Below are 56,220 nucleotides of genomic sequence, written 5' to 3'. Positions count from 1 at the left end.
TCATCATGTCGAACGGCGGTTTCGGCGGCATTCACGGCAAGCTGGTGACGGCGCTGAAGGGCTGAGCCATGGATGCCCTTTTCCATACCTGCGGCGCCGACCTGACCGGCAACAAGTCCGTAAGCTTCCCGTTGCAGGTCACCGTAGAACGTACGGATTTCCAGACCACGCTGACTACCGCGTGGATGGTCTTGCGGAATATCGGAGAACTGGCCGGGGAATGGCCGTGCGGTCACGGCAAACTGACCTTCATGCCCGTTATGGACGAACCGGAGCAAGGCGCAGGGCTAGACTGCCGTTTTCTCGGGGGTGAACGCTCAGTCAGGCTGGAAATTGAGGCGGGACTGGAGTTGGTTTTTGACTTTCAGGCCCATGTCTGGCAACGGTTGGAAGCCGTCGCCAGCGTCATGGATTTCCTGCGGGGTCTGGGCAACAGCATCGGCATCGACGGCGTCCGGGTGGGACTTAAAGCGAGCGGGATTTAAAGCAAAAAAGGCGCTGTTTCCAGCGCCTTTTTCATGACTGCGTCAGAAGGATTTACTTCTTCGCGGCCTCAATGGACTTCAGCACTTCGGCCTTGGCCACTTCCGCACCTTCCCAACCGGTCACCTTGACCCACTTGCCCGGCTCCAGTGCCTTGTAGCTTTCGAAGAAATGACGGATCTGGTTGATCAGCAGCTCCGGCAGGTCCGTGTATTCCTTCACGTGCTTGTAGAGCGGGGTCAGCTTGTCGTGCGGAACAGCAATCAGTTTGGCATCAATGCCGGACTCGTCTTCCATGGTGAGCTTGCCGACCGGGCGGCAGCGGATCACGGAACCGGCCACCACCGGGTAAGGCGTCACCACCAGCACATCCAGAGGGTCGCCGTCTTCCGACAGGGTGTTCGGAATGTAGCCGTAGTTGGCCGGATAGAACATCGCCGTGCCCATGAAACGGTCCACGAACAGCGCATCGCTGTCCTTGTCGATTTCATACTTGATCGGGTCGTTGTTGGCGGGGATCTCGATCACGACATAGATGTCATTCGGCGCGTCTTTTCCCGGAGGAATGTTGTTGTAGCTCATGATGCTCACTGCTCAAGTCGGGTTGGAAAACGGGGCGGATTATACGCCCCGCCCGTCATTACTGCACCATTTCCTGATCGGTGAACAAACCCTCGAACAACGGCGTCGACAGATAACGCTCGCCGGAGTCCGGCAGGATGACCACGATGGTCTTGTCGGCATTCTCGGGACGCGCCGCCAGGCGGGCGGCGACGGCGGCGGCGGCGCCACAGGAAATGCCGCAAAGGATGCCCTCTTCCCGCATCAGCCGGCGGGCGAATTCGATGGCTTCTTCGTTGCTGACCGTTTCCACGCTGTCCACCAGGCTGAGATCCAGATTGGCTGGCACGAAATTGGCGCCAATGCCCTGAATCTTGTGCGGCGCAGGTTTCAGCTCTTCGCCTTTCAGCTTCTGGGTGATCAGCGGCGACGCCACCGGCTCGACCGCCACGGACTGGATGGCCTTGCCCTTGGTCTTCTTGATGAAGCGGGAAACACCAGTCAACGTACCGCCGGTGCCGACCCCGGCCACGAAAATATCCACTTCGCCGTCGGTATCGTTCCAGATTTCCGGGCCGGTGGTCTTTTCATGGATTTCCGGATTGGCGGGATTCTCGAACTGCTGCGGCAGGAAATACTTGTCCGGGTTGGATGCGCGAATTTCCTCGGCCTTGTCGATGGCGCCCTTCATGCCCTTGGCGGGATCGGTTAACACCAGTGTCGCCCCCAGCGCCTTCAGCACCTTGCGTCGCTCCAGGCTCATCGAGGACGGCATGGTCAGCGTCAGCGGGTAGCCCTTGGCGGCGGCGACATAGGCCAGAGCAATACCGGTGTTGCCGGATGTGGGTTCGACGATTTCCATGCCGGGCTTCAGTACTCCGCGCTTTTCCGCATCCCAGACCAGATTGGCCCCGATGCGGCACTTGACGGAATAGGCGGGATTGCGACCTTCAATCTTGGCGTAGACCTTGGGGTGACCGTTGACGACACGGTTCAGGCGCACCAGCGGCGTGTTGCCGATGGACAGTGCATTATCCTCATATACTTTTGCCATTATCCTGCTTCCTGTTATCGTAGGCGTTGGAAAAACTCTACTTTGGCGACTTTGCGGCGGTCTTGCAACTACCGCTTTCGCCTATCGATATGACCTTCGGATATTTGCAGCATGACGCTACTGACCCAGACGGCGCTATTCCTTGGTGCAGCCTTGCTTATTGTTCCCCTCGGCCACCGGCTGGGCCTGGCCGCCGTGCTCGGCTACCTGCTGACCGGCCTGATTCTGGGCCCCAACCTGCTGAACGTGGCCGGCAATGCCGGGAATGTCATGCACTTCGCCGAATACGGCGTGGTGATGCTGCTGTTCCTGATCGGGCTGGAACTGGAGCCATCGCGTTTGTGGGCGTTGAAGCGTTCGATTTTCGTCTTGGGCGGCCTGCAGGTCACGTTGACCGGCCTGTTGTTCACCGGCATCGGTCTGATGTTCGGCCTGAAGCCGACTGTCGCGGCCATTGCCGGGTTCGGGCTGGCGATGTCCTCGACTTCGTTTGTGCTGCAACTGCTGGCCGAAAAGAAACAGCTTTCCGCCAAGCACGGTCGCAAATCCTTCGCCATACTGCTGTTCCAGGACATGGCGGTGATTCCGCTGCTGGCGATACTGCCGTTGCTGTCGGGCAACAGCACCCAGGACTATAACCTGGCCTATTTCGGCAAGGTCTTCGCGGTATTCGGATTGCTGATTGTGGCCAGCCGTTTTGTGGTGCGACCGGTGTTCCGCCTGATCGCCGCGAGCGGCGCGCATGAGTTGCTGACGGCGGCGGCGCTGTTCATCATCCTGGGCATTACGCTGCTGATGGACTACCTCGGCCTGTCGATGGCGCTGGGCGCATTCGTCACTGGCGTGCTGCTGGCGGACTCTCCTTACCGGCACGAACTGGAAGCCAGCATCCAGCCGTTCAAGGGCTTGCTGCTGGGCCTGTTCTTCATGGCGGTGGGCATGAGCGCCGACATTCACCTGCTGATCAGCAAACCGCTACTGATTGTGGGCGGTGCGCTGGGGCTGATGACGCTCAAATTCATGGTGTTGGCCGGTATCGGCAAGGCTGTGGGGAACTCCTGGCAAACCAGCATCCGGCTGGGCTTCGTCCTGTCCCAGGGCGGTGAATTCGCCTTCGTACTGTTCAGCACCGCGGCCAGTTACAAGTTGCTGCCGGGCTGGCTGGGTGATCCGCTGATTCTGGTGGTGACACTGTCCATGGCGCTGACCCCGCTGGCCTTCATGGTGCTGGAGCGCTGGGTGGAACCCTTGTGGACTGAAAAGGAAAAACGCGAGTTTGACAAGGTTGATGATCTTGACAGCCCGGTGGTCATCGCCGGGTTCGGCCGCTTCGGCCAAATCGTGGCGCGGGTGCTGCGCACGCACAAGATCGGCTTTACCGCGCTGGAAGGCGACGCCCGGCAAGTTGATTTCGTGCGGCGCTTCGGCAATAACGTCTATTACGGCAACCCCAGCAACCTTGATCTGCTGCGGGCGGCGCATCTCGATAAGGCCAAGGTATTCATTCTGGCCATCGACGATGTCAACGACTCGATCAAGACCGCCAATCAGGTGCGGCATTATTACCCGAACCTGCCGATCCTCGCCCGCGCCCGCGACCGCCGTCATGCTTATATGCTGATGGACCTGGGCGTGAACGTGATCTTCCGCGAGACCTTCCTCTCCTCGCTGGACCTGGCGCGGCAAACACTGGTGGAGCTGGGTTATGATCCGGCGCGCGCGGAACGCAGCGTGCGGATGTTCCGCGATTATGACGAGAAGCTGCTGAAGCGGCAGCAGGCCTTCTATCACGATGAGGAAAGCCTGATCAGCAGTAACGTGGAAGCCATGAAGGAGCTGGCCGACCTCTTCGAAAGCGATGAGAAGGCATTACGACAGCAGATGGCAGAAGCGGAAGGTGAACTCTGAGCCAACAAAAAGGGCGCCACAGGCGCCCTTTTTGATTCACGGCCGGATTACTTGATGTAATAGGCCTTCAACGGCGGGAAGCCGTTGAATTCCACCGAGCTGTAGGAGTTGGTGTAGGCACCGGTCGTCATCCAGTACAGGCGGTCGCCCACGGCCAGGTTCAGCGGCAGGCCGTAGCTGACATGCTCGTACATGATGTCGGTGGAATCGCAGGTGGGACCGGCGAGCACGACATTGCCTTCCGGCGGATGCTGCTCCATCTTTTCGGTATAGATCGGATATTTGATGGATTCGCCCATCGTTTCGATCAGACCCTGGAACAGGCCGACGTCGGTATAGATCCAGCGCTTGAGGTCGGTACGCGACTTGCGGGAGATCAGCACCACTTCCGACACCAGCACCCCGGACTCGCCGACCAGCGAACGGCCCGGCTCGAGAATGATTTCCGGCAGGTCATCACCGTAGTCATCATGCAGGTAGCGCAGGATTTCCTCGGCATACACCTGGATCGGGTTCACTTCCGAGATGTAGTTGGCCGGGAAACCGCCGCCCATGTTGATCATCTTCAGCTCGACGTCTTCCTCGTACTTCATCCAGTCAAACATGTATTTGACCTTGGAGAGCGCGGCGTCCCAGACAGCGATGTCCTTCTGCTGCGAACCGACGTGGAAGGAAATGCCGTAAGGCACCAGGCCATTCATCTTGGCCTGGACCAGCAAGTCAATCGCCATGTCCGGGTGGCAGCCGAACTTGCGCGACAGCGGCCACTCCGCGGTTTCGCCGCCTTCCACCAGGATGCGCACGAACACCTTGGAGCCCGGGGCCTGTTCCGCGATGTTCTGCAGGTCGGCCTTGGAGTCGGTGGCGAACAGGCGCACGCCCTTGTCATAGGCGTACTTGACGTGGGCGGCCTTCTTGATGGTGTTGCCGTAGGAGATACGCTCCGGATCGACACCGGCGTCCAGCACCTTGTTCAGCTCGTAAATGGAGGCGATATCAAAACTGGAGCCCTTGTCGCGCAACAGCTCGATGACCGGAGCTCCCGGATTGGCCTTCAGTGCGTAATGCACCTTGGCCATCGGGAAGCAGGTGGTCAGCTCATCATATTTCTGGCTGATGATTTCGAGGTCGACCACCAGGAAGGGGGTCTCCTTTCCATCCGCGAAATCCTTGATTTTTTTCCATTCTGCATCAGAGCAGTAATCCGAGAGACGCATACGCAATTACCCGACGAGGCCGAGGCTGTGGAAGTTGTTCCCGGGTAATCCGGAAACGCCAGAAATGAGGCTGCCGCAAAAGCGCGAAGATTAAGGCGAAACCCCTCGACAATCAAGGGCGCTGAGACCGGTTTTTTCGGCCAGCCGTCGCCGGGCGTCGCGGAGCTCTTCGGGGGTGGCCAGCGTGACCTCCAGATCGCGCAGCAGGCCGTCCTCGACACCGTAAATCCAGCCGTGCACCGTCAGGTTCCGGCCATCGGCCCAGGCCTTCTTGACCAGGGCGTTTTCACAGACATTGAAGACCTGCTCCAGCACGTTCAGCTCGCACAGGGCGCTGAGACGGTGCAGCTCGTCGGGTTGGGCGGACAGATAGCCATCATAACGGCTGATCGTGTCATGGATATGACGCAGCCAGTTGTCAATCAGGCCGAAACTCTGGTTGCGCAGCGCGGCCTGGATGCCGCCGCAGCCGTAGTGGCCGCACACGATGATATGCTCGACCTGAAGTACATCAATCGCATATTGCAGCACCGACAGGCAATTGAAATCGGTATGGATCACCAGATTGGCGACATTGCGATGCACGAACATGTCGCCCGGCAGCAGATCGACCAGCTGGGTACAAGGTACGCGGCTGTCCGCACAGCCGATCCAGAGGTAGCGCGGGGTTTGCTGCGAGGAAAGCTTGGAAAAAAAGGCGGGATCCTGGGACTTGATGTTGGCGGCCCATGTCCGGTTACGGTCAAGCAGTTCGTCAAGCCGGCGGCTGGTCACGGAAATTATCCTCCTCGGGGGGTTCAACGGGCTGCGGGGGAAGGGGTTCCGCCGTCAGTCGGCGGATGGTGGTGGCCTCGGCCCACATGGCGGCATAAACCAGCAGGATCATGCACGCCAACAACAGGCCGCAACCCAGGAAGGCCAGATTGCCCAGCGCCGCCAGGCGGGCGATTTCGATATCGGCGACACTGCCGTTCCGCAGCCGCTGCAACAGCAGTTGCGGGTCAACATAGAGCGGATGGCGGGTCCACAACCAGCCGAAGAAACCGGCCAGCGCCACCATGAGCAGCCAGCCCAGCCGGTTCCACCACCGGATCTGGGCGAGGCGTTGGTTGATATAAACTTGTTGGTCAGGGGTCAGCGACGGCATGCTTCGGCTCGGCATGAAAACAGATTTTCGAGGCGGAGTATGCCACGATGCTTGCCGCCTTGACACAGGACGATGCGCGGCGATTTTGCGCGCCGGGGGTTGTCCTGTAGAATGCGTCGCATTTCACGAGGAGCAAGTCCATGAGCCAGTTCGACAATGTCAGCGTCATCAAGAAATCCAACGTCTATTTTGACGGCAAGTGCGTCAGCCATACCGTGCTGTTCGCCGACGGCACCCGCAAGACCGTGGGTGTGATCCTGCCGTCCACCTTGGTGTTCAACACCGGCGCGCCGGAAATCATGGAAGTGCTGGGCGGCCGTTGCCGCGTGCGTCTGGCCGGCAGCGAAGCCTGGAATGAATACGGCGCCGGCCAGAGCTTTGACGTACCCGGCAACTCCAGCTTCACCATCGAAACGCTGGAAAACCTGGACTACGTCTGCCACTTCGCCTGAAAAACCGCGGAAAACGCCCCGGAGGGATTTGCTAAATGGAATGGTTAAGCTGGATGAATGATCCGCAGGCCTGGGTGTCGCTGGCGACCCTGACCCTGCTGGAAATCGTGCTCGGTGTCGACAACATCATTTTCCTGACCATACTGGTCAACAAGGTGCCGCCCGAACAGCGCCAGAAAACCCGGCTGTTCGGTCTGGCGCTGGCCATGGGCACGCGCATCCTGCTGCTGTTGTCGCTGGCCTGGGTGATGCGTCTGACCGAGCCGCTGGTGACCATCGCCGGTCACGGCATTACCGGCCGCGACCTGATCCTGATCGGCGGCGGCCTGTTCCTGCTATGGAAGGCCTCCACGGAAATCTATGATGAAGTGGAAGCCGAAGCGGAAGAAGATGCCGTGGTGGAAGCCGGAGACAGCAAGCAGGCCGCCTTCGTGGCCGTAATCCTGCAAATCGCCGTGATTGACATCGTCTTCTCGCTGGATTCGGTGATCACCGCCGTCGGTCTGTCGCAGCATCTGCCGGTGATGGTGCTGGCCATTGTCTGCGCCGTCGGCGTGATGATGTTCGCCGCCAAGGCGATCGGCGACTTTGTCGACGAGCATCCGTCGATCAAGATGCTGGCGCTGTCCTTCCTGGTGGTGGTCGGTACCGTGCTGGTTGCGGACGGTATGGGCTTCCACGTGCCGAAGGGCTACATCTATTTCGCCATGGCGTTCTCGCTGGCGGTGGAAGCGCTGAACATCCGCATGCGCAAGAAGAAGAAGATCCTGGTTTAAGGAGCTTCGGCGGTAAACAAGAAGAAAGGGGCGCTTATAGCGCCCCTTTCTTTTGTCCGGGTCATTTGGTCAGACCCGCTCGACCTTGACCTTGCGCACCCGCTTCACCTTGGCGGGCGGATTGGCCAGACTGACCTTGACCGGAATACCGTTCAGGGCGGCGGTGCCGCTGAGGCTGTCCAGCCACTGCTCGTCAGTGATGTCATTCATGCTGACGCCCGCCCTGCCCTCGGCGATGCTGAGCTGGGTGCCTTCGCGATGATGGCCGAAGCCATGCGGGATACTGATCACGCCCGGCATGATGTCTTCGCACAACTCCACCGGAATGACGATGTCGCCGACGCGCGAGGTAACGCGCAGCTCTTCCCCTTCCTGCACCTTCAGCGCCGCCGCATCGGCCGGATTGACCATCACCGTGCAGCGGTTCTTGCCCTTCACCAGCGGCAGGCTGTTATGCAGCCACGAGTTGTTGCTGCGGATATGGCGGCGGCCGATCAGCAGCATCTCGCCCTTCTTCGCCTTGCCGCCCTGCGGCATTTCCTGACGGGCGCGCTCCAGTTCGGGCAGGTAGATATGCGGGGCCAGCAGCACCTTGCCGTCCGGGGTGCAGATGCGTTGCCGCAGACCCGGTTCCATCGGGCCAAGATCGAGGCCGTGCGGATTGGCCTTGAGCATGGCGACGCTGAGGCCGATGGCCTTGCCGCTGGCCGGCGTCGCCAGTTGCAGCTGCCGGAACTGCCGCGCCAGCTTGCGCGCGGGCGGCAGCTTTTCCAGTAAGGTCAACAGCGTGCTGCTAACCCCGTGCAGGGCGTTACCGGCGCGATGGCCGTAAGGGCCGGATTGCAGCATCAGGTCGAGAATGCCTTCCGGTCCGTTCAGTCGGTCCACCACTTGCCGGACCCGTTTCCATACCGCCTTTTCCATGGGCGTGTTGGCACTGAGACGCTCGGTGAGTTCCAGCAGGATCTGCCAGTCGTGACGGGTGTTTTCCGCCGGTTCCATCAGCGCCGGGGAATACTTGGCGACATTGCGCACGGCGATGGTGTTGAACAGCAGGTCGTAATGTCCGTGCTCCAGCGGCCCGGTGGGCGGCAGGATGATGTGGGCATGCCGGGTCGTTTCGTTGAGGTAGAAGTCGATCGACACCATGAAGTCCAGCCCGCCCAGCGCCTCTTCCAGCTGACGACCGTTCGGCGTCGACAGCACCGGATTGCCGGCATGGGTGATCAGACCGCGGATCTGCCCCTGCCCCGGCGTCAGCATTTCTTCCGCCATCACCGCCACCGGCAGCTCGCCGTTGAATTCCGGCAGGCCGCGCACGCGCGACCGGTAACGGTTGAAGCTGCCGCGCAAGGCGGGCGAGGACGAGGTCAGACCGACCAGATCGACCGCCGGATGGGTAAACATGGCGCCGCCGGGGGCGTCGACATTGCCGGTGACGACATTGATGGCGTTGACCAGCCAGGCGCTGACACCGCCCCAGGGCTGGGTGCAGACCCCCATGCGCCCGTAGCAGACGGCGCGCTCGGCGGCGGCGAACTCGTGGGCGGTGCGGCGGATCCAGTCGGCGGAAATGCCGGTGGCGGCCTCGACATCTTCCGGCTCAAAGGCGGCAACGGCGGCTTTCAGCACTTCCAGCCCGGTAACGCGGCCCTTCAACTCGCCCAGCGACACGACATTGTCGGTAAACAGCACATTGAGGAAGGCCGCCAGGAAATAGACATCACCGGCGGGCTTGATGAACTGGTGCTCGAAGCACTTCGCGGTTTCGGTGCGCCGCGGATCGAGGACAATCAGCCTGCCGCCGCGCTCGGTGATTTTCTTCAGACGCCCCATCGGGTCGCCCGCGCTCATCAGGCTGCCGTTGGAGGCGGCGGGGTTCGCGCCCAGCATCAGCATGAAATCGGTGTTGTCGATGTCCGGAATAGGCAGCATCAGCTGGTGGCCGAACATCTGCAAGGCCGCCAACATGTGCGGCAATTGGTCGACGCTGGTGGCGCTGAACTTGTTGCGCGAATGCAACGCCGACATCAGCGGCGCAGCAAACAGGGTGGCGCCCAGATTATGTACCGTCGGATTCCCGGCGTAGAAGGCCATGGCATGATGGCCGTGCTCGCGTTGCACACGGCGGATGCCCTGTTCCACTTCGTCAAAGGCCTGATCCCAGGAAATTTCCTGCCATTCCCCGCCCACCCGCTTCAGCGGATAGCGCAGCCGGTCCGGATCCTCGTGCAGGCTTTTCAGGCCGATGGTCTTGGCGCAGACATGGCCGCGGCTGAACGGATCGGCGTCATCGCCCTTGATCGAGGTGACAATCGGGGTCTCGCCGTCCAGGTCCAGCCCGGTGGTGATGGCGACGCCGCACATGGCTTCGCAGAGATTGCAGGTACGGAAATGGGGCTGGCTCATGGCGGCGTTCTCCCTGAGATTTGTTATCGTCGTTCGATGGGCGTAAAAGTGAGACCACAGTACTCTATTTTGCCCGGTTTTGGCAGGGGGATGTCCGGACGCAGCCAAGAACAGTTACTATTTCCCGATAACCTGTCAGGACCCTCCGCCATGCCGTTGTCCGAACTTGAGCAACACATCCGCTGCATCCCCGATTTCCCCAAGCCGGGCATCCTGTTCCGTGACATGACGCCGCTGCTGCATGACCGTTTCCGCGACACCATCGACGCCGTCATCGCCCTGTTTTCGGTGGAGGAATGGCAAGGCATTGACGCCATCGTCGGGGTGGAGTCGCGCGGCTTTATCCTGGCGGGCGGGCTGTCGTATGCGCTGGACAAAGGCTTGCTGGTGGTGCGCAAACCCGGCAAGCTGCCGCCGCCGCACCACACGGTGTCCTATGCGCTGGAATACGGCCAGGACAGCCTGCAGATGTCCAGCAACTTCACGCCGCAACGGGTGCTGATTGCCGACGACGTACTGGCCACCGGCGGCACCCTGCGCGCTACTTGCGAATTGTGCGAACGCTGCGGCCACACCGTGGTCGGCACGGCAACGCTGATCAATCTGGCGGGACTGAACGACTTTATGTGGAACGGCCTGCGCAACCGCGCCCTCTTTACGTATGGTGACTGAATGAATCGCCCCGTCCTGCTGGTGCTGGCGCTGGAACAGGAAAACCATCAGCATCGCCTGAATCCGCTGGCGGATGCCGTGCTCTATACCGGTGTCGGCAAGGTCAACGCCGCGCTGGCGCTGACCCGGCATCTGGCCGCCTGTACGGAAATGCCGCTGGTGGTGAATGTCGGCTCGGCGGGTTCGCATTGCTTTACGGCGGGCGAGGTGGTCAATGTCACCGCCTTCGTGCAGCGCGACATGGACTGCACCGCGATGGGCGTGCCGCTGGGCCAGACGCCGTTTGAAAGCGTCAAACGGCTGGAAAACGGCCTTGCCGTCGAAGGCCTGCCGAGCGCTGCCTGTTATACCGGCGACAGTTTTGTCACCGAAGCGCACCCGGTGTTCCATCTGGAAGTGATCGACATGGAAAGCTATGCGCTGGCGAAGGTCTGCACCGCCTTCGACGCGCCCTTCCTCTGCCTGAAGTTCATTACCGACGGCGCCGACGGTGAAGCCGCCGAGGACTGGAGCCAGGCGGTGGTGATGTCGGCCCACCGGCTGGAGGACGCGCTGAAAGCCGCCCTCGCCCACGTGTTTCCGTAGCGCGAACACAGTTTCCCGCAATCGCCGGCTACCCCGCTTCCCCTCCGCCGCCTACAGTAGCCTCATACAGATGCATCACCCCCGACGGGCGATGCCGGAGGCTGCCATGATTACCGTCCACCCCGCCGCCAATCGCGGCCACGCCAACCTCGGTTGGCTGGACTCCTTCCACAGTTTCTCGTTCGGCTCCTGGTACGATCCGCGCTACATGGGCGTGTCGGCGCTGCGCGTCATCAACGATGACCGCATCCGCGCCCTGACCGGTTTCGGCCTGCATCCGCACGACAACATGGAAATCCTGACCTATGTGCTGAAAGGCGTGATCAGCCACAAGGACAGCATGGGCAACGAAACCCATATCCGCGCCGGCCAGTTCCAGCTGATGAGTGCGGGAAGCGGCATCACCCACAGTGAACATAACCGCCAGCCGCACGCGGAAACCCGCATCCTGCAAATCTGGCTGTATCCGAACCGGCAAAACACCGCGCCCGGTTATCAGGAACTGCCGCCCGATGAGCGTGAAGGCTTGCGATTGGTCGTGTCGCCGGACGGCGCGGACGGCTCGATGCGGATCTTGCAGAACGCCCGCATATACCGGCTGAGACTGGCGGCAGGCGAAACCCTGACGCTGCCTTTACAAGGCTCGACCGGCTACCTGCACGTCATCAGCGGCCAGATCCATCTCGACCAGACGCTGCTGACCGACGGCGACGGCGCGGAAGCCTCGCCCGACAGCCGCGAATTACACACCCTGACCGCCGCCGAAGCGCTGTGGTTCGACCTGCCCTGATTACCGGAGAACATGATGAACACCCCCCTGAACGACAGCGCGCTGCAACAACTATTTACCGAAGCGCGCACCTTCTCGAACTGGCAGGACAAAGCGGTCAGCCGCGAACTGCTGGAGCGGCTGTTCACGCTGGCCAGCCTGCCGCCGACGGCCGCGAACACCAATCCGGCGCGGCTGGTGTTCCTGACCACGCCGGAAGCCAAGCAGACGCTGGCTCCGGCGCTGTCGCCCGGCAATGTCGACAAGACGCTGAGCGCGCCGGTGACCGTTATCGTCGCCCACGACACCGCCTTCTACGAGCACCTGCCGCAGCTGTTCCCGCATACCGACGCGCGCAGCTGGTATGTCGGGAACGACGCCCTGATCCAGAAAACCGCCTTCCAGAACGGCAGCCTGCAAGGAGCCTACCTGATCATGGCGGCGCGGGCGCTGGGACTGGATTGCGGGCCGATGGGCGGCTTCGACAACGCCAAGGTCGATGAGTTGTTCCTGGCCGGAACCGGCTGGAAGTCGAACTTCCTGTTGAATCTGGGCTACGGCGACCGCAGCCGGTTGCATCCGCGCAATCCGCGCCTGAGCCTGGAACAGGCGGCGCGCTTCCTCTGAGTCGCACGCCCCTGCCCGCCAAGGTCAGGGCGCGGCCTCGGTGTACTGGAAATCGTTGTCCGGCGATCCGCCATCCTGCCGTTGCAACTGGCGGATCATCGACACCATGATGAGATACGGCACCCGGCGCTGGACGAAATTCACGGTCCATGCCGGAGCAACTCCGCCAGGATCGACATAGCCCTCGGCCTCGAACCGGGTCTTGTTCTTGCCCAGCGGCGTCAGCTTCACTACGAAATCCTGCGACAAGACCCGCACCAGCCTCGGGCTTTCGGGCAAATAATCCGGCACGGCGTTGACGCGCAGCACCATGCTGCCGCGACGGGCATTGTAGGGGTCGATCACCGCGTGGAAGATGCCGTCGCGGTCCGGCAGGCCCAACGGCGCATTGAAGCGCATGTAGTAATAGAATTCGGTGCGGCTGACCTTCTTCAGCATCCGCGCTTCCTGGGTTTCCCAATACCAGCGCGGCATGGCGGCGACATCGGTGTGCGCTCGGGCTATGGCTTCCAGGGAGGCGTTGAGGATGGCGTCGATTTTCCAGGAGCGGACCCGCTTGCCCTCCTCCAGCCGGGCCCAGGTACGGATGCCGCGGCTTTCATCCCGGGTCACCAACACCCACTGATGGCCGTAACTGTCATCCCGCAACTCCTGCAACTCATCCGCGCAGGAGACTTCATGCACGGCCGGCAGCAGCGCCAGCGACAGCAGGCCGGCCGGATGCATGCCCGGTTTACGGGCCGCCAGCGCAGCTGCACGGAATAACGCCTGCATTTTCAGCGCGATACGCGGCAAAAGGTCCATACCCCGAAGATCCGGCGCTTATTCGCGGAAGGTATAGGCGGTCGGACCGCTGGCCTCGGCATATTCCTTGTTCTGCGCCATGCGCAGCAGCGACACCATGATCAGGTAAGGCACCCGCTTCTGCACGAAGTTGATGGTCCACGCCGGAACCTTGCCGCCCGGATCCACATAGCCTTCCGTTTCGAAAAACACCTTATCCTTGCCCACCGGCGTGAACTTGGCGAACAAATCCTGAGCCACCACGCGAACCAGGCCTTCCTTGGGCGGCAGGTAGTCCGGCAACGCCTTGACCGTAATCTGCATATACCCCCGTTTCGCCGTGTACGGCTCGATTACCGCGCGGAAAACGGCGTCCCGGTCGGGCAGGTTCAACGGGGCATTGAAACGCATGTAATAGATGTATTCACGATCGCTGACCTTTTTCAGCAGCTTGGCCTCCCGGGTTTCCCAGTACCAGCGCGGCATGTTGTCCACATCGGTATAAACCCGCGCCATCGCGTCCAGCGAGGCGTCCATCAGGCCTTCCGCCCGGAAGGAGCGCAGACGTTTGCCCTCCTCCAGGCGCGCATAGGTCTTGATATGGCGCAACTCATCGTTACGCACCAATTGCCATTGCGGCGAGGTCAGTTCGGTCCGCAGGTCATTCAGTTCCCCGTCATCCGCCGCCAGCGCCGGAAGTGAAAGACAGGCCAACAGCCCGCACAGCAGAAGCGTCACGCGTGAAATCATGTTGTCATTATCCTTTGGCATCACCGCATGCCCGGCGATTGGGGCGACTTGCCCGACCACACGGGAGAATTTTGCTTTTTATCAACCCGTCTCCGCTAAGATAGCAACTACACACATCCCAATGAAAGAGATACCGCCGTTTTTTGCGCAACGGCAATTGACAACCCCGGACGAGGGCATAGCATGAACAGGATGCCCGCATAAAACCCCATAGGCTTTGACATGAGCGACAACAAGAAACACGCCAGCACGCCCGGCAAGCGCTTCATGCGTCTGGCCGGGATGACCGCCAGCATTACCGGCAAGGTGATGAGCAACTCTTTCAAGAGCATGGTTGGCAACGCCGAGGAAAAGGCCGAAGCCCGCAGCCAGATGTATACCGAAATCGGCAAGCAGATCGCCAACACCCTGGGGGAAATGAAAGGCGCGGTGATGAAGGTTGGCCAGATTGCCTCGCAGTACCAGGATATCTTTCCGCCTGAAATCGCCCAGGCGATGACCCGGCTGCAAAAGGAAGCGCCGCCGATGCCCTATGGCGTCATTGAACAGCAGATCATTCACGAACTGGGCGCCAAGCCCGCCGAGAAGTTCGCCTGGTTTGACGAAAAGCCCTTCGCCGCCGCCTCCATCGGCCAGGTGCATCGCGCCCGCCTGCATAGCGGCGAGGACGTGATCGTGAAGGTGCAATATCCGGGCGTGGCGGAATGCTGCGAGTCCGACCTGAAACACCTGCGCATGGCGCTGAAACTGGCCGGGGTGATCAAGCTGAGCAAGGAGTTGCAGGAACAGCTGTTTGATGAGATCCGCTCGTCGCTGCATGCCGAACTCGATTACATGCAGGAAGCGGCGAACCTGCGCGAATTCGGCGAGTTCCACGCCCATGACGACAAGGTCATCATCCCCAAGGTGTTCGACGACTACACCAATACCCGCGTGCTGACCCTCAGCTACGAGGAAGGCGACGGCCTGCAGGCCGCCAAGCACTATCCGCACCATGTCCGCAACGAACTGGGGCTGAAACTGTTCCACGTACTCTGCGAACAGATGTACCACCTGCAGGCGCTGCATTGCGACTCCCATCCCGGCAATTTCGCCTTCCGCCCCGACGGCACGCTGGTGATTTACGATTTCGGCTGCATCAAGCGGCTGAACCCGATGCTGGTGGGCGAATTCAAGCGGCTGGTGCGCGCCGCCCTGCAGAACGACTACGCTACCGTGGAAGCCGTCTTGCGTGACCTGGGCATCCGTACTCACGGCGGCCCGGAAGTGCCGCCGGAGTACTATCTGGAGTGGATCGACATCCTGCTGGACCCGATTCGCGACAAGACCTTCGACTTCGGCCGCAGCAAGGTGCATGAACAGGTGCTTGGCAAGGCCAAATCGCTGATCCAGTATTGGGACAGCTTCCAGCCCTCCGCTGAAACCATGATGATCAACCGCGCCATCGGCGGACATTACTGGAACATGGTGCATCTGGGCGTTCACAGCAATTTCGGCAAACCGCTGCTGGGTTATCTCTGAGGTTTTCACCATAAAAAAGGCCCCTGAACGGGGCCTTTTTTATGGCGTGGCGACTCAGTAGGCAATCATGCGCACAATATTCGCATCCAGCATCGGATCATCATTCAGGATGCCATCCGCATTGGCCGGGGCATCCAGGAAGGCCTGAAGATCCACCACCATCAGATCCCACGAGCGCGAGGTTCCTCCTCCGATGGATGTCCCCGCCAGCGAAAACCCGAAGGAGCGGCCTGCAATGTTGAAGGCGCCAATCGCATGAGGATCACCGGCGCCGCTGGGGTCGCTGGTATTCCGCCACCGGGCCTTGGCGAAACCTTGCCAATTCACCCCCTTCGCCGGATCGTCCAATTGCGCCACGATCAGCGGCGACGTGCTCCAGGATGACTTGGCAAAGAGGATATGCGCCGCGCTATCGATAGCCGCGCCGGTTTCCACAGAGCCGTTCACGCCCGCCGGCGCATGGATATAGCGATAGGCAAGCGGCGTGAAGACGCCGGTGTCGCCCGTCGCCCCGGTGGGGGTGGCAAAGCTCACTACCCCGAACTGCAGGTCGCGGAACTCGCTGGTCACGACGCCGATGCGATACGACGTATCCACCGCCGCCTGGTCTATGTCGCCAAAGTCATGCACCACCGTATCAATCGTGTTCAGGGTGTCCCAATCCGCCCGCGACTGCACGTAGGCTTTACGCTCGGCGAGATTGAAAAGGACCATGCCTCCCCCCTGGTAATGGGGCGCGAACACCACATCCGAGGAAGGATCGCCGCCGATATTCTCATCCATCTGGGTATTCGCGGGTTGCGGTATCAGATAGACCTTGGCCAGCGAAACCGGATCGACTCCCATCAGTCCGTCAGCCGTCGCCAGCCAGACCACGTTACGCTTGCCGTCGGCGATGCCGCCGGCAATTTTCAGCCCGCCCGCCCCGGAAAAATTCAGCGTTCCGGCAATATCCAGCGAACCGGTCTTCATCACCACGTTGTCGGTAGCGTTGATGGCCACGATATTGTTGCTGCTGTAGTTATACAGGAACAACACCTGCTTGCCGCCAACCGGAATCGGCACCGGAATCACACCGCCAACCCCGCTGAGCGTCTTGGCGATTTCGGTATTGAGGTCGGCCAGGTGATCGGCAACCGGGTGCTGCGGGTCGGTCATGTCCAGCCGCACCAGGCCGTCCTGACGACCGGCGAAGTAGATGTAAATATGATTGCCGACGATCATCGGGGCAATGGCGCCCGAGGAACCGCTGACCTGGCCGGATACCGAGGCCTCACCGATCGCCGCCGTGCTGATCGATTCGGTGACGCTTGTGACCGGAATATTGGCATCGTGGTGCACTGACGTTGTCGAACCCGCATAGTCATTCGCCGCGCCGGCCAGCGAGGTCGTCGTGACCGCCGGCGACATCGGCGCGCCGGCCAGCTGCAACAGGGTATTGGCTTCCCGCCCGTCGGGAGTGCCGTCCGAAAGATCGCGGGCGATATTGTCAATCAGCTCACCGGGAGGAACATTGAGGTTCTGCCGCAACTGCTCCAGTACGCCCAGCGCCACCCCGACCGCGAAACCCGGCCCGGCGGGAGTGGTGAAGTCCGGCGCAACGCTGGTCAGCGGTTGTCCGGCCAACCCCAGATCCCCCAGGGATTGCTGCAGATCATTCTGTGCGTGGTTCAGGGCGTTGGCCAGACTGGTTTCGGCGCCGCTATCCACCAGATGACGCGTCCGCAGCGTCTGGATATGACTGAGGGGCGTCACAAAGGTCTGCGTCCCGGCCGCAGGCATGCCCGGCAATACGGCGGTCAACGTTCCATTATTCTGGGTGGAATTATCCGACTCGCTGCTATAGGTGCCGTTTTGAACCTCCAGCACGACCGGGCCGGTGGTTGCGGCCGGCACCGATAGCGCAAAATGGCCGTTGCTGTCCGTATCCGCCGAAGCGACGGGACTCCCCGGCAGCGCCCGTCCCGCCGAGTCGGCCCGGTGCAACACCACCCGTGCATTGTGGATGCGCCCCGCAACCGCCGATCCCTCCATGACGACATTTTTGGCGGGCGACGACTCGGTATCCGAAAAGAAATTACATCCAGTGGTCAATACGCTGGCCACTACGACTCCCAACCATTGCCTGGCTTTCATGATGAGCTCTCCGTCTCGGTCGATAGATGCCAATGGCACACTCAAAATGTGTCATTGCCGGAAATTATAGATCGGACTTCTGACTTCGCCAGACCGCACATCGACTTCCTGCGATGACAGCGAATGCCATGACATCCCGCCGGCGGGGTCTACACTGAAGATAAAATCCCGGACAAATCGTCATGACGCTGATCCGCGACTATCCGATCGAATTTCCGCTGCACCGGTTTCTGGGCGAAGACGGTGTATTCCTGCACTCGCCGCCCGAGAGCTGCTCGACGCCGGCGCAATGGCTGGACGTCTTCAGCCACCTCACCCGCACCCGCCTGTTTGACCAGCGCGCGGTCGCCCTGCAACGCACCGGGCAATTGGGCACCTATGCCAGCTGCCTGGGCCAGGAAGCCGTCAGCACCGCTATCGGTTACCGGTTGGCGCCGGAGGATGTTTTCGTGCCCTACTACCGCGATCAGGCCGCCCAATTGCTGCGCGGGGTGCGGATGCGCTCCATCCTGCAGTTCTGGGGAGGGGATGAATGGGGCGCGCACGACGGTCCTGCCCACGATCTGACCTGGTGCATTCCCATCGCCACCCAGTTGACCCATGCGGCCGGAGCAGCCGCAGCGCTCAAGCTGCGTCAAGAGCACCGCGCCGTGCTGGTGACCTGTGGCGACGGCGCCAGTTCGCGGGGGGACTTTTATGAAGCGCTGAACCTGGCCGGGGTCTGGCATTTGCCGCTGGTCGTGGTCATCAACAACAACCAATGGGCCATTTCGGTGCCGCTGAGCCGCCAGACCGCCTCCCCCACGCTGGCGCACAAGGCCCTCGCCTGCGGACTGCCCGGTATTCGTGTTGACGGCAACGACTTTTTCGCCATGAGCGCGGTGCTGGACGAAGCGCTGAACCGCGCCCGCTCCGGTAAAGGCCCGACGGTCATCGAGGCCGTCACCTACCGCCTCTGCGACCATACGACCGCCGATGACATGAGCCGCTACGCCGAGGCCGCCGACCGCGAAGCCGCGGCAAAGCGCGAACCCTTGCTGCGTTTCCGGCGGCTGCTGGAGCGTGAAACCGGCTGGAATGATGCGCGACAGAGCGCGCTGGAGCAGCAATTGCAGGAGGAAATCCGTGTGGAAGTCGACGCGTATCTGGGCGGGCCGCCCGCCCGCCCGGCAGACATGTTTGACTACCTTTACGCCGATCCGCCTGAAGAACTGACGGCGCAAAAGCTCGCATGGCTTGCGCGCGGAGCCCAGCCATGAAAATGACCCTGGTGGAAGCGGTCGACTTGGCCTTGGCGCGTGCGATGACGGAAGACGAAAATGTCGTGATCCTGGGCGAGGATGTCGGCCGCAACGGCGGCGTCTTTCGCGCCACGGTGGGGTTGCGCGAACGCTTCGGCCCGCGCCGGGTGCTGGATACCCCGCTGGCGGAAAGCCTGATCGCCGGGCTGGCCGTGGGTATGAGCAGTCAGGGTCTGCGCCCGGTGGCGGAAATCCAGTTTCTCGGCTTTATCTATGCGGCGATGGAACATCTGATCTCACATGCGGCGCGTTTCCGGAACCGCACCCGGGGTCGCCTCTCCTGCCCGCTGACCCTGCGTACGCCGTTTGGCGCGGGTATCCGTGCGCCGGAACACCACTCCGAGAGCACCGAGGCGCTGCTGGCGCACATTCCCGGCCTCAAGATCGTCGCTGCCTCGTCGCCTCGCACCGCTTACGGCTTGCTGCTCTCCGCCATCCGCGATCCGGACCCGGTGATCGTGCTGGAGCCGGAACGCCTTTATCGCGGCCTCAGGGAAGACGTGGAAGACCACGGCGCGGGCATTCCGCTGGTCGAATGCCTGGTCTGGCGGCCGGGCCGCGATATCACGCTGATCAGCTGGGGGGCCATGGTGCAGGACTGCCTGACCGCCGCCGACCAACTGGCCAACGAAGGCATTGATTGCGAAGTCATGGACGTAGCCACATTGCGTCCGCTGGACATGCAAAGCCTGTTGACCTCGGTTGCCCTGACCGGGCGCTGCGTCATTGTGCAGGAGGCAGTGCGCAGCGGCGGATTCGCCAGCGAGCTGTCTGCACGGCTGGGTGAAGCGGCGTTTTACGCGTTGAAAGCCCCGATTCTGCGGGTCAGCCCGCCGGACATCATTGTTCCCTATTCGCGGCTGGAACAGGCTTATCTGCCGCAGGTGGCGGATATCCTGATCGCCGTACGTCAGTGTATGGAGGCCTCGCGATGAACCTGTTCCGGCTCCCGGATCTGGGGGAAGGCCTGAAAGAAGCGGTCGTGACGGAATGGCTGGCGACAACCGGCCAGCACGTGCGCCAGGGGGAAACCATCCTGGCCGTGGAGACCGCCAAATCGATTGTCGAGATCCCCGCCCCCGAGAATCTGCGGCTGACCGAATTGCTGGCGGCTGTCGGCAACCACATTCAGGTCGGCCAGCCATTGTTCAGTTGGCTTCCGGCCTCTGACACCCCCGTGAGCGCGGCACCCGTGGATCAGGGCAGTGTGGTCGGTCACATGCGGCAAAGCACGATTGATACGGAAGACCGGCCCTTCCGCACAGGCGCCACGCACTTCACCGCCGCCGCCCGTACCGAAGCCCGTCAGCGATGCCATCCATCCCGGCAATCCGCCGTCGCCGATACAACGGCCGCGACCGAATCCGGGAAGGCCGGTCCGCGTTTGTGGATGCACCGGCAATTGGCGGCGGCGCATCGTGATGTTGTCCAGGTGACGGTCTTTGATGCGGTGTATTTGCGTCAGCCCTTGCATCCGGTTCTGCCGCAACTGGTCAAGGCGCTTTGCCGCGCCTGCCGTGAAGTGCCGGAGGCGAACGCCTGGCTCCGGGGTGAGGATTTTCAGCCCCAGCAAGACATCCACATGACGCTCGCCGTCGATACCGACTACGGGCTGATGACACCGGTGCTTCGTCATGCCGACCGACTGCGCCTGCGCGACATTACCAGCGGGCTGCATGTATTGGTAGACAAGGCGCGCTCCCACCGCCTGCAACCAGAGGATCATCAGGGCGGCACCATCACCCTGAGCAGCTTCGGAAGCCTGGGCGGCCGCTTCGCCACCCCGCTGGTCGTGCCGCCGCAGGTGGCGATTCTGGGTGTCGGCCGGATGCAGCAAACTGTCCAGCCCGGCAAGTCAGGCAGACTGCAAACCCGTTATGTGCTGCCGCTGTCGCTGAGCGTTGACCACCGTGCGCTGACCGGAGGGGAAGCCGTCCGTTTCCTGAATGCCGTCATCGCCGCCCTGATCCGTGCGGACCGCAAAAAAAACAGGCCCTGAAAGGGCCTGTTTTCACGCAACGGCATGGCTTACAGCAGGAACAGCGCCATCAGCACGCCGACCACGATCAGCACAACCGTCACGATCATGCCGACATTGCTCTTTGACGCCGAAGCGGGAGTGGCGGGAGCGGACGGAGCAGCATGGTTCGCCTGAGGAGCAGGACGGGGCTCAGGCGCCGAAACCGGCGCTGACGGCTTGGGCGCGGCATGCTGCGGCAGCGGCGAGGGATTGCGTGACTGCGCCGCTGGCGCCGGCGCGGCTTTACCCGCACCCGCGACCGGGCGGAATTGGGTGCGTTCGGCTTCTTCCTCAAAATTATCTTCAACCGCCACCGGCTCGGTGGGACCGACAACCTTGAAGGTCATCGCATCAAGGCGGACTTCATCGCCATTCTTGAGCTGAATCTCTTCATGACGCTTGCCATTGATGAACGAGCCGTTGGACGAGCCCAGATCCTTCAGCCACAGCTGGCCGCTGCGGATCGAGAACTCGGCATGACGGCGCGACACATGCGCGCCGCCCACCACGATATCGCAATGGGGATCACGGCCCACCACCTTGGTGCCTTCGATGGGGAACATGCGCCCGGAAATGACACCGGTCATGGCCTTGACCTGCCAGACCGGCACCTGCTTGGCTCCCAGATCGCGCTTGATCTGCGGTGCGCCCTCGGGAGGAGCCTTGGTCGGATCAATGATCTGCAGTTCCACCAGGTGCAGGCGGATAACATCGCCCACGTTGACCTCGATCCGCTGGCTGACCGGCTGGTCATTCAGGAAAGTGCCATTCACACTGCCCGCATCACGCAGGTACAACTTGCCGTCTTCCTGCTGAAGCTCGGCATGGAACACGCTAACGCCTTCGTCATTAATGACGAGGCCGTTGCTTTTGTCCCGGCCGATGGTTAGGCGCGGATCAACCAGCCAGAAGGCCGGCTGGCGACGATCAAGGAACTGGATCTTTAACATGACTGGTCTCTTCCCTACATTATTGTGTCAAGGCTTGGCCGGCGCCGAACCCTGGTAAACCTGGTTGATCGATTCCGGCAAGTGCATCAATTCACCGCGCGCGCCTACTTGCAGTTGCAGCCCCCGGGTCAGGTTGTACTTTCCCGTGCTGATCGCCAGGGCGCTTTCACTGTCCCGCAGAATTTGCGGCTGCAAAAAGACCAGAAGGTTCCGCTTGGTCTTGCTGTTGCTCTTTGACCGGAAAAGATAACCCAAAACAGGTACTTTACCCAAGAGGGGAACTTCACTTACTGAAAGTTTGCTGTCGTCCTGGATCAGGCCGCCCAGCACAATGGTTTGGCCGTCATCCGCGAGGATGGTGGTCTTGATGGAACGCTTGTTGGTGATCAGGTCGGCCGAGTTGACGCCGGAGACACTGGGCACCACCGAAGATACCTCCTGCTCAACCTCCAGCCGCACCGCACCGCCCTCTCCGATATGCGGCACAACCTTCAGGGTAATACCCACATCCTGACGCTCAATGGTGGTGAAGGGGTTGCTGGTTCCCCCCGTGCCCGAGGTGGTCGAACCCGTGATGAAGGGAACATTCTGGCCCACCACGATTTTGGCCTCCTGATTGTCCAGGGTCATGATGCTGGGCGTGGACAGCAGGTTGGCGTTACTGATCGTATTCAACGCCTGGATCAGCGCCCCGTAAAATGTACGGTCGCCGTTGCTGTTGGTTTCCGACTTGCCGATCCCGATCAGGGCGCCCGCCGGACTACCGGCCAGCGTCGGGTCATTCTTGGCCGCTGCGGCCGCCACACTGGCGATGCTGGTTCCGGCATTGGAGAAATTGATCAGGCCCACTCCTTTGCTGGGATCGCCAAACGCCCACTGGACGCCCAGCTGGTCGGCATTTTCGCCGGAAACCTCGACAATGGCGGCCTGGATCAGCACTTGCGAACGTCGCTGATCCAACTGCAGGATAACCTGCTCCAGCTCGCGCATCAGCGACGGGTCGGCGCGGACCACCAAGGCATTTTGGGCCTCGTCGGCAATGATGCTGACTCCGCCGGAAGCGGTCGAGGCGGAAGACGCCTGGGTAGCCGCGCCGCCGGTGGGCGTGCTGCTGCGGCTGCTGCTGTCACCGGTGGCCAGGTTTTTCAGCACATCGGCCGTCTGCTTGGCGCTGGCATGTTTGAGCCGAAAAACACGGACCCCGCTCAAGCGTTCAGCGGCAGGCTTGTCAAGCTGGGCGACAATTTCACGTATCCGCTTGCGGGCGCGGGCATCTCCCTTGACCAGCAACCGATTGCCGCGATTATCCGCCAGAACGCGCAAACGACTGCCGCGCATATCCTTGCTGGCCGATGTCGAGGTCAGGGTGTCCAGCATCGACATCACATCGTCGGCCCGAACCTCTTTCAGGGCAATCACTTCCAGCTCATCACCCTCGCCGGTGTCGAGGGAACGCACCAGCTCCTCGATCTCGGCAATATTGTTGGCGTGGTCGGAAATGACCAAGGCATTGGCGCCATTGATAGCGGCCAGATGGGCAAACTGGGGCAGCAGAGGGCGCAACACGGGCACCAGTTCGTTGGCGCTCGTATTCTCCAGCATGATAATCCGGGTGACCAACGCCTCGCCTTTCAGCTTCTGACGCATGTCAAACGGCACCGCATTCTGTTTGGCGTTGACATCCGGCACCAATTTGATGGCATTGCCGGAAGGCACGGCGGCAAAACCGTTGACACTCAACACACCCAAGAACAGATCATAAACCTGGTCTGCCGAAAGCGGTTTACTGGAAATGACGGTGATATTTCCCTTGACGCGGGGATCAACAATGAAATTTTTCCCGGTTATCTCCGCCACCTCGGAAACCAGCGCCGAGATTTCGGCATCCTTGAGGTTTACCTTCCAGGTCTTTGCCGAAGCCACTCCGCAAAGGGCCAGCCACAGGCCCAGTGCCACTAAGGATTTGCGCGCCTTCATGTTAAAAATTCTGCTCAATGGTTAGAGTTTGACTGCCACGGCGCACATCGACCCGGACATGCCCGCTTTGTTTTACTTGTTCCAGCAACTGGCGATCCAGTTGGGGGTTGCCCAGAGGCTGGCCGTTCAGCCGAAGAATCTTGTCGCCGGCCTTCAGCCCAAGGCTGCGCCGGATATTGGCGGGTGCGCTGTCGGTAATCTCGTAGCCTTCGCCGCCTGCCACCAGCCCCATTTCCGAAAGGTAGGCGCCGGGTTCAGAGCCCAGACGATCGATTGCGGAGGACAGCATCTGGCGGGCCTTGTCGCCCTGCCCGCCCCCGGCCGCGGCGGATGGGGAAGGCGGCGCGTCACCGCCCAGCAGGTTGGTCTTGACGAATCGAAGCACCTCGCGGCTACCGTTTCGTGACAGCACAACCTTGTCCGGATGCACCGACTCGAGTATTGCTCCGCCGGGCACGCTTTGACCCACGGCATAGAGCTTGCCGACGCCTTGCCCCTGATCGGCGATGATGGCTCCCGATCTTTTCGGATCGGAACCGGCAAACACACCGTCCAACCGTAATTGCAACGACGTTTCTTGCGTAGCTTCACCGCCTTGGTCGGATCTGGCGGGGGACGCGGACTTGAAGAGTGAGAATCCCGCCAGCTTGCCGGTATCAACGTCGGGCTGCGCGGAGTCGGCGGTTGCCTGTGCCGGAGGACGGGCCAGATCGGCATGGTCCTGTCCGGTCACCAGCCACAATGACCCGGCCAGCCGCCATCCGAACCACAGCACGGCCAGCAGCATCAAGGCCTGAGCCAACTTGCGGTTATGGCCGGCAATGAGGTTCAAAACGGGGTATTTCACGGAAAAAGCCACTTATTATTGTCTAGGGATAATGCCATCATTTTCAGAGCGAGCTCAACGGCTGGGAAGAAGTTACCACTACGGCATCCGGCTCGGCCACCCCGTGATACCCGGCGGCATGCATCAGCAGACGCTGCCGTAGCCGGGCTTCGAGCATATCACCATTGATCATGAATGTTGCCAGCCCCGCGCCGCTTCCGGACTCGGTCAGCGTCATTTCCAGCGGACCGGACTTTCCATCCAGCGACAAGACCACCGGCGGCAGCGCCAACGCCTGTTTCTGGCCATTGACCTGATAGCTCATATCGCCGCCGGGCCATTCCAGGCGTCCGGTTGATCCCTGCCAGGCCTGTCCCTTGTGCTGCAGCGTCACATCCTTCACGGTGACCTGAACAGCCGGAAACTCCCAGCTCTGCACAAGGGCGCGGATTTCCTTGCCCGCCAGCTCCCCTTGCAAGCCTTTCAACTCCCACCGGCCAGACGCCGCCATGGCCTTGCCGGAAAGGCGGCTGCCGGGGGACAGCAATTCCCACTTCAGGCCCAAACCCAACCGCACCAGGGCCAGCGGGTCCAGCGACCAACGGAATTGTCCCTGTAAGGAGCGGTATTGCCAACCCGCCTGTCCGGACCAGATCGTGCCGCCCCAAGCCACGATCATCGGTTTGACCTGGGCAGGCAGAAAATGGGCCATGACCCGGGCGGGGGTCTGCACAACCAGGGAACACAGCAAAATCAGGGTGGCCAACAGGGCCCAGTTATACGCCCGCGACTCTTGTTCTTCTTTTATGGCTTTTCGGGACATGACATATCACTGCAAGGATTCGGTCGCGCGCACGCGGATTACCATCTGAATGCACTCTCACATAGAGACATATCGACTGGCAAGCCCCGGCAAGAAAAGGTCAACAAAAAACCCCTGCAAGCAGGGGTTTCGGGCGGCGAAGCGGTACAACTGAATCAGATAGCGAAATCTTCCACCTTGGAGCCGGCGGCGATACGGGCTGCCAGCCAGCGGGGCTGCTTGCCGCGACCGGTCCAGGTTTCGGACGGGTTGGCCGGGTTGCGGTAGCGGATGGCGACCGGCTTCTTTTCAGCAGCCGGAGCCGCCTTGCCACGGCCGCTCTTGGCGCCAACAGCCAGAATCTGATCGACGGTCATGCCCAGCGCGCGGGCTTTCTCGGCGAACTCCTGGTAGGTCTTTTGCAGTTCCTCGTCCTTGCGGGCGGAAATCAGGGCCTGTGCTTCGGCAATGACTGCGTTCAGTTCCGATATGGACAACTGACTAAGATCTGGTTTCATGCATGTTCCTCTTCTGTCGTTTTATAGGGGGTGAGGTGAACAGAAAATCGAAAGAGCGCCAAGCATAAAATAAAATGCCTGGCGTTAAAATACTTAAAATGGCAGATCGTCGTCAAAATCGGAATTTGAAGCAGCGGCCGGAGCCGGACGATTATTGGCGGGCGCCGGTCGGCTGCTGCGGGACGATTGCTGATAATCGTCCTGCTGATAACCATAATCGCCTTCCGGAGCGGAAGATTGACCGCCGCCGCCGGAGCGGCCATCAAGCAATTGCATGGATTGAGCCTTGATTTCGGTGGAATAACGGTCCTGCCCGGTATTCTTGTCCTGCCACTTGCGGGTATGCAGGGAACCTTCCACATAAATCTTGCTGCCTTTACGGACATATTCCGCGGCAATTTCAGCCAGACGGCCATAAAAAACAACCCGGTGCCATTCGGTCTGCTCGGTCATCTGGCCGGTGTTTTTGTCTTTCCATTGCTCGCTGGTTGCCAGTGATACAGTGGTCAATGTTCCACCACCGCCTGCAAAACTGCGCACTTCCGGGTCACGTCCCACGTTGCCAACCAGAATTACCTTGTTAATACCACGCATGTTCTTCTACCTTCTAAAGTCCATGAAAATTTGAGGGTTGAATTTAGCGGAATTCCCATTAGACCGCCACAGCCCCCGGAACCAAATCGTGCAGCCTTGCAGCATCCAGCCGCTCCTTGTCCACTTTCAGGTACGCCAGGCCATGCGCGGCAATGACCACCGCTTCTTCAACGCCCGGAACCGTCAGCAACCGGCTTGCCACGGCCCGCCCATCCTCTGGAGACGCCAGTTCGATGGACAAGGTCAGGCTATGCAGGAAACGGGGCTGTTTCATACCCAACGCCAATAGGAACCAGACCAGCGTCAGCAGGCTCAGAACGGCAAACGCGCCGCCATAGGCAATATGGCCTTCGTGAATATTTTTCCACAATTGGCCTCCCAGTACGCCGCCCGCGCCCGCGCCCAGAAACTGGGCGCTGGAATATATTCCCATTGCCGTGGCCTTGCTCCCGGCCGGGGCTATCTTGCTCAGCAAGGACGGCAATAATGCTTCCTGCAAATTAAAGGCCATAAAAAACAAAACCAGACCGGCTATCAGACCATATATGGTGGCGTAACCGGCTCCCATAACCGCCAGCCCGGCCGCCAGCAGCAGAATCCCGGACGCAAATACCTGTTTGATCTTGCGTTTGCGTTCGGCAACGATAATCGCGGGCACCGCCAGTACAAATCCCCCCAACACCACCGGCAGGTAGACCCATCCATGGTGGGCGGGAGGAATACCGGCATTATCCCGCAACAAATGGGGCACCAGCACGAAACACGCCGTCATCACCAGGTGCAAAACAAAAATACCGGCGTTCAACCGCATCAATTCGGCGTGATGCAGGATTTTGCCGCATTGTTCACGCCAGTTTTGCGGATTTTGCGGAATAGCCACGGCCGGATGCGGTACGGTCGCCAGCAGGCCCATCCCGATAACCGCCAGCACCGAGGTCGCCCAGAACAGCCCGGATAATCCGAAATGCCCCGCCACCAGCGGACCGATAATGAACGCCACCGCAAAGGAAAGACCGATACTGAGGCCGATACTGGCCATCGCCTTGGTACGGTTCTCTTCGCGCGTCAGATCGGCCAGCAGCGCCATCACCACGGCGGAAATGGCGCCCGCTCCCTGGATGGCGCGTCCCGCTATGACACCCCAGATTGAGGTGGACAAGGCCGCCACGCCGCCGCCGACGGCAAACAGGATCAGGCCCTGAAAGATCAGCCGCTTGCGGTCCATGCGGTCGGCCAGCAGCCCGAGAGGTATCTGGAACACCGCCTGCACCAGCGCATACGCGCCAATGGCCAGCCCGATCAAGGCCGGCGTAGCGCCCTGCAATTGTTGCCCGTAAAGGGCGAAAACGGGAATGATCATGAACAGTCCGAGCATGCGCAAGGCGAATAAGCTCGCCAGCGCCGAGGTTGCCCGTCGTTCGGCCGTTGTCATGCCTGTCATGGAAGAACCTGAAAACCGCGAAAGAAGGCGCGCATTATACCCCCGGATGAATGCCCGACGTTGAGTGCCGTTCGTCAAAAGTTTTGCATATACTCTGCCACTCCCGGCGGCGGTCCGTGACCTCCCCGCCCGCACCCACCGACAGGCCCAGCATGAACACCATCCGTATCCGCGGCGCACGAACCCATAACCTGAAAAATGTCGACCTGGAAATTCCCCGCGACAAACTGGTGGTCATTACCGGACTGTCCGGTTCGGGCAAATCGTCCCTGGCTTTCGATACCCTCTATGCTGAAGGACAACGGCGTTATGTGGAATCCCTGTCGGCTTATGCGCGACAGTTCCTGTCGCTGATGCAGAAGCCGGATGTGGATGCCATCGAAGGGCTGTCGCCCGCGATCGCCATCGAGCAGAAATCGACGTCACACAATCCGCGCTCCACTGTCGGCACCATTACCGAAATCTACGACTATCTGCGCCTGCTCTACGCCCGCGTTGGCACGCCCTATTGCCCCGATCACCAGTTGCCGCTGGAAGCGCAGACCATCAGCCAGATGGTTGATACCGTGCTGGCCTTGCCGGAGGGCACGGCGCTGATGCTGCTGGCGCCGGTGGTGCAGGACCGCAAGGGCGAACACCTGCATATCCTGGAAGGCCTGCGTGGACAGGGTTTTGTGCGGGCGCGGATTGACGGTCTGACCGTCGATCTGGATGACGCCCCGGCGCTGGAAAAGAACAAGAAGCACACCATCGAAGCCGTGGTCGACCGTTTCAAGGTGCGGCCGGACCTGGGCCTACGGCTGGCCGAATCCTTTGAAACCGCGCTGCGCCTGGCGGACGGGTTGGCGCTGGTTGCGCCGATGGACGATGACCGCCCGCCCTTGCTCTTTTCAGCCAAGCACACCTGCGCGGTCTGCGGCTACGCCGTGCCGGAACTGGAGCCGCGCCTTTTCTCCTTCAACAATCCGGCGGGAGCCTGCCCGGAATGCGACGGTCTGGGACAGAAATCGCACTTTTCCGCCGATACCCTGATCCACGATCCGGAACTGACCCTGTCGCAAGGCGTCATCCGCGGCTGGGACAAACTGCATCCCTATTACTTCAACCAGCTGGCGGCCGTAGCGCAGCACTTCAATATCAGTCTGGATGACCCGTGGCAGCATTTGCCGGAAGCCTTCCGCAAGGTGGTGCTGCACGGTTCGGGTCGCCAGAAAATCACGTTCACCGTCACCGATGAACGCGGCAACCGCCGCACCCGCGAACAGTCCTTTGAAGGCGTGCTGCCGCATCTGGAACGCCGTTACAAGGAAACCGAATCGCCCGCCGTGCGCGAGGAACTGTCGCAATACCTGCTGCACAGCGCCTGCGCCGCCTGCGAAGGGTCGCGGCTGCGGCCGGAAGCGCGTTATGTGCGCGTCGCCGACAGCACCCTGCCCTCAGTGGTGAAGCTGCCAATCCTCGGGGCCAGCCGCTATTTCAACGACCTGAGCCTGACCGGCCAGAAAGGCGAGATCGCCGACAAGATCCTCAAGGAAATCCGCGAGCGGCTGCACTTCCTGGTCAGCGTCGGCCTGGAATACCTGTCGCTGGACCGTTCCGCCGAAACGCTGTCCGGCGGCGAGGCGCAGCGCATCCGCCTCGCCTCGCAGATCGGCGCGGGGTTGATGGGCGTGATGTACGTGCTGGACGAACCGTCGATCGGCCTGCACCAGCGCGACAACGAGCGCCTGCTGGGCACCCTGCAGCGCCTGCGCGACCTGGGCAACACCGTGCTGGTGGTGGAACATGATGAAGACGCCATCCGCGCCGCCGACTTCGTCATCGACATCGGCCCCGGCGCGGGCGTGCACGGCGGCGAGGTGGTGGCGGCCGGTTCGGTGGAAGACATCCGCGCCTGCGCCCGCTCACTGACCGGACAATACCTGTCGGGCGTGAAGCGCATTGAAGTGCCGCTGGAGCGCCGCGCCGTCAATCCGGAACGGATGCTGCGGCTGGAAGGCGCGCGCGGCAACAACCTGCGCAACGTGACCCTGGAAGTGCCGCTGGGCCTGATGACCTGCATCACCGGCGTTTCCGGCTCGGGCAAGTCGACGCTGATCAACGGCACGCTGTACCCGCTGGTGGCGCGCCAGCTCAACGGCGCGACGACGCTGACACCAGAGCCTTTCGACAGCATCAAGGGCATGGAACACCTCGACAAGGTGGTGGACATCGACCAGAGCCCGATCGGCCGCACGCCGCGCTCGAACCCCGCCACCTATACCGGCCTGTTCACCCCGATCCGCGAACTGTTCGCGGGCACGCCGGAAGCGCGCTCGCGCGGCTACAGCGCCGGGCGTTTTTCCTTCAACGTCAAGGGCGGACGCTGCGAGGCCTGCGAGGGCGACGGCGTGATCAAGGTCGCCATGCACTTCCTGCCGGATGTCTATGTCCCCTGCGATATCTGCAAGGGTCAGCGCTACAACCGTGAAACGCTGGAAATCCGCTTCAAGGGCAAGAACATCACCGAAGTGCTGAACATGACCGTGGAAGAGGCGCGCGCCTTCTTCGACGCCCTGCCCGCCATCGCCCGCAAGCTGCAAACGCTGATGGATGTAGGCCTCAGCTACATCACGCTGGGCCAGGCCGCCACCACGCTGTCCGGCGGCGAGGCACAGCGGGTGAAGCTGTCGCGCGAGCTGGCGAAACGCGATACCGGCAAGACCATCTACATCCTCGACGAGCCGACCACCGGCCTGCATTTCCACGATATCGCCCAGTTGCTGGCGGTGCTTTCCGAACTGCGCAGCCACGGCAACACCATCGTGGTTATCGAGCACAACCTGGACGTGATCAAGACCGCCGACTGGATTGTCGACCTGGGACCGGAAGGCGGCAGCGGCGGCGGCATGATCATGGTTTCCGGCACCCCCGAGCAGGTGGCCGCCCATCCGGATTCACACACCAGCCGCTTCCTGAAGGCCTTGCTGTAAAAGCGGTCCGGCAGGCCAAAACTGTTAGACAAGCCTGCCGGAATCGTTCTACGCTACACCCCATAGAAGAATCATCGACACAGGGAGATTTTCATGCGCGCACTCGGCCCCATCGACCAGCTTTTCCTCTGGCTGGAACGTCGGCAGCAACCCATGCACGTGGGCGGACTGATGTTGTTCGACATCCCCGAGGATGCCGAGCCGTCGTCCTTCGTCCACGAAGTGGCCGAGAAGATGCGCCAGATCACCCCGCCGGTCCGCCCCTTCAACCAGCACCTGCAAGGCATGTTCTGGGCCGAGGATGACGAGTTCGACCTGGAACACCATTTCCGCCACATCGCCCTGCCCGAGCCGGGCCGTATCCGCGAACTGCTGGCCTATGTCTCGCAACAGCACAGCGCCCTGCTCGACCGCGCCAAGCCGCTGTGGGAATGCCACCTGATCGAAGGCATCGAGGGCAACCGTTTCGCGCTGTACTTCAAGGTGCACCACTCGATGGTGGACGGCGTCGCCGGTATGCGCATCGCCCAGCAGATGCTGGCCGACAGCCCGGATGAAAAGACCGATACGCCGCTGTGGGCGGTGAAGCGCCGCAAGCGCAGCGCCAAGGAAGAAAGCAACAACCCGATCAGCGTCTTCGCCAACGTCATGAATACGTTGCGCGACCAGATCTCCACCATTCCGACGGTATCGCGCGAACTGGCCAAGGCCATCCGCTCGTCCTACCACCATGATCCGGAATATGTGTCGGTTTTCCAGGCGCCGCGCTCCATTCTCAACCAGCGTGTCAGCGGCTCGCGCCGTTTCGCCGCCCAGTCCTATGACCTGAACCGCATCAAGGCCATCAGCAAGACCACCGGCAGCACCATCAACGACGTGGTGCTGGCGATGTGCGCCGGAGCCCTGCGCACCTACATGATGGAACTGAACGCCTTGCCGGAAAAGCCCCTGATCGCGATGGTGCCGGTTTCCCTGCGCCGCGACGACAGCGAAGGCGGCAACCAGATCAGCATGTTGCTGGCCAACCTGGCCACGCACCTGCCCGATGCCGCCGACCGCCTGGAAGTGATCCGCCGCACCATGCAGAACTCGAAGGACCGCCTGCGCCGCATGAGCCAGGCCGAGATCATGAACTACAGCGCCATGATCTACAGCATCTCCGGCGCCAACCTGATCACCGGCATCGCGCCGAAGTGGCAGGCCTGCAACCTGGTGATCTCCAACGTGCCCGGCCCGCAGGAGCCGAAGTACTGGCACGGCGCCAAGCTATCCGGCCTGTATCCGGTGTCGATCGTGCTGGACGGCATGGCGCTGAACATCACCATGACCAGCTATGTCGACACGCTGGAATTCGGTCTGATCGCCTGCCGCAAGGCGCTGCCGTCCATGCAGCGGCTGCTGACCTATCTGGAAGATTCGCTGATGGAACTGGAGCGGGTGGCCAACCTGGCCTGATCCCGTCCCATGAAAAAGCCCCCGTCATCGGGGGCTTTTTCATGGAGACCCTTTCACTCACCGGCAATCCAGCTGACCGTGGCCTTGGCCATCGGATGGTCGGCCAGTTGCGGCAACATCCACTGCAGCACCTTGTCCGCCTCCTCGGCAAACTGCCAGGGCGGATTGATGATCAGCAAGCCGGTGCCGTTCAGGCCCAGCGCAGTATCATCCGGCATCACGCACAGCTCGCAGGCCAGCTGCTTGCTGATGCCGGTCTTGTACATTTTCTTGTGGAAACGCTCGATCATGGCGCGATCCTTGATCGGGTACCACAACACGAACACGCCGGTCGGCCACTTGCTGTAGGCCTTGACCAGCAGCTCCACCAGTTGCGGGAAATCCTGGCGCTCTTCCTCGTAGGGGGGATCGATAAAGACCAGACCGCGCTTTTCCTTGGGCGGAATCAGGGCGGTGATACCCTCATAGGCGTCACGGTGATGCACCGCCACCTGCGGGTAACGAGCCATGTTTTCACGCAGTTTCTCGGCGTCCACGGGATGGAATTCCATCAGCGCCATGCGGTCCTGCGGCCGCATCATCTGCAGCGCGAACCACGGCGAACCGCCATAATAGCCCTTGCCGTTCTGCTCCTTGCGCAGGCGCTCCAACTGCTCGAACCACATCTTCACCCACTCGGGATTGTTCTTGTGGGGCTGCAGGCGGCGGACGCCTTGTTTATACTCGCCCGTCTTCTGCGCCGGGGCGGACGCCAGGTTGTACCAGCCGCAACCGGCGTGCGTATCGATGTAGCAGAACGGGGCGTCCTTGCGCTGCATGCCTTGCAGCAGACCGATCAGCAAAATGTGTTTCATCACGTCGGCAAAGTTGCCGGCATGATAATGATGGCGGTAATTCATGCAAATCTCTCAGACAGACTGGCCGGAAACCGACTTCACGAAGGCCGTGGAATCGCTGGCGCAACGCCATTATGCCGTAATTCCGGACTTTCTTTCACCGCCGATGTTGGAAATGCTGCGCAGTGAGTGCCTGCACATGCATGACGAAGGCCATTTTCATGCCGCCTCGGTCGGCCGCGCCGCCGGGCAGCAGCTGAACCAGCGCATCCGCGGCGACAGCATCCGCTGGCTGGAACCGGAATTTCCGGCGGGCGGCCGCTATCTGGCGCGCATGGCCGAACTGCAGGCGCAACTGAATCGCGAGCTGTTCCTGGGCCTGCGCCAGTTCGAAACCCATTACGCCCACTACGAACCCGGCAGCTTCTACAAGCGTCATGTCGACCGCCACCGCGATAACGATGCCCGGGTGATCAGCGCCGTCTGCTACCTGAATCCCGAGTGGCCGCAAGAGGCGGGCGGCGAGATCCGGGTCTGGAACGACGCGGATGAAGAAGTGCTGTGCCTCTCGCCGCAGGGCGGCGCGCTGTTGCTGTTCACCAGCCACAACATGCCGCACGAGGTGTTGCCCGCCAACCGGGTGCGGCTGAGCCTGGCCGGGTGGTTCCGCCGCGATTAGGCGGCGGACAGCACCGATAACCACTCCGGCAAGCGGGCGCGCTCCCCGACCACCAGGAACGGCGGATTGACCAGGGTATCGCGCTCATTGTAGCGCAAGGGGCGGCCGTCATGATCCACCAGCAGCCCGCCCGCTTCCTCCAGCAGGATTTGCCCGGCGGCGGTATCCCACTCCATGGTCTTACCAAAACGCGGATAAAAATCCGCCGCCCCTTCCGCCACGCGGCACATCTTGAAGGCGCTGCCCACCTGCAGCACCGAACAATCCCCGAACCGCGCCTTGACCGCTGCCAAAACCGCATCCTCAGCCCCGCTGCGATGATGACGGCTGAGCAGCAGTCGCGGGGGTGACATCGTGACGGTCGTTCCGATTCGTTCCCGGCGCTGCCCGTCCTGTCGCCAGGCTCCCAGCCCTCGCGCCGCCAGATATGTCATCCCGTATACCGGGGCGTGCATGACGCCCAGGATCGCCTCGCCGTTTTCCACCAGCGCGATATTGACGGTGAAATCATTCGTGCGGGCGACAAACTCGCGAGTGCCGTCCAGCGGGTCCACGACCCATAACCTTGACCAGTCCCGGCGTCCGGAATGGTCTTCGGACTCTTCCGACAACACGGGAATGGTTGGCGTCAGCCGATGAAGTTCCTCTACAATCAGCCGGTGCGCCGCCAGATCGGCGGCGGTCAGCGGCGAATCATCCACTTTCTGCTGCACCGCCCAGCGCTCCGGCTCGCCATAGATGGCGAGAATGGCGCGGCCGGCGGATTCAGCCACCTTTCCCACTTCATTCAGCAAGGTTTCGCGGTTCATCATGATTGATTGGTCCCTGATTGATACGGTGTTGCTCGACATGGACGGCACCCTGCTCGACCTGCACTTCGACAATTATTTCTGGCAGGAATTCGTACCGGAAGTCTGGGGGCGGCAAAACGGCCATACGCTGGCCGAGAGCAAACAGCTGCTTTATCCGCGTCTGGAGGCCGAGCGCGGCAACCTGAACTGGTATTGCCTGGATCACTGGTCGGCGGAACTGGGGCTGGACATCGTGGCGCTGAAACAGGAAATCCGCCACCTGCTGGCCATCCGCGCCGATGCGGACGTATTCCTCAAAGCGCTGGCGGACAGCAGCAAGGACGTCTGGATGATCACCAACGCCCACCCCGACGCGCTAAGGCTGAAACTGGATCACACCGCCATCGCCGGCTTTTTCGACCGTATCCTCAGCTCGCACGAATTCGGCTACCCCAAGGAACATCCCGAGTTCTGGCATCGGTTGCAGCAGACCGTGCCCTTCACCCCGGCGCGGGCGCTATTCATTGATGACAGCATCAGCGTGTTAAGGGCCGCCCGCAATTATGGCATTGGTCACTTGCTGACGATCGCCCAACCGGACAGCAAGCTGCCTCCGCGCGAAGGGCTGGAGTTCGTGGCGGTCGGACACTTCCGCGAACTCCTGCCGATTCCCGCGATCAGGGCGTGATCTTCAGGAACTGGCGCACCGCGTCCAGCGTCTGCGAGGGCCCCTCTTCCTGCGGCACATGCCCCAACTGATCAAACATCACCACCCAACTGCCGGGAATGTCGTTGTGGAACATCTCGGCGGTTGCGGGGGGTATCAACCGATCCTGCCCGCCCCAGATAATCAGCGTAGGCACGGCCACCTTGCTGATTTTCTTCTCGTCCGAGCCCTTGTTCGACTGGGCGAAACGCGCGCTGACGGCGGCGCGGTTGCCTTCCCGCAGGGTCAGTTCGTAATAACGGTCCACCAGCTCGGGCGTCACTTTGGAAGGGTCGCCGTAAACCTGCTTCAGACTGGTTTCGATCATGCTGCGCGGCAGCACATACTTGGAAATCTTGTTGATGCCCGGCCACTGCGCCACCCGGAATCCGATAGGCATGGAACCGGCGGGGACATAACCGGCAGCGTCCACCAGAATCAGTTTGCGCACCCGCGCCGGATTGGCGATGGCGCACTCCCAGGCAATCTCACCGCCCAGTGAATTACCGCCGACGACATAGCGTGTGACCCCAAGCGCCGTCATCATCACGTCCACAAAATCCACATAATGCTGCATGGTGTAGTCGCCGGCCGGATCCGGACCGGTCAGGCCGAAGCCGGGCAGGTCAAAACGGATGACGCGGCGCTTGCCGGAGAGGCCCGCCGCCCAACCGTCCCAGGTATGCAGGCTGGATGAGGTGCCATGCAACAGCACGATCGGCTCGGGATCGTCGCGCGGTCCTTCGTCACGGTAATGAACCTCCATGCCCATGATTTTGATGAACGAGGACGGCGGCTGGGCCCAACGGGCCTGCAGTTCGCTGACCGGCCGGTCCGGCGCCCAGGTCAGGGCAACACCGGCGCACACCGCCACCAACACCAATAACAGCACGACGAGAATCCGCTTGCCGGTTTGCATGTCTTACCCCTTGAAAGAATAGCCTCCTAACTTAACCGCCCCCCCGCTCCGGCACAAGACTGCACGTTATAACGACCCTATCGCCGCCGCTGCTTTGGCGGTAATCTCCGGACATGACAACACTGGGTTTCGGGGGATATTCATGCGCGTACTGATTGCCGGCGCCGGCATCGGCGGTCTGGCCGCTGCGCTCACCTTGCTGCGCCACGGCTTTGAAGTCTCCATCCATGAACACGCCCGCACCCTGTCAGAAGTCGGCGCGGGACTCCAGATCGGTCCGAACGGGGCCAAGGTGCTGCACGCCTTGGGACTGTCCGATGCCCTGGCTGCCGTCGCCTTCCATCCGGAGTCGGCGGAAATGCGGGTGGGCACCTCCGGCCGCGTGATTTTTTCCCTGCCGCTGGGTGAAACCGCGCGCCGCCGCTATGGCGCACCTTATTACCATCTGCACCGCGCCGACCTGCATACGGTGCTTCTTCAGGCCGTGGAGTCGCGAGCACCGGGTTGCATCCATCTGGGTCACGAAGTGCGTGAAGTGCGGCAAGATGCGCAAGGGGTGGAACTGGGCTTTACCGATGGCTCCTCCGACCGCGGTGATCTGCTGATCGGGGCTGACGGCGTGCATTCCGTGGTGCGGCGGGAACTGTTCAACATCGCCGATGGCGAATACACCGGCATGTCGGCCTGGCGGATGACGGTGCCCGCCTCGCGCCTGCCCAAGGGGTTGGTGCCGCCGAAAGCGATGGTCTGGGTGGGGCCGGGCAAGCATGTGGTGACCTACTACCTGCGCGGCGGCGAACTGGTGAACCTGGTCGGCGTGGTCGAAGAGGCTGACTGGCCCTATGACGGCTGGACCAGCCTGGGCAGCAAGGCCGACATACTGAAGGACTTTGCGGGCTGGCACCCAATCATCCAGCGCATCATGGAGGCTGGCGATGACGGTGAATACTACAAATGGGCGCTGCGCGGCCTGCCGCCGCTGGATCACTGGTCCCAGGGCCGGGCCACGCTGCTGGGCGACGCCTGCCACCCGATGCTGCCATTCATGGCGCAAGGCGCGGTCATGGCGATCGAGGACGCTTGGGTGCTGGCCGAGCAACTGGCTCGCAGCCCCGCCGATATTCCCGCCGCACTCAGCCGCTACGAAGCCTTGCGCAAGCCGCGTACCACCCGCGTGCAATCCGCCTCGCGGCGCAACGGCAAGCTCTACCACCAGCACAGCACTGCCGGACAAGCGGTGCTCTATTCGCCGCTATGGATGGTGTCACGCGTAGCACCGGATTTCTTCGCCGGGCAGTTGGACTGGCTGTACGGTGAAGATGTCACCCGCTGCTGAATCCGTTTCCAGGCGACCGCCTGTGTCGCCACTCCCCTGCCGCCGCCAGGCAGATGCGCCTATGATCTGACCATTCCGAATCCGCCGGACCTGGTCATGCAAACTCCCGGAGCGCCGCGCAAGGGTCGCGGCGTCAACAGCAATCCAGCCAATCGTTTCTTCCCCACCCGCAGCGAGGCGGCGGATGACGGCTGGAACACCGAACCCGATCCGCTGCCGCCGCTGCAAACCACCGTCACGATCCAGCGCAGCCGCACGATCATCTCGCGCAACCAGTCGCCCGACATCCCGTTCACCATGTCGATCAACCCTTATCAGGGCTGCGAACATGGCTGCGTCTATTGCTACGCCCGCCCCTCGCATGCCTACCTCGACCTGTCGCCGGGACTGGATTTCGAAACCCGGCTGTTCGCCAAGCCCAACGCGGCCGCGCTGTTGCGGCATGAACTGGCCAAACCGGGCCATCAGGTCAGCACCATCAACATCGGCGCGAACACCGATCCCTACCAGCCGATCGAGCGCGAGTGGAAGATCACCCGTTCCTTGCTGGAAGTGCTGCGGGAAGTCCGGCATCCGGTGGCGTTGATCACCAAGAACGCCATGATCCTGCGTGACCTGGATCTGCTGGGCGAGCTGGCCCGCCAGAATCTGGTGCAGGTTTTTGTCTCCGTCACCAGCCTGGACCCGGAATTGAGCCGGGTGCTGGAGCCTCGCGCCAGCGCGCCGCACCGCCGCCTGCAAACCATTGAGCGACTGAGTGCCGCAGGTATTCCGGTGGGCGTGATGGTCGCGCCGCTGATTCCCTTCATCAACGATGCCGAGCTGGAAAGGATTCTGGAGAAGGCGGCAGCAGCCGGGGCGCAACGGGCCGGGTATGTCTTCCTGCGGCTTCCCCATGAATTGAAGGATCTATTCCGCGACTGGCTGCAAACCCATGCGCCGCTGAAAGCGGCGCGGGTGATGGCGGCGATCCGGGCCTCGCGCGGCGGCAGCGACAATAACTCCGCCTATGGGCAGCGCATGACCGGGGAAGGCCCGCTGGTGGATCTCCTGCGACAGCGCTTTGCCGTGGCCGTCCGGCGTTACGGCTTGAATCCGCCGCGCAGCGGCGGACTGCGAACCGACCTGTTCCGGCCACCGCGTGCAGACGGGCAACTCAGCCTGTTTGACGATTAGGGCGGGACCGGAATCAAGGCGTGCGGAAACGGAAGGACAGCCACGATGGCGCAGCCAGTTCATTCTGGCCTTGCGGCAACAGGGTGCTCCAAGGGGTGACGCGAAGATGGCCGTCCAGCCGGAAGCGCGCGCGGACGGTCCAGAAGTAACGGGTATCCGCGGCCAGCGGGACTTCCAGGACATGGCCCGGCTCAGCAAGACCGTCACGCGCATAAACCACGGCATCCGGCACATCTTTCTCGGCGCGGGCGATGCGCAGGTCATAACGGACATCACTGACCCTGTCCATGACATCCGGCGACTGCCGACGGTCGCTGTCGCGGGGAAAAGCCTGCCAGCGCATATGCGGCTGCAGGTTGTCCACCTTCACCCAGTTCAGGTAACGCCCCAGGATCGGGTCCGGTTTCACGGCCCCGCGAGTCAAGGGGAAAAGCGGCGCCAAGCCGTACGCCACCGCGCCCTGCCCGGCAGAGTGCCCGCGAGTATCGGGAAAGGGATAGCGCAGGAACGCGGACTCCACGGCCTGCTCACCCAGTACGTCATAGGCATGTTCCAGCATCGCCAGCAAGGGCTGACCGTTATCGGCGGACCAATCCAGTATCTTGTGGCGCTCACCTTCATAGCGGATGTCACGGACCAGCAATTCCCGGTTATCACGGGTGTCCACCAGCCGCAGGTGCGCCTGCATGTAGCCCTGAACGGGTGCGTTAATACCGTCGCCCTGTGTCCCGGCGCGAGTTACCGTCACCACCAGAGCCTGCCCGACTCCCGCATCGGCCAGCGAAGTGAAATCCCCGCCCTGTATTAATGCCGATGCCTGCGCCGCCTCCAGCGGTGCTGTTCTCAGCCCCTGCTTGGTCATGGCCGCCAGGATATGTTGCCTCAGCGCCTCCTGCACCTGCTGGGCCTGGGCAGCGGCGGTCAACCCGGCCTCGGCCGCTTTGACCTGACCGCCCGGGGGAGCCAGCACGGCTCCCGTCGCCGCCCCGACGCCGCCGGCTACGGTGCAGATCCCCAAAATGAATACCGCCAGACCGCCACACAAACCACCGGTGCAGGTTCCCTGCATCATCGAGGCGCCACAGGCCAGAAAGGTTGCCCCTCCTGTCTGGGCGGCCCCCTTCAGCTTGCCATGCGCAAAACCGTCAAAACTCACTACGGGCAGGTCATCCGTGGCCAGCACCGCCACCACGGGGGCGGCTGGCACGGCCGCCGGGATCACCGGGGCAGAAGCGCAGCCCGGTAAAACCGCCATCGTCAGGGTGCATGCCAGGACTCCCATCCGCCAGCGGCGGGCAAACTGCATCGTCAGCCGGTCAGCCATGCAAATTTCCCTCAGCCGGCGTGCGGCTCTTCGCGCATTTCCCGTTGCAGAAAGAAGTTCAGGCCGGTCCGGATGACGGCAATCGCCCCCAGCTGACCGATCTGCTGCCAGCTGGGCGCCACCGCCGTGGACAGAATGTCCGCCGCCAGCTGGAATTCCAGCGCCAGCGCCAGATAACGCGCCAGCTCCAGCCGCACTACCGAAAACCCGGCGCTGCGGCCGCGGCTCCACTCCACCACCAGATGCCTTAACGCCACGAGGATACCGGCGGCGATGATCAGCGCGCCAATCAGTTCGATGCCCAGCTTCAGCCACATCACGGATTCCACGATGAAAAGCTCGGTCTGTTCAAACATGGGATCTTCCCCTGACTGGTATTTTTTCAGTATAACCCCAACTGATTTGGGGGATTCCATCCTGATAGCGGAGTTTTCGATGACCGATAGTGATGACCGCGTCCGCGCCGACAAGTGGCTGTGGGCGGCCCGTTTTTACCGCACCCGCTCGCTGGCCAAGGATGCCATTGAAGGCGGCAAGGTGCATTGCGACGGGCAACGGGTCAAGGTGAGCAAGGAAGTGAAGATCGGGATGGAGTTTACGGTACGGCAGGGCTTCGAGGAAAAGACGGTGATCGTGCGGGCGCTTAGCGAGGTGCGGGGGCCGGCGGCAGCGGCGCAACTGCTGTATGAGGAAACGCCGGAAAGCGCGGCGCGGCGGGCTCACGAGGCGGAGCAGCGCAAGGCGCAGAATCTGGCGTATCCGGATCATCGGCCGAACAAGAAAGAGCGGCGGCAGATTCACAAATTCCAGGACTCGTGGAAGGATTAAGTGGCTCTTTGAAATCAAGTCATCCGCCTGCCGCGGGCCCTTCTTTTTGTCTTGGCAAAAAGAAGGCAAAAACCGTGTCCTTCGCCAAAACTCGCTCACCTGGATGCCTCTGATCCACTACCCCGCTTCCATCCCTCCGTTGTCCGTTCTGTGGGCTCAGACAGTTGGCTGCGGACGGTGTTTGGGGGTGGGCGAGGACTGTCTAAAAGCTCAGCTGGGCGCGGAGTTGGGCGATGTCGGGCTGGTCGGTGTCGAGGGTGCCGTTGCCGTCGTAGTCCTTTTCGGCGCGGGCCTGGATCAGGTTGAGGTCGAAGCGGATCAGGGGGTTGGGGTACCAGTTGAGGCCGAGGGTGACGGTTTCCAGTTGGCCGCCGCGGACTCCGGCGATGGTGTCATTGAGGTCAAGGGTGTCATAGCGGAGTGCGATTTCCCAGACGCCGGCTTTGCCCAGCGGTGAGGGGCGGCCATAGGTGGCGGTTTGCATGTCCCACGGGCGGCTTTCGCCGGTGAGCGTGAAGGCGGCGGCGAGGTAAGCGCCGGTGAAGACAGCATCGGGATTTCCGGCGTTGCGGTTGACCCGGACCTGCGTGGCTTCGCCTTGCAGGGAACACTCCTGATAGACCCAGGAAAACTCCCCGGTAATGGCGGTAACGGTTTCAACGTTGGCTATCGCACCGGTGTCGACCATCTTGAAGGCGGTGACGTGCGAGTCCGGGCGGGCGCTGAAGGCGATGGTGTTGTCGGTCTTGTCGCGCCAGTAGCCGCTCAGGCCCAGCGAGACGGTGTCGCCGGGTTCGTGGCGGGGGGCGACGACCAGCCGGGCGGAGCCGCCCCAGGATTCGTTGAGCTTGGCTTGGGCATTGTTGGCGGTGTCGCCGTAAAGTCCGACGCCCAGACTCCAGTTCTCGCCCCAACGGCTCAAGGCGACCCCCTGGTTATAGTCGGGGGCGAAGGTGTCGATGGCGGCGGAGCGCTCCATGAAGGTGACATCGACGGCGCTGGCGTATTCCTCCAGTCCGTACATTTCAAAGAGGTTGCCGATCTGGATCCGGGTGTTGCGCAGGCCGGTGTAGGCGATATAGCCCTCGGTGACGCGGACTTTCTGGCCGGTCTGCACTTCCGTTTCCAGCTTGTAGTCCCAACCGGGCGCCACGGTGCCGCGCGCGCCCAGCCGCAGCGCGCGCAGCTCGGAGCCGCTGCCGAGGTCGTTGATATCCTTGCGGTAAAAAGCGTAATCCGCCTGCAGGCGGCCAAAAAAGCGGAATCGGGAAGAGCCGTCGGCGGACCGGGCGCGAAGGCCGCCGTCAACTCGGTCAAGGGCGGGTTGCGCCTTGAGGCGCGCGACTTCCGCCTCCAGGGCTTGCAGGCGCTCTTCCATGCTCATGCGGTCGTGATGCCCGGCGGCATGATCGGCCAGCACCGGCCTGGCGATCGCCAATAACAGCAGGCCAAGCAAAAGGAAATCCGGCCGCGTGCCCATAATGCGCTCCCCTTGGCGGGGCGATGACGATCGTCCCTACCAGAAGCCTAGCCGCAGCCGGGGATTTGTCAGGCCTTTTTCAGGCGATCGATCAACAGGAACAAGCGGTCCTCGCCGAAATACAGTTCGCCATCCAGCAGGAAGGTCGGCGCGCCAAAGCCACCGGCGCCGACTACGGCCTCGGTGTTCTCGCGCAGGCGCGCCTTCACCTCGTCGCTGCTGGCCTTGGCCATCAGCGCCTCGCCCACCAGCCCGGTCAGGGTCACGGGATCGGAAACGTCCAGCCCCTGCCCCCAATAGATGTCATACAGCTTCATGCTCAGCGCCGGAACCTGGGCTTCGTCGGCGGCGCAAAGCACGCGCTGTACCGTGACGGTGTTGGCGGGGAAGGATTTCGGCACGGTCAGCGGGAAACCGTAATAGGCGGCCAGTCGCGACAGGTCCTTGAACATGTAGGGCATCTTGGCGGGCACGGTGAAGGCCGGGCCGGTGTTGCCGGTGGCCTTGAACACGCCGCCCAGCAGACAGGGACGCCAGCGCACCGTCGCCAGTCCGTCCAGTTCGTGGATGCGCTTGGCGGCGACATAACTGTAGGGGCTGACGATGTCGTAGAAGAAATCAACAATGGGCAGGGACATGGCGCGGCGGTCTCTCATCGGATGGTTGGCGTTATTGTCGGAACTCCCTGCTTCAGGCCAAGCGGGAGACTCCGAACATTACACCGGCCTACCGGCCGCGCCAAGGGGAGAAAGGGTCAAGCGTCCAGATCGAAAATCTTGCCCGGATTGACCACGTTGTTGGGGTCGAACACCTGCTTGATGGCCTTGAGGTAGGCGATTTCTTCCGGCGAACGGCTGTAACCCAGGTACGGCTTCTTGGTCATGCCGACGCCATGCTCGGCGGAGATGGAGCCGTCATACTTCTGCACGGTCTCGAAAACCTGCTTGTTCACCACCTGGCACTTGGCGAAGAACTCGTCCTTGCTGAGGTCGGCGGGCTTGAGGATGTTGAGGTGCAGGTTGCCGTCGCCGATGTGGCCGAACCAGACCACGTCGAAATCCGGGTAGTTTTCGGTGACGATGGCGTCAATGTCTGCGATAAAGGCGGGAACGCGGCTGATCAGCACCGAGATGTCGTTCTTGTACGGTGTGTACTTGGCGATGGTCTCGGAGATGTCCTCGCGCAGCCGCCACAGATTCTGCAGCTGGGTTTCGTTCTGGCTCATCACGCCGTTGACCACCCAGCCCTGCTCCACGCAGTGCTCGAACAGGGCCATCGCCTGCTCTTCCATCGCTTCCGACAGCGCCTCGAATTCCAGCAGGGCATAGAACGGCGTGGCTTCGGGGAACGGACGCGCGACATCGCCGCTGGCGGTGACGCACTGCACGGCCAGTTCGGAGAAGAATTCGAAGGCGGTCAGGTCCAGCTGCGCCTGGAAGGTGGAGAGGATGTTCATTACCGACGCGAAGTCCGGGGTGCCCAGCACCATCACTTTCAGGTTACGCGGCTTGCGCTCCAGCTTGATCTCGGCCTCGGTGACAAAGCCCAGCGTGCCTTCGGCGCCGATAAAGAGGTGACGCAGGTCATAGCCGGTGGCGTTCTTGATCATGCCCTTGTTCAGGCGCAGGATATCGCCCTTGCCGGTGACGACGGTGAGGCCCAGCACCCAGTTGCGGGTCATGCCGTAGCGGATCACCTTGATGCCGCCGGCGTTGGTGCCGATGTTGCCGCCGATCTGGCTGGAACCGGCCGAGGCGAAGTCCACCGGATAATAGAGATCCTGTTCATCGGCATATTGCTGCAGCTGCTCGGTGACGACCCCGGCCTGCACCCGCACCAGCCGGTCGGCGGCGTGGAATTCCAGTACCTTGTTCATGCGATCGAAGCTGATCACCACCTCGCCGCTGGCCGCGACCGCCCCGGCGGACAGGCCGGTGCGGCCGCCGGACGGCACCAGTGCGAACTTCTCAACGTTGGCCAGGCGGACAATGGCCTGGACTTCTTCCGTCGTGGCCGGAAAAACAATGGCGGACGCGGCGGGCGTGAAGTGCTTGGTCCAGTCAACACCCCAGGTTTTCAGGCTGTCGGCATCAGTCTTGACGCGGGTTTCCCCGACAATGGCTTGGAGCTGGTGAAGGGCGGAAGGGGTCAGCATGGCGTATCCTGAAATCACGTGGTTTGGCAAGGCGTTTATGGTATCATATGCGGCTTGAATTTTCGGCCTTCAGGAACCGCACCCATGAGCCAACTCTCCCTCGACAAAGCCAAGATCCGCTTCCTGCTGCTGGAAGGCGTGCACAAGAACGCCCTCGACGTGCTGAGCAACAATGGCTACACCAATATTGAATACCTGCGCGGCGCGCTGGACGAAGATGCCCTGATCGAAAAGATCAAGGACGCGCACTTCCTGGGCATCCGCTCCCGCACTCAGGTCACCGAAAAGGTGCTGGCCGCCGCTAACAAGCTGATTTCCATCGGCTGCTTCTGCATCGGCACCAACCAGGTCAACCTGAAGGCGGCCATGGAGCGCGGCATTCCTGTGTTCAACGCCCCCTACTCCAACACCCGCTCCGTGGCCGAACTGGTGCTGGCCGAAGCCATCCTGATGCTGCGCGGCATCCCCGAGAAGAACGCGCTGGTGCATCGCGGCGGCTGGTCGAAGTCGGCGGAAGGCTCCTACGAAACCCGCGGCAAGACCCTGGGTATCGTCGGCTACGGCTCCATCGGCTCGCAACTGTCGGTGCTGGCCGAGTCGCTGGGCATGCAGGTCATCTACTTTGACGTGGTCACCAAGCTGCCGCTGGGCAACGCCCGCCAGGTCGGCGCCATGGACGAACTGCTGTCCACCGCCGATGTTGTCTCGCTGCACGTACCGGAACTGCCCTCCACCAAGAACATGATGCGCGCCGAACAGTTCGCCAAAATGAAGAAGGGCGGCATCTTCATCAACGCCGCTCGCGGCACCTGCGTGGATATCGACGCCCTGGCCGCCGCGCTGGAAAGCGGTCATATCGCCGGCGCCGCCATTGACGTGTTCCCCAAGGAGCCGAAGGCCAACGACGAGGAATTCCTGTCGCCGCTGCGCAAGTTCGACAACGTCATCCTCACCCCGCACATCGGCGGTTCCACGCTGGAAGCCCAGGCCAACATCGGTCTGGAAGTAGCCGAGAAGTTCGCCCGCTATTCCGACACAGGCACCACGCTGTCGGCCGTGAACTTCCCGGAAGTGGCGATTCCGCTGCAGCCGGGCAAGCATCGCCTGCTGCACATCCACAAGAACGTGCCGGGCGTGCTGTCCGCCATCAACCGCGTGTTCGCCGAGAACAACATCAACATTTCCGCCCAGAGCCTGATGACCAACGAAGCCATCGGCTACCTGGTGATGGATGTCGATGCCGACTACTCCACCGTCGCCCTGCAAAAGCTGCAGGAAATTGACGGCACCATCCGGACCCGCGTGCTTTACTAAGCCGTCCAGCGCCGGACGAGGCCGCCTCCGGGCGGCCTTTTTATTGCGCCGGGCTTGGTGGTCCGAAGCCGTTTTGTTATCGTTCCCTGACTATTGCTCATGGATGAAGCCATGCCCTTCCCTTTCCGGATTGCCCTGTTCTGGGCCCTGCTGGTAACCGCCCTGCCGGCCTTGAGTGCGGCCGAATACAGCTTCAGCCCGCCTCCCGCCTGGGTCTCGCCGATCGGAGAAGCCGATGCCCCGGCCAAGACCGAGCAACAGGCGCTGACGACCCTGCTGACCGATGACCAGATTCATGTGGGTGCGCCTTTCGCCACTTACAGACGCCGGGTTTACACGCCGCAGACCACGGCGGGCGTGGAGGAAATCTCCGAGCTGAAGCTGCATTTCAATCCCGCCTTTGAAAAGCTGGCCATCCACCGGATTCTGGTCCGCCGTGGCGCGGAAGTACGCGACCTGACCCGCAAGGCCAACATCCGCGTGGTGGCGCGCGAAGAGCAATTGGGGGAAGGCATTCATGACGGCACCGCCACCGCGCTGGTCATCCTTGACGATATCCGCACCGGCGACATTGTCGATTACAGCTATACGGTGACCGGCAGCAATCCGATTTTCGGCGACCGCCAGTTCGGTTTCGTCGGACTGAACGGCAAATACGGCATCGAGCGCCTGCACGTCCGGCTGCTGACGTCCGACCAGCACCCCTTGCACATCAAGGCGTTCAACCAGCCCGGCCTCGACCTGGCCCCCCGTCCCGCAAACGGCGGTCAGGAATATGTGATCGAGCTGACGCATGTTCCGGTTCCCGCCTTTGAAGACAACACGCCGGTTTCCTATTCCCCCTACAGCTGGCTGGAATTCAGCGAATACGGCAGCTGGAACGATGTCGATCAATGGGCGGGGCAACTTTACAGCGCCGAAGCCGTCAAGACCGGCCCGCTGTTCGACGCCCTCTATGCACGCTTGAATGCAAGCGCGAAATCGCCCGAGGAGTTCATTCCGAAAGCACTGTTCGCCGTGCAAAACGACGTCCGCTATCTGGGCCTGGAATTCGGTGAAAACTCACACCGGCCGCGCCCGCCCGAAGAAGTGCTGAAAACCCGCTATGGCGATTGCAAGGACAAGGCCCTGCTGCTCTCCAAGCTGTTGCAGCGTCGCGGCATCAACGCCTGGCCGGCGCTGGTTTCCACCCGTTTCCAGAAGGGCATCGCCGACGAACTGGCCAGCCCCGGTGTCTTTGACCATGTGATCACGCTGGTGCGGCTGGACGGCAAGAACTACTGGCTGGACAGCACCCGCCGCTTTCAGACCGGAAAATTGCAGGATATCGGCTGGCAGGACTTCGGATACGCGCTGGTGATCGGCGATCCGAACCCGACGCTGATGAAGATGTACGACACCCTGCCCGTGGTCAACACCATGAATGTGGAAGAGCATTACTTCGCCGAAGACTTTTCCGGGCCGATCCGCCTGCAATCCGTCACCACGTTTGAGGGCAACGCCGCCGAGGCGCAGCGGGAATATTTCAGCAACCGCCCGATCATGGAAATCCGCAAGGCCTGGGCTGATTTCGCCAGCCAGTACCACGACGACCTGCGTGTACTGAAGCCGCTGGAATACGAGGATGACCCCGAACACAACCGCTTCGTGATCCGGGAGTTCTACCAGCTGGACAGCTTCTGGCAGAAATACGATGAAGGCAACATCCCCAAGATCAGCGCACCGTTCGTGCTGGCTTCTTATGCGGATGTATTGCGCGCACCCAACACCGTTGAACGCAAGGCGCCCGTCGCGTTGCCGACCCCGCGCGTGGTCAGCACCCGCATCTACCTGCACCTGCCCAGCAACCTCAACCTCAAACTGAATACGCCGCCCATCGTGATGGACGAAAAAGCCTTCCGCTTCAGCAGCCAGGACCGCTATTACGACCGGACTTACTACAACCACAGCGAACTGCTGATCAAAACCCCGGAAGTCGCAGCCACGGACTTTCCCGCCTTCCAGAAAGCCGTGCGCGAGGCCCGCAAGCAGATGGAGTTCTCGATCAGCTTCATGCAGCCGGAAAAAAGCGGCTATGCGGAAATCCAGGAAGTCCGCAAGCGGGTGCGCGGAGAACACCGTTGAGAAGGTTGACCGGTCTCTGCCTGCTGACCCTTTCCCTGCAGGTTGCGCAGGCGGCGGAAGCCGTCAACCCGGAGAAGATATTCAACACGTACTCGATGCAGGATTTCTGTCTGGATTTGCCCGCCCTGCTGGAAAGCAAGGATAACGACCGGATGGATGAACGGGTTTCCGTGGTGCAGGTCATGGATGAAATCCAGCAGCATCTTCCCGCCCGCGCAACCGCCGAGCTCGCCAATCCGATCGTGCGCCAGCGCTGGCGCATGCAGCTGCGACACGGTTTCTTCGCCAACATCCGGGCCCGCACCGGCCAGTGGTACCTGGCGGGATACAAACCCCTGCCCGACAACCGCGCCGAGTGCACCCTGATCAATGACGGCTTCCTTGAAAGGGGCGAGCTTTTTTATGCTGTCCGCATGACCCTGGCACAGGTCGGGGACGGGATTGGCATGATCGAAATGCGGGACTCGATGACCAACCAGCCCTTTTCGCGGGTCATGGGCAGCTTTTTCGCCATCCTCATGCCGGCCATGCTTGGCGGCGACACGGCGGCGGAGGGTTACAACCTGCCCTGGCAGCGCGCTTCGACCACACCGCCAGCCTCCTCAGGCCGGGGCATCCCGGAAATGCTTGCCGCCTTCGCGCGGGCGGACAACAAACAGCTGATCAATGTATTTGAAAACACCCTGAGCCCGGAAGGGCGACGCCAGACGACGTTCCAGCAAAACTACCTGCGCGCGGCCGAGGGCAATCCGGGCAAATACCGCGAAGCGCTGGGGCTTGTCATCGAGAACCGGCCCGCGAATGAGCCGACGGCGTACCGGTTGCAGCTGCACAGTATCGACCAGAACTGCCCGGAAATGCTGAAGGCGATTGATCAGCTGGAAACGGCCTGGGGGTACCATCCCGGCATGGATGTGCTCCGCCTGCACTGCCATGAACAAATGCAGGATGCCGACGCGGTGCGCCGCGTCTTCCTGCACGCGCTGGATACCGATGATGGCTACAGCATGCTCTACTGGCGGATGATGCATTACTATGCCGCTGCGCACCGTGACGAGGAAGCTCTGCTGATGGCCGACATCCTGTACCGTCGCTTTGACTACCGACTGGACAAACTGGATCAGGACGCTTCACTGCAGGCCTTCGCCCGTTCCGCCGCGTTCCGTCAGTGGCTGAAAAGGACTGAAACGGCGGCGGGAGTGAGCCACTGAGCGACAGGACCCCGCCGCCACGGCGAAAAAATGTAAAACATGAACGGGATCGCAGAACAAATGCTATTCTCGTGATCAGCTTTTAACCATCCCAACAAGAATAACCAGATCGATATGTTCCTGCGTTTCCTTCGGCTGTATCTGCTGCTACTGCCGCTTTGCGCCCCTTGGCAAGCCGCCCTGGCCGACGGTGAGGACGTGGCCGCGCTGCAGCCGGCGCAAACGCGCCAGTGGCAGCTGATCAAGGATGACAAGCCCCGCAACATCCAGATCTATACCAAACGCGAAGACCACGAGCGCGTGCGCTCGATGAAGGCCGAAGCCGAGATCCCCGCCACCGTCAAGGACATGGTCGGCCTGCTGCTGGATTACGAGCGCTACCCGCAATGGTTCTGGCGCTTGAAGGAAATCCGGCCCCTGAAGGTGATTTCACCGCTGGAAGCCTACGTCTATGTCGTTTTCAGCCCGCCGATGGGCTTCCCCGATCGTGACGTGGTGCTGCACTTCACCGCCGAGTACCTCCATAACGGCCAGCGCGCCGTCGTGCAGGCCAACTCCGTCAACGACTATTACCCCGAGCAACCCGGTCGCGTGCGCATGCCCTATGCGCGCATGGACAGCAAGATCAACGAAATCGCCGAAGGGCGCATCTACTTCAAGGGCGAGGTGATCATGGATCCGGGCGGCAAACTGCCGGTATGGGCCAGCAATTTCGTCCAGCGCCAGGGGCCCTACCTGACCATGTTGAACGTGCTCAAGGTTCTGGAACGCCAGCCTCCGGACCAACAAGCCCTGAACAGCCGCGAAACGCCGTCGTTCCGCCCCGGCATCCGGCAATAAACAGCAACACAGCCGCAACCGGCCGACTGCTAGACTGACAGCATACCCGTATCCCGAGCCGCCATGCCGCCGCGCCTGAGCCTATGGTTGTTGATGATGCTGGCCCTGACGGGCTGCGCCAGCAACAGCATTCTGACCCCTTACCCGCTGCGCGCGGGCGGTTACACGCACGCCCTCGCCACCGCCGCCCTGCCGGCGGCGGTAGACGAAGCGCGCAAGGTCAAAAGCGGGCGTGACGCTGCGCTGGCGCGCCTGGAAGAAGGCCGACTGACGCAGCTGCAGGGAGATGCCGCCGCCAGCCGAGCCGCCTTCGCCGAGGCCGACCGTCTGGAACGGCGCGAAGCCGACAAGGCCGCCATTTCCGCCAGCCAGACCGCCAACCAGGGGCTGTCACTGGTCAGCAACGACAATGTCATCACCTACCGTCTTCCCGTCCACGAGCAGATTTTCCTGCATACCTATCAGGCGCTGAATTACCTGAGCGCCAACGACCGTGAAGGCGCGATGGTGGAGATGCGGCAAGCGCAAACCCTGCAGGACAAGGCTCGCGACAGCCACGAAAGCCAGGAAGATGCAGAGCCGCTGCCGCCGATGGCGCGGGAACATTACAGCAGCCAAACCGCCAATCTCGACAGCCTGGCCGCCCGCACCGGCTCGGCCAGCCAGAATGCGTGGTCGCTGTATCTGGCGGGCGTGCTTTACGAAGCCGCCGGGCAGTGGGACGACGCCTACATTGACTACAAGCGCGCCCTCGCCCTGACCCCGGAACACCCGGTGCTGGCGCAGGACGTCGCCCGTCTGGCGGCGCGGCTGAACCGGCGCGAGGATTTTTCACTGCTGAAGCTGCCGAAACCGGCCCCGGCGGCCAAGGCTGACGAAGGTTCGGTGGTGGTGCTGTTCGAGGAGGGGCTGGTTCCCCCACGTCAGGAGCTGTTCCTGCCCTTCCCGTGGCCGGAGGCCTGGTACGTGCTGGCCATTCCCTATTATCCACAGCCCTGGCAGGCCTCCGCCCCGCTGAGACTGGAAAGCGGCGCCCTGAAACAACCGGTGCTGACCCGGCCGGTGACCGATGTGCAGGCGCTGGCCGCCCGCGCCTTGAAAGATCGCCTGCCCGCGCTGCTGCTGCGCCAGACCTTGCGTGCGCAGACCAAGCACCGCATGCAGGAAGAAAGCGCCGACAAGGGCGGCAGCCTGCTGGGCGTGCTGGTGGGGGCGTGGAACCTGATCAGCGAACAGGCCGACCTGCGCAGCTGGCTGACCCTGCCGCGCTATACCCACATCGCCCGCTTCAACCTGCCCGAAGGGGAACAGGAAATTCGCCTGAACGGCGTCACGTCCGTCAAGCTGACCGTCAACCGCCAGCGCCTGACCCTGTTACGGGTGGTGCAGGTGGACAACCAGTACTATGCGGCCAGTTGGCCGCTGTAGGAGAACACCATGAAGAACACAGCCCTGATCAGCACCGTGGTTATCGCGGCCGCCCTGGGCGGCTGCGCCAGCGTCAAGTACGGCGACCCGCAGGCCCAGGAAACCGTCAACGAACGCTTCGGTTCCACCGACCTGCAAATGACCGCCAAGAGCATGACCGAATCGCTGCTGGCCTCGCCGGTCATTGGCGAAGCCACCGCCGCCAACAAGCGGCCGGTGCTGTTCGTCGAGCGCATCGCCAACAAGACCGACGAGCATATTGATACCGAGTCGGTGCTGGACAGCATGACCACGAAACTGTTGCAGTCCGGCCGCGTGCGGCTGGTGGACATGTCGCGGGTGGAATCGGCGCGCAGCCAGTTGAAGTTCCAGAACAGCGATGAGTTGGTCGACCCGCGCACCGCCATCAAGTTCGGGCAGATGATCGGCGCCGAATACATGTATTACGGCAACCTCAGCAGCATCGTCAAGGAAGCGGGCGGCACCGGCGATATCTACAACAAGTTCACCAAGACCAAATCGGTCTATTACAAATTCACCCTGAAACTGATGAACCTGAAGACCGGCCTGGTGGAATGGCAAGACGAGCAGGAAATCCGCAAGACCGCGAAGAAGGGCCTGCTGGGGATGTAATCAACCCTCCGCCGCATCCCGCGCCAATATCTGCAGCAGCTCCTGGAAATCGGCGGGCAGCGGCGACTCGAACTGCATCTCCTCTCCGCTGGCCGGATGCTCCAGACCCAGGCGGCGGGCATGCAGCGCCTGGCGCGGGAAGCGCGCCAGGATATCCAGCAACTCGGGCGTGGCGCCCTTGGGATGACGGTGACGGCCGCCGTAGACCGGATCACCCAGCAGCGGATGGCCCTTGTGGGCGAAGTGCACGCGGATCTGGTGGGTGCGGCCGGTTTCCAGCTGCACCCGTACGTGGGTATGGCCGCGGAAACGGGTAATGACCCGGTAATGCGTCACCGCGGGCTTGCCGCCGGGAATGACCGCCATTTTCACCCGCTCGTTGGGGTGACGGCCGATCGGTGCATCAATGGTGCCGCCGCTGACCAACACGCCCTGCACCACCGCCTCGTATTCCCGGTACACCGTCTTCTCGGACAGCTGCTCCACCAGATCTGCCTGCGCCGCCAGCGTTTTCGCCACCACCAGCAAGCCGCTGGTGTCCTTGTCGATGCGGTGCACCAGACCGGCGCGGGGAATGTGCTGCAGGTCGGGACAATGCGCCAGCAGCGCGTTCAGCAGCGTACCGTCGGGATTACCCGCGCCGGGATGCACCACCAGCCCGGCGGGCTTGTCCAGCACCAGCAGGTGTTCGTCCTCGTAGAGGATATTCAGGTCCATCGCCTGCGGTTGGGCTTCGGTCTCGATGGTCAGCACCACGTTGAGGCGGAGGTCTTCGCCGCCGGCCAGCCGGTCCTTGGGACGGCCGGGATTACCGTCCACGGTCAGGTGGCCGTCCTGGATCCAGGACTTCAGGCGCTCGCGGGAGAAATCCCCGAAAAGCTGGGCCGCGACCTGATCCAGCCGCAAGCCGGAAAGCTCTACCGGCACACGGGATTCAAGGGTCTGGCTATGTTGGGATTCTGTAGACATGTTTGGCGCGCCGAAGGATAAAGTGCTTAAATACGCGCAATTCTACCCCCTTTTGAGAGACATTATGCGTCGGTATGCCGCCCTCGCACTGGCCGTGGCCCTCGCCGCCTGCAGCCACGCCCCCGATAAGACCCAGTCCCTCTCCGAAAAAGAGTATTACGACGCCGCCCAGAAGTCGCTGGCCTTCGGCAATTTCGAGACCGCCACCAAGCATCTGGAAGCCCTGGAGTCGCATTTTCCGGTCGGCCGCTACACCGAACAGGCCCAGCTGCAGCTGATTTATGCCCGCCTCAAGCACCTGGACTACAGTGGCGCCCTGTCGGCTGCCGACCGTTTCATCCGCCTGCACCCGCAACATGAGCGGCTGGACTATGCGATGTACCTGAAAGGCCTGGCCAGCTTCGAGTCCGGGCGCGACAGCATGCTGGCCATGTTCAACCAGAACGAGGCCCATCGCGATCAAAGCAACAGCCGCAACGCCTTCGCCATCTTCCGGGATCTGGTGACCCGCTTCCCGAACAGCGCTTATGCCGCCGACGCCCGTCAGCGCATGATCGACCTGCGCAACAATTTCGCCGAAGGGGAAATGCACGCGGCCCGCTATTACCTGAAGCGCGGCACCCTGGTCAGCGCCCTCAACCGCTCGCGCTGGGTCATCGAGAATTACCCGCAGACCCCGCAGACCCCGGAAGCGCTGGCCATGTCGGCCTTCTGCTATGACAAGCTGGGCCAACCCGAACTGGCCGCCACCACCCTGGCGACGCTGAAGTTGAATTATCCGGATTATGTCGATGCCAAAGGCAGGCCGAAGGTTGACCTGGGACCGCAGAATGAAAAGCGCTCCTGGCTGAACATGGCGACCTGGGGCCTGATCGGCAGCACGAATACCGAGAGCAGCGACACACCGCCACCGCCACCCGCCGCCCAACCCTGAGTCCGAGGTCCGTCATGAGCGAGTCACTCAGCATCCGCATCATCCGTGAGCACGATTACCGTTTCACGGTCGACTTCGGGGAGGCCTTCGCCGCCCTCAGCGCCGACCTGCCGCCGCCGCTGGGACAGGCCGACGGCCCGTCGCCGGAGCACCTGCTGGCCGCCGCCGTCGCCAACTGCCTGTCGGCCAGCCTGGTGTTCGCGCTGCGCAAGTTCAAGCAGGAGCCGGGGAAAATGGAAACCGTGGTGACCTGCACCACCGGCCGCAACGAGCAAAACCGCATCCGCGTCACCGGCATGGAAGCGGTGCTGAACCTGGGCTGCCCGGCGGAAAACCTGGAGCATCTGGAGCGGATTCTGGGTCAGTTTGAAGACTTCTGCACCGTCTCGCAAAGTGTGCAAAGCGGCATTCCGCTGACCATCCACGTTGAAGACAGCACCGGCAAGCGCCTGAAGTGAGCCTGCGCGACGCCCGTCCCGGGCGTCGCGCAGCCAGTCGGTCAATTCACGCCTACCACCTGTTTTTCCTTGTAGCGATAGTATCCCGAGGCCTCCTCATTGCGGATGAACTGCGCCTCCTCCTCGCCAAACAGCCGGTTCTGCAAGGCGTTCAACTGCAACTGCAGGGTTTCCCCCTGATACTGCTTCTCCAGCGCAGAGCGCTGGGTCATGTAGCTTTCGCCCGCGCTGTAGCGCTGCTGCCGCTGTTCGTCCAGCGCCTCCAGCCGCTGGATGGCGTCATCCTTCAGCCCCAGCCCTTCCCGCAGCTTGCGCAGCGTTTGCCGCTGCTGTTCCGGGCTTTGCGCGCGCAACTCGCCCTGCACCGAATCCAGCGTCAGGAAACCTTCCATCATCTGCACCGGGTGTGACTTGTCCGGGTTCAGCGCATCCTGACCGTAGACTTCGGTCAGCGTTTTGACATAACTGTCCACCTTCGCGGCTACCGGCAGGCCGGAGCCATCCAGCTTCTTCAGGGCCGCGTCCACTTTTTCCTGCTTGATTTCCTCCGCCCAGATCAGGTCCGCATCCTGGCCGAACAACTGGCGGCGCTTGTCCCAGACGGCCTGCAGCCGCTCCTCGCGGCTGCCGAACTGGCGATCGCCCTGCATGGACTTCAGCCAGTCGTTATAGGAGTCGTAAGCATCCAGCGTCGCCATCAATTGCGCGGCGTCTTCGGGGAAAAACAGCTTCAGCAGATCCCGCAGTCGCTGCTTCCAGTCATTCGGATATTTTTTCTGCAACACCTTCATCAGGCTTTCAATGGCGCGGATGCGCCAGAAGGGATGCTGCAATTTCTTGCCGAAACGTTCGATCATGGCCTGGGCCAGCTGCTGCTCGTCGGCCGATAACTTGCTGAGCGGACCGGAGGTATAAATCGGCGCGGCGATATGTACCTGCACCGAAGCAGCCGGTGCGGCGGCCTGCGTAGGGGCTGGCTGGCTGGAAGGGTCATGGAGCGCCATGTACAGCAAGGCTCCCATGCTGATCACAATCAGCGCCAGGCTAGCGGCGCGCCACAGACGTTTGGATTGCACGTTCTTGTTCTCCCGGCGATTCGGGGTCGCCTTTTTGGCGTGATTATGAGCATAACGCGGACAAAACGTACAGTTGACTCATCGCGCCATCGCCCGACGAACGGTAATTGCACGTTTTGTGAACATACCCATAATTGAGAGCAAGGTCTCACTTTTTGACCTTACAGGGAATGCAGATCGTCAGGACAAGAACAACACGCCAAACCACGAGCAATCGTGGGACGGAAAGCCGCGAGTCCCTCCGGGATAGTCGGGCCGCCTCGGGGAAGCCTCCCCACAGACGAGAATTATTCCGCC

The 56,220-nt window shown here is 61.9% G+C and carries 54 protein-coding genes and 1 riboswitch (1 of these 55 only partly in view); of the genes, 28 read left to right on the top strand and 26 right to left on the bottom strand.

The window, feature by feature from the left end:
* Positions 1–65 carry the final stretch of a UDP-N-acetylmuramate:L-alanyl-gamma-D-glutamyl-meso-diaminopimelate ligase gene (mpl, locus tag EV700_RS15865; RefSeq protein WP_130415618.1) on the top strand. The gene continues 1,300 nt to the left of window position 1, outside the view, so the window shows 65 of its 1,365 coding nt (coding positions 1,301–1,365); the start codon falls outside the window, past its left edge; it ends in the stop codon at positions 63–65.
* Positions 66–68: 3 nt separating this feature from the next.
* Positions 69–485, top strand: coding sequence for a hypothetical protein (locus EV700_RS15860; protein WP_130415616.1), 417 nt, complete (start codon positions 69–71; stop codon positions 483–485).
* A gap of 52 nt (positions 486–537) precedes the next feature.
* Here EV700_RS15860 and ppa read toward each other — a convergent pair whose 3' ends face one another.
* Complete coding sequence (ppa, locus tag EV700_RS15855) at positions 538–1,065, bottom strand: inorganic diphosphatase (RefSeq protein WP_130415614.1); 528 nt, start codon at positions 1,063–1,065, stop codon at positions 538–540.
* 58 nt (positions 1,066–1,123) lie between these two features.
* The gene (gene cysK / locus EV700_RS15850) at positions 1,124–2,098 is read right to left on the bottom strand and encodes a cysteine synthase A (RefSeq protein ID WP_130415612.1); all 975 of its coding nucleotides are present in this window, start codon (positions 2,096–2,098) and stop codon (positions 1,124–1,126) included.
* A 111-nt stretch (positions 2,099–2,209) separates the two neighbouring features.
* On the opposite strand from cysK, the gene EV700_RS15845 reads away from it, so the two are divergent.
* Positions 2,210–4,006, top strand: a complete 1,797-nt coding sequence (locus EV700_RS15845; RefSeq protein WP_130415610.1) for a monovalent cation:proton antiporter-2 (CPA2) family protein — start codon at positions 2,210–2,212, stop codon at positions 4,004–4,006.
* A gap of 47 nt (positions 4,007–4,053) precedes the next feature.
* Here the strand turns inward: EV700_RS15845 and EV700_RS15840 are convergent, their stop codons facing one another.
* The 3 genes from EV700_RS15840 to EV700_RS15830 all read right to left on the bottom strand — a co-directional run bounded on the left by EV700_RS15840 (position 4,054) and on the right by EV700_RS15830 (position 6,370).
* On the bottom strand, positions 4,054–5,223 hold the full coding sequence (locus EV700_RS15840) for a type III PLP-dependent enzyme (protein ID WP_242610291.1): 1,170 nt from the start codon (positions 5,221–5,223) through the stop codon (positions 4,054–4,056).
* A 90-nt stretch (positions 5,224–5,313) separates the two neighbouring features.
* Entirely contained in the window at positions 5,314–5,997 is a 684-nt protein-coding gene (can, locus tag EV700_RS15835) for a carbonate dehydratase (protein ID WP_130415605.1), read from the bottom strand.
* Entirely contained in the window at positions 5,978–6,370 is a 393-nt protein-coding gene (locus EV700_RS15830) for a hypothetical protein (protein WP_130415603.1), read from the bottom strand. The genes can and EV700_RS15830 overlap by 20 nt, the downstream gene beginning before the upstream one ends.
* 140 nt (positions 6,371–6,510) lie before the next feature.
* Here EV700_RS15830 and ppnP point away from each other — a divergent pair, with 140 nt between their 5' ends.
* Positions 6,511–6,822, top strand: coding sequence for a pyrimidine/purine nucleoside phosphorylase (ppnP, locus tag EV700_RS15825; protein ID WP_130415601.1), 312 nt, complete (start codon positions 6,511–6,513; stop codon positions 6,820–6,822).
* A 35-nt stretch (positions 6,823–6,857) separates the two neighbouring features.
* Positions 6,858–7,598: a TerC family protein gene (locus EV700_RS15820; RefSeq protein ID WP_130415599.1), complete on the top strand. Its 741-nt coding sequence runs from the start codon at positions 6,858–6,860 to the stop codon at positions 7,596–7,598.
* Positions 7,599–7,667: 69 nt separating this feature from the next.
* On the opposite strand, the gene EV700_RS15815 is transcribed toward EV700_RS15820, so the two are convergent.
* Positions 7,668–10,007, bottom strand: a complete 2,340-nt coding sequence (locus EV700_RS15815) for a molybdopterin oxidoreductase family protein (protein ID WP_130415597.1) — start codon at positions 10,005–10,007, stop codon at positions 7,668–7,670.
* A gap of 150 nt (positions 10,008–10,157) precedes the next feature.
* Between EV700_RS15815 and EV700_RS15810 the strand changes: the two genes are divergently transcribed.
* The 4 genes from EV700_RS15810 (at position 10,158) to EV700_RS15795 (ending at position 12,660) form a co-directional block, all read left to right on the top strand.
* Entirely contained in the window at positions 10,158–10,679 is a 522-nt protein-coding gene (locus EV700_RS15810; RefSeq protein ID WP_130415595.1) for an adenine phosphoribosyltransferase, read from the top strand.
* A complete protein-coding gene (locus EV700_RS15805; protein WP_130415593.1) occupies positions 10,680–11,264 on the top strand; it encodes a phosphorylase family protein in 585 nt (194 codons plus the stop codon).
* A gap of 106 nt (positions 11,265–11,370) precedes the next feature.
* Positions 11,371–12,054, top strand: a complete 684-nt coding sequence (locus EV700_RS15800; RefSeq protein ID WP_130415591.1) for a pirin family protein — start codon at positions 11,371–11,373, stop codon at positions 12,052–12,054.
* Between the two features lie 15 nt (positions 12,055–12,069).
* Positions 12,070–12,660, top strand: coding sequence for a malonic semialdehyde reductase (locus tag EV700_RS15795; RefSeq protein WP_130415589.1), 591 nt, complete (start codon positions 12,070–12,072; stop codon positions 12,658–12,660).
* A gap of 24 nt (positions 12,661–12,684) precedes the next feature.
* Here the strand turns inward: EV700_RS15795 and EV700_RS15790 are convergent, their stop codons facing one another.
* Together EV700_RS15790 and EV700_RS15785 are read right to left on the bottom strand one after the other, a co-directional pair.
* Positions 12,685–13,464: an SRPBCC family protein gene (locus tag EV700_RS15790; RefSeq protein WP_130415587.1), complete on the bottom strand. Its 780-nt coding sequence runs from the start codon at positions 13,462–13,464 to the stop codon at positions 12,685–12,687.
* 18 nt (positions 13,465–13,482) lie between these two features.
* A complete protein-coding gene (locus EV700_RS15785; protein ID WP_165391521.1) occupies positions 13,483–14,193 on the bottom strand; it encodes an START domain-containing protein in 711 nt (236 codons plus the stop codon).
* 222 nt (positions 14,194–14,415) lie between these two features.
* Here EV700_RS15785 and EV700_RS15780 point away from each other — a divergent pair, with 222 nt between their 5' ends.
* Positions 14,416–15,714 (top strand): ABC1 kinase family protein, encoded by a 1,299-nt coding sequence (locus EV700_RS15780; RefSeq protein WP_130415583.1) that lies wholly within the window; start codon positions 14,416–14,418, stop codon positions 15,712–15,714.
* Positions 15,715–15,768: 54 nt separating this feature from the next.
* Here EV700_RS15780 and EV700_RS15775 read toward each other — a convergent pair whose 3' ends face one another.
* A complete protein-coding gene (locus EV700_RS15775; RefSeq protein ID WP_130415581.1) occupies positions 15,769–17,850 on the bottom strand; it encodes a hypothetical protein in 2,082 nt (693 codons plus the stop codon).
* A gap of 182 nt (positions 17,851–18,032) precedes the next feature.
* Between EV700_RS15775 and EV700_RS15770 the strand changes: the two genes are divergently transcribed.
* Genes EV700_RS15770 through EV700_RS15760 form a run of 3 tightly spaced genes read left to right on the top strand, consistent with a single transcriptional unit; the run spans position 18,033 to position 21,150 of the window.
* Positions 18,033–19,109 (top strand): thiamine pyrophosphate-dependent enzyme, encoded by a 1,077-nt coding sequence (locus EV700_RS15770; protein WP_130415579.1) that lies wholly within the window; start codon positions 18,033–18,035, stop codon positions 19,107–19,109.
* Positions 19,106–20,086 (top strand): alpha-ketoacid dehydrogenase subunit beta, encoded by a 981-nt coding sequence (locus tag EV700_RS15765; protein WP_207224701.1) that lies wholly within the window; start codon positions 19,106–19,108, stop codon positions 20,084–20,086. The genes EV700_RS15770 and EV700_RS15765 overlap by 4 nt, the downstream gene beginning before the upstream one ends.
* Positions 20,083–21,150: a dihydrolipoamide acetyltransferase family protein gene (locus EV700_RS15760; protein ID WP_130415577.1), complete on the top strand. Its 1,068-nt coding sequence runs from the start codon at positions 20,083–20,085 to the stop codon at positions 21,148–21,150. The genes EV700_RS15765 and EV700_RS15760 overlap by 4 nt, the downstream gene beginning before the upstream one ends.
* 29 nt (positions 21,151–21,179) lie before the next feature.
* Here the strand turns inward: EV700_RS15760 and EV700_RS15755 are convergent, their stop codons facing one another.
* The 7 genes from EV700_RS15755 to EV700_RS15725 all read right to left on the bottom strand — a co-directional run bounded on the left by EV700_RS15755 (position 21,180) and on the right by EV700_RS15725 (position 28,270).
* Positions 21,180–22,121 carry an FHA domain-containing protein gene (locus EV700_RS15755; RefSeq protein WP_130415575.1) on the bottom strand — a complete coding sequence of 314 codons (942 nt, stop codon included), beginning with the start codon at positions 22,119–22,121 and terminating at the stop codon, positions 21,180–21,182.
* A gap of 27 nt (positions 22,122–22,148) precedes the next feature.
* Complete coding sequence (gene gspD / locus EV700_RS15750; RefSeq protein ID WP_130415573.1) at positions 22,149–24,098, bottom strand: type II secretion system secretin GspD; 1,950 nt, start codon at positions 24,096–24,098, stop codon at positions 22,149–22,151.
* 1 nt (position 24,099) lies between these two features.
* Complete coding sequence (locus EV700_RS15745) at positions 24,100–24,945, bottom strand: type II secretion system protein N (protein WP_130415571.1); 846 nt, start codon at positions 24,943–24,945, stop codon at positions 24,100–24,102.
* A 43-nt stretch (positions 24,946–24,988) separates the two neighbouring features.
* On the bottom strand, positions 24,989–25,747 hold the full coding sequence (gspN, locus tag EV700_RS15740; protein ID WP_130415569.1) for a type II secretion system protein N: 759 nt from the start codon (positions 25,745–25,747) through the stop codon (positions 24,989–24,991).
* Positions 25,748–25,902: 155 nt separating this feature from the next.
* A complete protein-coding gene (locus EV700_RS15735; protein WP_130415567.1) occupies positions 25,903–26,244 on the bottom strand; it encodes an H-NS histone family protein in 342 nt (113 codons plus the stop codon).
* 93 nt (positions 26,245–26,337) lie between these two features.
* Positions 26,338–26,838 carry a single-stranded DNA-binding protein gene (gene ssb, locus EV700_RS15730; RefSeq protein ID WP_130415564.1) on the bottom strand — a complete coding sequence of 167 codons (501 nt, stop codon included), beginning with the start codon at positions 26,836–26,838 and terminating at the stop codon, positions 26,338–26,340.
* A gap of 58 nt (positions 26,839–26,896) precedes the next feature.
* Positions 26,897–28,270: an MFS transporter gene (locus EV700_RS15725; RefSeq protein WP_130415642.1), complete on the bottom strand. Its 1,374-nt coding sequence runs from the start codon at positions 28,268–28,270 to the stop codon at positions 26,897–26,899.
* A gap of 161 nt (positions 28,271–28,431) precedes the next feature.
* Between EV700_RS15725 and uvrA the strand changes: the two genes are divergently transcribed.
* Positions 28,432–31,251 (top strand): excinuclease ABC subunit UvrA, encoded by a 2,820-nt coding sequence (uvrA, locus tag EV700_RS15720; RefSeq protein ID WP_130415562.1) that lies wholly within the window; start codon positions 28,432–28,434, stop codon positions 31,249–31,251.
* Positions 31,252–31,344: 93 nt separating this feature from the next.
* Positions 31,345–32,706: a WS/DGAT/MGAT family O-acyltransferase gene (locus EV700_RS15715; RefSeq protein ID WP_130415560.1), complete on the top strand. Its 1,362-nt coding sequence runs from the start codon at positions 31,345–31,347 to the stop codon at positions 32,704–32,706.
* A 53-nt stretch (positions 32,707–32,759) separates the two neighbouring features.
* Here EV700_RS15715 and EV700_RS15710 read toward each other — a convergent pair whose 3' ends face one another.
* On the bottom strand, positions 32,760–33,605 hold the full coding sequence (locus EV700_RS15710; RefSeq protein ID WP_130415558.1) for a 23S rRNA (adenine(2030)-N(6))-methyltransferase RlmJ: 846 nt from the start codon (positions 33,603–33,605) through the stop codon (positions 32,760–32,762).
* On the opposite strand from EV700_RS15710, the gene EV700_RS15705 reads away from it, so the two are divergent.
* Positions 33,604–34,221, top strand: a complete 618-nt coding sequence (locus tag EV700_RS15705) for a 2OG-Fe(II) oxygenase (RefSeq protein WP_130415556.1) — start codon at positions 33,604–33,606, stop codon at positions 34,219–34,221. The two genes, EV700_RS15710 and EV700_RS15705, sit on opposite strands and share 2 nt — an antisense overlap.
* Here EV700_RS15705 and cysQ read toward each other — a convergent pair.
* Positions 34,218–35,033: a 3'(2'),5'-bisphosphate nucleotidase CysQ gene (cysQ, locus tag EV700_RS15700; protein WP_130415554.1), complete on the bottom strand. Its 816-nt coding sequence runs from the start codon at positions 35,031–35,033 to the stop codon at positions 34,218–34,220. The two genes, EV700_RS15705 and cysQ, sit on opposite strands and share 4 nt — an antisense overlap.
* Between cysQ and yrfG the strand changes: the two genes are divergently transcribed.
* Complete coding sequence (gene yrfG, locus EV700_RS15695) at positions 35,032–35,700, top strand: GMP/IMP nucleotidase (protein ID WP_130415552.1); 669 nt, start codon at positions 35,032–35,034, stop codon at positions 35,698–35,700. The two genes, cysQ and yrfG, sit on opposite strands and share 2 nt — an antisense overlap.
* Here the strand turns inward: yrfG and EV700_RS15690 are convergent.
* A complete protein-coding gene (locus tag EV700_RS15690; RefSeq protein ID WP_130415550.1) occupies positions 35,690–36,637 on the bottom strand; it encodes an alpha/beta fold hydrolase in 948 nt (315 codons plus the stop codon). The two genes, yrfG and EV700_RS15690, sit on opposite strands and share 11 nt — an antisense overlap.
* A 142-nt stretch (positions 36,638–36,779) precedes the next feature.
* On the opposite strand from EV700_RS15690, the gene EV700_RS15685 reads away from it, so the two are divergent.
* Together EV700_RS15685 and EV700_RS15680 are read left to right on the top strand one after the other, a co-directional pair.
* Positions 36,780–37,973 carry an FAD-dependent monooxygenase gene (locus tag EV700_RS15685; RefSeq protein ID WP_130415548.1) on the top strand — a complete coding sequence of 398 codons (1,194 nt, stop codon included), beginning with the start codon at positions 36,780–36,782 and terminating at the stop codon, positions 37,971–37,973.
* Between the two features lie 96 nt (positions 37,974–38,069).
* Entirely contained in the window at positions 38,070–39,149 is a 1,080-nt protein-coding gene (locus EV700_RS15680; protein WP_130415546.1) for a PA0069 family radical SAM protein, read from the top strand.
* Between the two features lie 13 nt (positions 39,150–39,162).
* On the opposite strand, the gene EV700_RS15675 is transcribed toward EV700_RS15680, so the two are convergent.
* Together EV700_RS15675 and EV700_RS15670 are read right to left on the bottom strand one after the other, a co-directional pair.
* A complete protein-coding gene (locus EV700_RS15675; RefSeq protein WP_130415544.1) occupies positions 39,163–40,473 on the bottom strand; it encodes a hypothetical protein in 1,311 nt (436 codons plus the stop codon).
* A gap of 11 nt (positions 40,474–40,484) precedes the next feature.
* A complete protein-coding gene (locus EV700_RS15670) occupies positions 40,485–40,829 on the bottom strand; it encodes a DUF1622 domain-containing protein (protein ID WP_130415542.1) in 345 nt (114 codons plus the stop codon).
* A 79-nt stretch (positions 40,830–40,908) separates the two neighbouring features.
* On the opposite strand from EV700_RS15670, the gene EV700_RS15665 reads away from it, so the two are divergent.
* Positions 40,909–41,301: an RNA-binding S4 domain-containing protein gene (locus EV700_RS15665; RefSeq protein WP_130415540.1), complete on the top strand. Its 393-nt coding sequence runs from the start codon at positions 40,909–40,911 to the stop codon at positions 41,299–41,301.
* A gap of 202 nt (positions 41,302–41,503) precedes the next feature.
* Here the strand turns inward: EV700_RS15665 and EV700_RS15660 are convergent, their stop codons facing one another.
* From EV700_RS15660 to EV700_RS15650, 3 genes are all read right to left on the bottom strand, one after another.
* Complete coding sequence (locus EV700_RS15660; RefSeq protein WP_130415538.1) at positions 41,504–42,781, bottom strand: OprO/OprP family phosphate-selective porin; 1,278 nt, start codon at positions 42,779–42,781, stop codon at positions 41,504–41,506.
* A 68-nt stretch (positions 42,782–42,849) separates the two neighbouring features.
* Complete coding sequence (locus EV700_RS15655; RefSeq protein WP_165391520.1) at positions 42,850–43,419, bottom strand: 2-hydroxychromene-2-carboxylate isomerase; 570 nt, start codon at positions 43,417–43,419, stop codon at positions 42,850–42,852.
* Between the two features lie 116 nt (positions 43,420–43,535).
* Complete coding sequence (locus EV700_RS15650) at positions 43,536–44,936, bottom strand: FAD-binding oxidoreductase (RefSeq protein ID WP_130415533.1); 1,401 nt, start codon at positions 44,934–44,936, stop codon at positions 43,536–43,538.
* A gap of 84 nt (positions 44,937–45,020) precedes the next feature.
* Here EV700_RS15650 and serA point away from each other — a divergent pair, with 84 nt between their 5' ends.
* From serA to lpoB, 6 genes are all read left to right on the top strand, one after another.
* Complete coding sequence (gene serA / locus EV700_RS15645; RefSeq protein ID WP_130415531.1) at positions 45,021–46,250, top strand: phosphoglycerate dehydrogenase; 1,230 nt, start codon at positions 45,021–45,023, stop codon at positions 46,248–46,250.
* 111 nt (positions 46,251–46,361) lie between these two features.
* Positions 46,362–48,374 (top strand): DUF3857 domain-containing transglutaminase family protein, encoded by a 2,013-nt coding sequence (locus tag EV700_RS15640; RefSeq protein WP_165391519.1) that lies wholly within the window; start codon positions 46,362–46,364, stop codon positions 48,372–48,374.
* On the top strand, positions 48,371–49,585 hold the full coding sequence (locus tag EV700_RS15635; protein WP_130415527.1) for a hypothetical protein: 1,215 nt from the start codon (positions 48,371–48,373) through the stop codon (positions 49,583–49,585). Before EV700_RS15640 ends, EV700_RS15635 begins: the two co-directional genes overlap by 4 nt.
* A gap of 114 nt (positions 49,586–49,699) precedes the next feature.
* On the top strand, positions 49,700–50,425 hold the full coding sequence (locus EV700_RS15630) for an SRPBCC family protein (RefSeq protein ID WP_130415525.1): 726 nt from the start codon (positions 49,700–49,702) through the stop codon (positions 50,423–50,425).
* Positions 50,426–50,488: 63 nt separating this feature from the next.
* On the top strand, positions 50,489–51,853 hold the full coding sequence (locus EV700_RS15625; RefSeq protein ID WP_130415523.1) for a COG3014 family protein: 1,365 nt from the start codon (positions 50,489–50,491) through the stop codon (positions 51,851–51,853).
* 9 nt (positions 51,854–51,862) lie between these two features.
* Positions 51,863–52,486 carry a penicillin-binding protein activator LpoB gene (lpoB, locus tag EV700_RS15620; RefSeq protein ID WP_130415521.1) on the top strand — a complete coding sequence of 208 codons (624 nt, stop codon included), beginning with the start codon at positions 51,863–51,865 and terminating at the stop codon, positions 52,484–52,486.
* Here the strand turns inward: lpoB and rluD are convergent, their stop codons facing one another.
* Positions 52,487–53,455, bottom strand: coding sequence for a 23S rRNA pseudouridine(1911/1915/1917) synthase RluD (gene rluD / locus EV700_RS15615; RefSeq protein ID WP_130415519.1), 969 nt, complete (start codon positions 53,453–53,455; stop codon positions 52,487–52,489).
* 64 nt (positions 53,456–53,519) lie between these two features.
* Here rluD and EV700_RS15610 point away from each other — a divergent pair, with 64 nt between their 5' ends.
* Together EV700_RS15610 and EV700_RS15605 are read left to right on the top strand one after the other, a co-directional pair.
* Positions 53,520–54,389, top strand: coding sequence for an outer membrane protein assembly factor BamD (locus EV700_RS15610; protein WP_165391518.1), 870 nt, complete (start codon positions 53,520–53,522; stop codon positions 54,387–54,389).
* 14 nt (positions 54,390–54,403) lie between these two features.
* Complete coding sequence (locus EV700_RS15605; protein ID WP_130415515.1) at positions 54,404–54,847, top strand: OsmC family protein; 444 nt, start codon at positions 54,404–54,406, stop codon at positions 54,845–54,847.
* Positions 54,848–54,888: 41 nt separating this feature from the next.
* On the opposite strand, the gene EV700_RS15600 is transcribed toward EV700_RS15605, so the two are convergent.
* Entirely contained in the window at positions 54,889–55,923 is a 1,035-nt protein-coding gene (locus EV700_RS15600; protein ID WP_130415513.1) for a lipase secretion chaperone, read from the bottom strand.
* Between the two features lie 188 nt (positions 55,924–56,111).
* Positions 56,112–56,186: riboswitch (cyclic di-GMP riboswitch) on the top strand.
* The last annotated feature ends 34 nt before the right edge of the window (positions 56,187–56,220 follow it).

The organism is Fluviicoccus keumensis (assembly GCF_004217445.1).
Taxonomy (GTDB): Bacteria; Pseudomonadota; Gammaproteobacteria; order Pseudomonadales; family Moraxellaceae; genus Fluviicoccus; species Fluviicoccus keumensis.
Note: the sequence above shows the minus strand (reverse complement) of the source record. Positions and strands in the feature narration are given on the sequence as shown.

What these genes read in the sequence shown, in the direction of transcription:
- EV700_RS15810 (WP_130415595.1), top strand. Translation starts at nt 10,158, where the DNA reads ATGCCGTTGTCCGAACTTGAGCAACACATCCGCTGCATCCCCGATTTC.
- EV700_RS15795 (WP_130415589.1), top strand. Translation starts at nt 12,070, where the DNA reads ATGAACACCCCCCTGAACGACAGCGCGCTGCAACAACTATTTACCGAA.
- EV700_RS15770 (WP_130415579.1), top strand. Translation starts at nt 18,033, where the DNA reads ATGACGCTGATCCGCGACTATCCGATCGAATTTCCGCTGCACCGGTTT.
- rluD (WP_130415519.1), bottom strand. Translation starts at nt 53,455, where the DNA reads ATGTCTACAGAATCCCAACATAGCCAGACCCTTGAATCCCGTGTGCCG.
- EV700_RS15820 (WP_130415599.1), top strand. Translation starts at nt 6,858, where the DNA reads ATGGAATGGTTAAGCTGGATGAATGATCCGCAGGCCTGGGTGTCGCTG.
- EV700_RS15640 (WP_165391519.1), top strand. Translation starts at nt 46,362, where the DNA reads ATGCCCTTCCCTTTCCGGATTGCCCTGTTCTGGGCCCTGCTGGTAACC.
- EV700_RS15605 (WP_130415515.1), top strand. Translation starts at nt 54,404, where the DNA reads ATGAGCGAGTCACTCAGCATCCGCATCATCCGTGAGCACGATTACCGT.
- EV700_RS15710 (WP_130415558.1), bottom strand. Translation starts at nt 33,605, where the DNA reads ATGAATTACCGCCATCATTATCATGCCGGCAACTTTGCCGACGTGATG.
- EV700_RS15650 (WP_130415533.1), bottom strand. Translation starts at nt 44,936, where the DNA reads ATGCTGACCCCTTCCGCCCTTCACCAGCTCCAAGCCATTGTCGGGGAA.
- cysQ (WP_130415554.1), bottom strand. Translation starts at nt 35,033, where the DNA reads ATGATGAACCGCGAAACCTTGCTGAATGAAGTGGGAAAGGTGGCTGAA.
- EV700_RS15625 (WP_130415523.1), top strand. Translation starts at nt 50,489, where the DNA reads ATGCCGCCGCGCCTGAGCCTATGGTTGTTGATGATGCTGGCCCTGACG.
- ppa (WP_130415614.1), bottom strand. Translation starts at nt 1,065, where the DNA reads ATGAGCTACAACAACATTCCTCCGGGAAAAGACGCGCCGAATGACATC.
- EV700_RS15775 (WP_130415581.1), bottom strand. Translation starts at nt 17,850, where the DNA reads ATGAAAGCCAGGCAATGGTTGGGAGTCGTAGTGGCCAGCGTATTGACC.
- EV700_RS15715 (WP_130415560.1), top strand. Translation starts at nt 31,345, where the DNA reads ATGCGCGCACTCGGCCCCATCGACCAGCTTTTCCTCTGGCTGGAACGT.
- uvrA (WP_130415562.1), top strand. Translation starts at nt 28,432, where the DNA reads ATGAACACCATCCGTATCCGCGGCGCACGAACCCATAACCTGAAAAAT.
- EV700_RS15690 (WP_130415550.1), bottom strand. Translation starts at nt 36,637, where the DNA reads ATGCAAACCGGCAAGCGGATTCTCGTCGTGCTGTTATTGGTGTTGGTG.
- serA (WP_130415531.1), top strand. Translation starts at nt 45,021, where the DNA reads ATGAGCCAACTCTCCCTCGACAAAGCCAAGATCCGCTTCCTGCTGCTG.
- EV700_RS15765 (WP_207224701.1), top strand. Translation starts at nt 19,106, where the DNA reads ATGAAAATGACCCTGGTGGAAGCGGTCGACTTGGCCTTGGCGCGTGCG.
- EV700_RS15670 (WP_130415542.1), bottom strand. Translation starts at nt 40,829, where the DNA reads ATGTTTGAACAGACCGAGCTTTTCATCGTGGAATCCGTGATGTGGCTG.
- EV700_RS15790 (WP_130415587.1), bottom strand. Translation starts at nt 13,464, where the DNA reads ATGGACCTTTTGCCGCGTATCGCGCTGAAAATGCAGGCGTTATTCCGT.
- EV700_RS15845 (WP_130415610.1), top strand. Translation starts at nt 2,210, where the DNA reads ATGACGCTACTGACCCAGACGGCGCTATTCCTTGGTGCAGCCTTGCTT.
- EV700_RS15815 (WP_130415597.1), bottom strand. Translation starts at nt 10,007, where the DNA reads ATGAGCCAGCCCCATTTCCGTACCTGCAATCTCTGCGAAGCCATGTGC.
- EV700_RS15830 (WP_130415603.1), bottom strand. Translation starts at nt 6,370, where the DNA reads ATGCCGTCGCTGACCCCTGACCAACAAGTTTATATCAACCAACGCCTC.
- EV700_RS15610 (WP_165391518.1), top strand. Translation starts at nt 53,520, where the DNA reads ATGCGTCGGTATGCCGCCCTCGCACTGGCCGTGGCCCTCGCCGCCTGC.
- gspN (WP_130415569.1), bottom strand. Translation starts at nt 25,747, where the DNA reads ATGTCCCGAAAAGCCATAAAAGAAGAACAAGAGTCGCGGGCGTATAAC.
- EV700_RS15680 (WP_130415546.1), top strand. Translation starts at nt 38,070, where the DNA reads ATGCAAACTCCCGGAGCGCCGCGCAAGGGTCGCGGCGTCAACAGCAAT.
- EV700_RS15755 (WP_130415575.1), bottom strand. Translation starts at nt 22,121, where the DNA reads ATGTTAAAGATCCAGTTCCTTGATCGTCGCCAGCCGGCCTTCTGGCTG.
- yrfG (WP_130415552.1), top strand. Translation starts at nt 35,032, where the DNA reads ATGATTGATTGGTCCCTGATTGATACGGTGTTGCTCGACATGGACGGC.
- EV700_RS15675 (WP_130415544.1), bottom strand. Translation starts at nt 40,473, where the DNA reads ATGGCTGACCGGCTGACGATGCAGTTTGCCCGCCGCTGGCGGATGGGA.
- EV700_RS15735 (WP_130415567.1), bottom strand. Translation starts at nt 26,244, where the DNA reads ATGAAACCAGATCTTAGTCAGTTGTCCATATCGGAACTGAACGCAGTC.
- EV700_RS15660 (WP_130415538.1), bottom strand. Translation starts at nt 42,781, where the DNA reads ATGGGCACGCGGCCGGATTTCCTTTTGCTTGGCCTGCTGTTATTGGCG.
- cysK (WP_130415612.1), bottom strand. Translation starts at nt 2,098, where the DNA reads ATGGCAAAAGTATATGAGGATAATGCACTGTCCATCGGCAACACGCCG.
- EV700_RS15860 (WP_130415616.1), top strand. Translation starts at nt 69, where the DNA reads ATGGATGCCCTTTTCCATACCTGCGGCGCCGACCTGACCGGCAACAAG.
- gspD (WP_130415573.1), bottom strand. Translation starts at nt 24,098, where the DNA reads ATGAAGGCGCGCAAATCCTTAGTGGCACTGGGCCTGTGGCTGGCCCTT.
- EV700_RS15785 (WP_165391521.1), bottom strand. Translation starts at nt 14,193, where the DNA reads ATGATTTCACGCGTGACGCTTCTGCTGTGCGGGCTGTTGGCCTGTCTT.
- EV700_RS15665 (WP_130415540.1), top strand. Translation starts at nt 40,909, where the DNA reads ATGACCGATAGTGATGACCGCGTCCGCGCCGACAAGTGGCTGTGGGCG.
- ssb (WP_130415564.1), bottom strand. Translation starts at nt 26,838, where the DNA reads ATGCGTGGTATTAACAAGGTAATTCTGGTTGGCAACGTGGGACGTGAC.
- EV700_RS15800 (WP_130415591.1), top strand. Translation starts at nt 11,371, where the DNA reads ATGATTACCGTCCACCCCGCCGCCAATCGCGGCCACGCCAACCTCGGT.
- EV700_RS15805 (WP_130415593.1), top strand. Translation starts at nt 10,680, where the DNA reads ATGAATCGCCCCGTCCTGCTGGTGCTGGCGCTGGAACAGGAAAACCAT.
- ppnP (WP_130415601.1), top strand. Translation starts at nt 6,511, where the DNA reads ATGAGCCAGTTCGACAATGTCAGCGTCATCAAGAAATCCAACGTCTAT.
- EV700_RS15840 (WP_242610291.1), bottom strand. Translation starts at nt 5,223, where the DNA reads ATGCGTCTCTCGGATTACTGCTCTGATGCAGAATGGAAAAAAATCAAG.
- lpoB (WP_130415521.1), top strand. Translation starts at nt 51,863, where the DNA reads ATGAAGAACACAGCCCTGATCAGCACCGTGGTTATCGCGGCCGCCCTG.
- EV700_RS15760 (WP_130415577.1), top strand. Translation starts at nt 20,083, where the DNA reads ATGAACCTGTTCCGGCTCCCGGATCTGGGGGAAGGCCTGAAAGAAGCG.
- EV700_RS15780 (WP_130415583.1), top strand. Translation starts at nt 14,416, where the DNA reads ATGAGCGACAACAAGAAACACGCCAGCACGCCCGGCAAGCGCTTCATG.
- EV700_RS15630 (WP_130415525.1), top strand. Translation starts at nt 49,700, where the DNA reads ATGTTCCTGCGTTTCCTTCGGCTGTATCTGCTGCTACTGCCGCTTTGC.
- EV700_RS15705 (WP_130415556.1), top strand. Translation starts at nt 33,604, where the DNA reads ATGCAAATCTCTCAGACAGACTGGCCGGAAACCGACTTCACGAAGGCC.
- EV700_RS15725 (WP_130415642.1), bottom strand. Translation starts at nt 28,270, where the DNA reads ATGACAACGGCCGAACGACGGGCAACCTCGGCGCTGGCGAGCTTATTC.
- EV700_RS15685 (WP_130415548.1), top strand. Translation starts at nt 36,780, where the DNA reads ATGCGCGTACTGATTGCCGGCGCCGGCATCGGCGGTCTGGCCGCTGCG.
- EV700_RS15655 (WP_165391520.1), bottom strand. Translation starts at nt 43,419, where the DNA reads ATGTCCCTGCCCATTGTTGATTTCTTCTACGACATCGTCAGCCCCTAC.